This window comes from Stenotrophomonas sp. TWI819, from assembly GCF_039673075.1.
Lineage (GTDB): Bacteria > Pseudomonadota > Gammaproteobacteria > Xanthomonadales > Xanthomonadaceae > Stenotrophomonas > Stenotrophomonas rhizophila_B.
This window is the reverse complement of record NZ_JBDJKY010000006.1, coordinates 1-56667: the sequence shown is the minus strand read 5'-3', so window position 1 is coordinate 56667 and position 56667 is coordinate 1. Positions and strand designations below refer to the sequence as shown.

At 67.0% G+C, this 56667-nt stretch carries 48 protein-coding genes (1 of these 48 only partly in view); 29 read left to right on the top strand and 19 right to left on the bottom strand.

The features are described from left to right. Together ABE463_RS09950 and ABE463_RS09945 are read right to left on the bottom strand one after the other, a co-directional pair. Positions 1 to 258: the start of an Ax21 family protein gene (locus tag ABE463_RS09950; RefSeq protein ID WP_123731060.1), read on the bottom strand. 315 nt of this gene lie to the left of the window's left edge; 258 of the gene's 573 nt are visible here — the first part of the coding sequence; it begins with the start codon at positions 256 to 258; its stop codon lies beyond the left edge, outside the window. 276 nt (positions 259 to 534) lie between these two features. Further along, complete coding sequence (locus ABE463_RS09945) at positions 535 to 1173, bottom strand: response regulator transcription factor (RefSeq protein WP_346468047.1); 639 nt, start codon at positions 1171 to 1173, stop codon at positions 535 to 537. 75 nt (positions 1174 to 1248) lie between these two features. Here ABE463_RS09945 and ABE463_RS09940 point away from each other — a divergent pair, with 75 nt between their 5' ends. Continuing rightward, positions 1249 to 4821 carry a transporter substrate-binding domain-containing protein gene (locus ABE463_RS09940; protein ID WP_346468046.1) on the top strand — a complete coding sequence of 1191 codons (3573 nt, stop codon included), beginning with the start codon at positions 1249 to 1251 and terminating at the stop codon, positions 4819 to 4821. Positions 4822 to 4842: 21 nt separating this feature from the next. Here the strand turns inward: ABE463_RS09940 and ABE463_RS09935 are convergent, their stop codons facing one another. Together ABE463_RS09935 and ABE463_RS09930 are read right to left on the bottom strand one after the other, a co-directional pair. Then, the gene (locus ABE463_RS09935) at positions 4843 to 5202 is read right to left on the bottom strand and encodes a c-type cytochrome (protein ID WP_346468187.1); all 360 of its coding nucleotides are present in this window, start codon (positions 5200 to 5202) and stop codon (positions 4843 to 4845) included. Positions 5203 to 5330: 128 nt separating this feature from the next. Further along, entirely contained in the window at positions 5331 to 7007 is a 1677-nt protein-coding gene (locus ABE463_RS09930) for an electron transfer flavoprotein-ubiquinone oxidoreductase (protein ID WP_346468045.1), read from the bottom strand. Between the two features lie 274 nt (positions 7008 to 7281). Between ABE463_RS09930 and ABE463_RS09925 the strand changes: the two genes are divergently transcribed. Continuing rightward, positions 7282 to 8445, top strand: coding sequence for an acyl-CoA dehydrogenase family protein (locus tag ABE463_RS09925; protein ID WP_346468044.1), 1164 nt, complete (start codon positions 7282 to 7284; stop codon positions 8443 to 8445). 1 nt (position 8446) lies between these two features. Here ABE463_RS09925 and trmL read toward each other — a convergent pair whose 3' ends face one another. Together trmL and ABE463_RS09915 are read right to left on the bottom strand one after the other, a co-directional pair. Continuing rightward, complete coding sequence (gene trmL / locus ABE463_RS09920; RefSeq protein WP_123731066.1) at positions 8447 to 8926, bottom strand: tRNA (uridine(34)/cytosine(34)/5-carboxymethylaminomethyluridine(34)-2'-O)-methyltransferase TrmL; 480 nt, start codon at positions 8924 to 8926, stop codon at positions 8447 to 8449. A 43-nt stretch (positions 8927 to 8969) separates the two neighbouring features. Continuing rightward, on the bottom strand, positions 8970 to 9473 hold the full coding sequence (locus tag ABE463_RS09915) for a hypothetical protein (RefSeq protein ID WP_346468043.1): 504 nt from the start codon (positions 9471 to 9473) through the stop codon (positions 8970 to 8972). Positions 9474 to 9815: 342 nt separating this feature from the next. Between ABE463_RS09915 and ABE463_RS09910 the strand changes: the two genes are divergently transcribed. From ABE463_RS09910 to ABE463_RS09895, 4 genes are all read left to right on the top strand, one after another. Then, entirely contained in the window at positions 9816 to 12692 is a 2877-nt protein-coding gene (locus ABE463_RS09910; protein WP_346468042.1) for a pitrilysin family protein, read from the top strand. 126 nt (positions 12693 to 12818) lie between these two features. Further along, positions 12819 to 13136 carry a DUF4156 domain-containing protein gene (locus ABE463_RS09905; protein WP_088434811.1) on the top strand — a complete coding sequence of 106 codons (318 nt, stop codon included), beginning with the start codon at positions 12819 to 12821 and terminating at the stop codon, positions 13134 to 13136. Between the two features lie 112 nt (positions 13137 to 13248). Continuing rightward, positions 13249 to 14265 carry a 3-oxoacyl-ACP synthase III gene (locus ABE463_RS09900; protein ID WP_019184878.1) on the top strand — a complete coding sequence of 339 codons (1017 nt, stop codon included), beginning with the start codon at positions 13249 to 13251 and terminating at the stop codon, positions 14263 to 14265. Between the two features lie 81 nt (positions 14266 to 14346). Then, the gene (locus tag ABE463_RS09895) at positions 14347 to 15237 is read left to right on the top strand and encodes an alpha/beta fold hydrolase (RefSeq protein ID WP_346468041.1); all 891 of its coding nucleotides are present in this window, start codon (positions 14347 to 14349) and stop codon (positions 15235 to 15237) included. 42 nt (positions 15238 to 15279) lie between these two features. Here ABE463_RS09895 and ABE463_RS09890 read toward each other — a convergent pair whose 3' ends face one another. Then, the gene (locus ABE463_RS09890) at positions 15280 to 15708 is read right to left on the bottom strand and encodes a YkgJ family cysteine cluster protein (protein WP_346468040.1); all 429 of its coding nucleotides are present in this window, start codon (positions 15706 to 15708) and stop codon (positions 15280 to 15282) included. Positions 15709 to 15811: 103 nt separating this feature from the next. Here ABE463_RS09890 and oleC point away from each other — a divergent pair, with 103 nt between their 5' ends. From oleC to ABE463_RS09875, 3 genes are all read left to right on the top strand, one after another. Continuing rightward, on the top strand, positions 15812 to 17467 hold the full coding sequence (oleC, locus tag ABE463_RS09885) for an olefin beta-lactone synthetase (protein ID WP_346468039.1): 1656 nt from the start codon (positions 15812 to 15814) through the stop codon (positions 17465 to 17467). Continuing rightward, positions 17464 to 18474 (top strand): 2-alkyl-3-oxoalkanoate reductase, encoded by a 1011-nt coding sequence (oleD, locus tag ABE463_RS09880; RefSeq protein WP_346468038.1) that lies wholly within the window; start codon positions 17464 to 17466, stop codon positions 18472 to 18474. The genes oleC and oleD overlap by 4 nt, the downstream gene beginning before the upstream one ends. Positions 18475 to 18537: 63 nt before the next feature. Next, positions 18538 to 18693 (top strand): DUF1328 domain-containing protein, encoded by a 156-nt coding sequence (locus tag ABE463_RS09875; RefSeq protein ID WP_019184873.1) that lies wholly within the window; start codon positions 18538 to 18540, stop codon positions 18691 to 18693. Between the two features lie 81 nt (positions 18694 to 18774). On the opposite strand, the gene ddlA is transcribed toward ABE463_RS09875, so the two are convergent. Further along, a complete protein-coding gene (gene ddlA, locus ABE463_RS09870) occupies positions 18775 to 19881 on the bottom strand; it encodes a D-alanine--D-alanine ligase (protein WP_346468037.1) in 1107 nt (368 codons plus the stop codon). 162 nt (positions 19882 to 20043) lie between these two features. Between ddlA and ABE463_RS09865 the strand changes: the two genes are divergently transcribed. Genes ABE463_RS09865 through ABE463_RS09855 form a run of 3 tightly spaced genes read left to right on the top strand, consistent with a single transcriptional unit; the run spans position 20044 to position 23083 of the window. After that, the gene (locus ABE463_RS09865) at positions 20044 to 20685 is read left to right on the top strand and encodes an SCP2 sterol-binding domain-containing protein (protein WP_259260578.1); all 642 of its coding nucleotides are present in this window, start codon (positions 20044 to 20046) and stop codon (positions 20683 to 20685) included. Further along, complete coding sequence (gene ubiB, locus ABE463_RS09860) at positions 20682 to 22340, top strand: ubiquinone biosynthesis regulatory protein kinase UbiB (protein ID WP_019184870.1); 1659 nt, start codon at positions 20682 to 20684, stop codon at positions 22338 to 22340. The genes ABE463_RS09865 and ubiB overlap by 4 nt, the downstream gene beginning before the upstream one ends. Beyond that, on the top strand, positions 22337 to 23083 hold the full coding sequence (locus tag ABE463_RS09855) for a pseudouridine synthase (RefSeq protein WP_123731207.1): 747 nt from the start codon (positions 22337 to 22339) through the stop codon (positions 23081 to 23083). The genes ubiB and ABE463_RS09855 overlap by 4 nt, the downstream gene beginning before the upstream one ends. Positions 23084 to 23305: 222 nt before the next feature. Here the strand turns inward: ABE463_RS09855 and ABE463_RS09850 are convergent, their stop codons facing one another. Further along, positions 23306 to 23812 (bottom strand): DUF2059 domain-containing protein, encoded by a 507-nt coding sequence (locus ABE463_RS09850; protein ID WP_259260784.1) that lies wholly within the window; start codon positions 23810 to 23812, stop codon positions 23306 to 23308. Between the two features lie 178 nt (positions 23813 to 23990). Here ABE463_RS09850 and arfB point away from each other — a divergent pair, with 178 nt between their 5' ends. From arfB to dcp, 3 genes are all read left to right on the top strand, one after another. Continuing rightward, complete coding sequence (gene arfB, locus ABE463_RS09845; protein WP_121044396.1) at positions 23991 to 24422, top strand: alternative ribosome rescue aminoacyl-tRNA hydrolase ArfB; 432 nt, start codon at positions 23991 to 23993, stop codon at positions 24420 to 24422. A gap of 46 nt (positions 24423 to 24468) precedes the next feature. Continuing rightward, positions 24469 to 25029, top strand: a complete 561-nt coding sequence (locus ABE463_RS09840; RefSeq protein WP_346468186.1) for a lysophospholipid acyltransferase family protein — start codon at positions 24469 to 24471, stop codon at positions 25027 to 25029. Between the two features lie 145 nt (positions 25030 to 25174). Continuing rightward, positions 25175 to 27331 (top strand): peptidyl-dipeptidase Dcp, encoded by a 2157-nt coding sequence (gene dcp, locus ABE463_RS09835; protein ID WP_046272277.1) that lies wholly within the window; start codon positions 25175 to 25177, stop codon positions 27329 to 27331. 241 nt (positions 27332 to 27572) lie between these two features. On the opposite strand, the gene ABE463_RS09830 is transcribed toward dcp, so the two are convergent. Both ABE463_RS09830 and ABE463_RS09825 read right to left on the bottom strand, forming a co-directional pair. Further along, entirely contained in the window at positions 27573 to 28022 is a 450-nt protein-coding gene (locus tag ABE463_RS09830) for a 3-dehydroquinate dehydratase (protein WP_346468036.1), read from the bottom strand. Positions 28023 to 28025: 3 nt separating this feature from the next. Next, positions 28026 to 28436 carry a hypothetical protein gene (locus ABE463_RS09825; RefSeq protein WP_259260570.1) on the bottom strand — a complete coding sequence of 137 codons (411 nt, stop codon included), beginning with the start codon at positions 28434 to 28436 and terminating at the stop codon, positions 28026 to 28028. A gap of 178 nt (positions 28437 to 28614) precedes the next feature. Here ABE463_RS09825 and lepB point away from each other — a divergent pair, with 178 nt between their 5' ends. Then, entirely contained in the window at positions 28615 to 29247 is a 633-nt protein-coding gene (gene lepB, locus ABE463_RS09820; RefSeq protein WP_346468035.1) for a signal peptidase I, read from the top strand. Between the two features lie 132 nt (positions 29248 to 29379). Then, positions 29380 to 30657: an MFS transporter gene (locus ABE463_RS09815; RefSeq protein WP_346468034.1), complete on the top strand. Its 1278-nt coding sequence runs from the start codon at positions 29380 to 29382 to the stop codon at positions 30655 to 30657. On the opposite strand, the gene ABE463_RS09810 is transcribed toward ABE463_RS09815, so the two are convergent. Together ABE463_RS09810 and ABE463_RS09805 are read right to left on the bottom strand one after the other, a co-directional pair. Then, positions 30647 to 31549 (bottom strand): LysR substrate-binding domain-containing protein, encoded by a 903-nt coding sequence (locus ABE463_RS09810; RefSeq protein WP_346468033.1) that lies wholly within the window; start codon positions 31547 to 31549, stop codon positions 30647 to 30649. The genes ABE463_RS09815 and ABE463_RS09810 overlap by 11 nt on opposite strands. A 10-nt stretch (positions 31550 to 31559) precedes the next feature. After that, a complete protein-coding gene (locus ABE463_RS09805; RefSeq protein WP_265309945.1) occupies positions 31560 to 32525 on the bottom strand; it encodes a LysR substrate-binding domain-containing protein in 966 nt (321 codons plus the stop codon). A gap of 108 nt (positions 32526 to 32633) precedes the next feature. Here ABE463_RS09805 and aceB point away from each other — a divergent pair, with 108 nt between their 5' ends. From aceB to ABE463_RS09785, 4 genes are all read left to right on the top strand, one after another. Next, positions 32634 to 34280, top strand: a complete 1647-nt coding sequence (aceB, locus tag ABE463_RS09800) for a malate synthase A (protein WP_346468031.1) — start codon at positions 32634 to 32636, stop codon at positions 34278 to 34280. A 52-nt stretch (positions 34281 to 34332) separates the two neighbouring features. Continuing rightward, a complete protein-coding gene (gene aceA / locus ABE463_RS09795) occupies positions 34333 to 35625 on the top strand; it encodes an isocitrate lyase (RefSeq protein ID WP_159498903.1) in 1293 nt (430 codons plus the stop codon). A gap of 226 nt (positions 35626 to 35851) precedes the next feature. Beyond that, on the top strand, positions 35852 to 36898 hold the full coding sequence (locus ABE463_RS09790) for a GGDEF domain-containing protein (protein WP_346468030.1): 1047 nt from the start codon (positions 35852 to 35854) through the stop codon (positions 36896 to 36898). Positions 36899 to 36911: 13 nt separating this feature from the next. Next, entirely contained in the window at positions 36912 to 39404 is a 2493-nt protein-coding gene (locus tag ABE463_RS09785; protein ID WP_346468029.1) for a putative peptide modification system cyclase, read from the top strand. 8 nt (positions 39405 to 39412) lie between these two features. Here the strand turns inward: ABE463_RS09785 and ABE463_RS09780 are convergent, their stop codons facing one another. Next, complete coding sequence (locus ABE463_RS09780; protein WP_259260552.1) at positions 39413 to 39706, bottom strand: NHLP-related RiPP peptide; 294 nt, start codon at positions 39704 to 39706, stop codon at positions 39413 to 39415. A gap of 136 nt (positions 39707 to 39842) precedes the next feature. On the opposite strand from ABE463_RS09780, the gene ABE463_RS09775 reads away from it, so the two are divergent. Then, positions 39843 to 41000 carry a putative peptide maturation dehydrogenase gene (locus tag ABE463_RS09775; protein ID WP_259260550.1) on the top strand — a complete coding sequence of 386 codons (1158 nt, stop codon included), beginning with the start codon at positions 39843 to 39845 and terminating at the stop codon, positions 40998 to 41000. On the opposite strand, the gene ABE463_RS09770 is transcribed toward ABE463_RS09775, so the two are convergent. From ABE463_RS09770 to ABE463_RS09760, 3 genes are read right to left on the bottom strand one after another with little or no spacing between them, the layout of a single operon-like run. Beyond that, on the bottom strand, positions 41001 to 42983 hold the full coding sequence (locus tag ABE463_RS09770; RefSeq protein ID WP_346468028.1) for an acetyl/propionyl/methylcrotonyl-CoA carboxylase subunit alpha: 1983 nt from the start codon (positions 42981 to 42983) through the stop codon (positions 41001 to 41003). 55 nt (positions 42984 to 43038) lie between these two features. After that, the gene (locus tag ABE463_RS09765; protein WP_346468027.1) at positions 43039 to 44649 is read right to left on the bottom strand and encodes a carboxyl transferase domain-containing protein; all 1611 of its coding nucleotides are present in this window, start codon (positions 44647 to 44649) and stop codon (positions 43039 to 43041) included. Between the two features lie 10 nt (positions 44650 to 44659). Continuing rightward, a complete protein-coding gene (locus ABE463_RS09760) occupies positions 44660 to 45823 on the bottom strand; it encodes an isovaleryl-CoA dehydrogenase (RefSeq protein WP_121044350.1) in 1164 nt (387 codons plus the stop codon). A gap of 146 nt (positions 45824 to 45969) precedes the next feature. Here ABE463_RS09760 and ABE463_RS09755 point away from each other — a divergent pair, with 146 nt between their 5' ends. From ABE463_RS09755 to ABE463_RS09745, 3 genes are all read left to right on the top strand, one after another. Continuing rightward, the gene (locus ABE463_RS09755) at positions 45970 to 46575 is read left to right on the top strand and encodes a TetR/AcrR family transcriptional regulator (protein ID WP_265309953.1); all 606 of its coding nucleotides are present in this window, start codon (positions 45970 to 45972) and stop codon (positions 46573 to 46575) included. Positions 46576 to 46689: 114 nt separating this feature from the next. Then, positions 46690 to 47208, top strand: coding sequence for a c-type cytochrome (locus ABE463_RS09750; protein WP_346468026.1), 519 nt, complete (start codon positions 46690 to 46692; stop codon positions 47206 to 47208). A gap of 94 nt (positions 47209 to 47302) precedes the next feature. Continuing rightward, entirely contained in the window at positions 47303 to 48748 is a 1446-nt protein-coding gene (locus tag ABE463_RS09745; RefSeq protein ID WP_346468024.1) for an ExeM/NucH family extracellular endonuclease, read from the top strand. Between the two features lie 91 nt (positions 48749 to 48839). Here the strand turns inward: ABE463_RS09745 and ABE463_RS09740 are convergent, their stop codons facing one another. After that, positions 48840 to 49706 (bottom strand): EamA family transporter, encoded by an 867-nt coding sequence (locus ABE463_RS09740; protein ID WP_346468023.1) that lies wholly within the window; start codon positions 49704 to 49706, stop codon positions 48840 to 48842. A 56-nt stretch (positions 49707 to 49762) separates the two neighbouring features. Between ABE463_RS09740 and ABE463_RS09735 the strand changes: the two genes are divergently transcribed. After that, positions 49763 to 50437 (top strand): CocE/NonD family hydrolase, encoded by a 675-nt coding sequence (locus tag ABE463_RS09735; RefSeq protein WP_346468022.1) that lies wholly within the window; start codon positions 49763 to 49765, stop codon positions 50435 to 50437. After that, the gene (zapE, locus tag ABE463_RS09730) at positions 50434 to 51534 is read left to right on the top strand and encodes a cell division protein ZapE (protein WP_346468021.1); all 1101 of its coding nucleotides are present in this window, start codon (positions 50434 to 50436) and stop codon (positions 51532 to 51534) included. Before ABE463_RS09735 ends, zapE begins: the two co-directional genes overlap by 4 nt. A gap of 57 nt (positions 51535 to 51591) precedes the next feature. On the opposite strand, the gene ABE463_RS09725 is transcribed toward zapE, so the two are convergent. Then, entirely contained in the window at positions 51592 to 52413 is an 822-nt protein-coding gene (locus ABE463_RS09725; protein WP_346468020.1) for a DUF2884 family protein, read from the bottom strand. A 565-nt stretch (positions 52414 to 52978) separates the two neighbouring features. Between ABE463_RS09725 and ABE463_RS09720 the strand changes: the two genes are divergently transcribed. Both ABE463_RS09720 and ABE463_RS09715 read left to right on the top strand, forming a co-directional pair. After that, on the top strand, positions 52979 to 55363 hold the full coding sequence (locus tag ABE463_RS09720) for a ribonucleoside-diphosphate reductase subunit alpha (protein ID WP_259260539.1): 2385 nt from the start codon (positions 52979 to 52981) through the stop codon (positions 55361 to 55363). A 110-nt stretch (positions 55364 to 55473) separates the two neighbouring features. Beyond that, a complete protein-coding gene (locus tag ABE463_RS09715; RefSeq protein WP_121044332.1) occupies positions 55474 to 56493 on the top strand; it encodes a ribonucleotide-diphosphate reductase subunit beta in 1020 nt (339 codons plus the stop codon). Positions 56494 to 56667 lie beyond the last annotated feature (174 nt).

Here is a 56667-nt window from a genome sequence, read left to right as displayed (position 1 = left end):
GTTGTAGCCGACACCGACCTTCCACTGGTCCACATCGTTGCTGCCGCGCTTGGTTTCCTGCGCGTTGTAGTCACCGAAGATGTGGAAGTTCGGCGCCACGGCGACCGAGCCCTTCACCGCCCAACCATCAGCGTCGCCGCCCTTGGCATCGGTGTTCACGTAGCCGCCTTCAACATAGTTGTACGACAGACCGTCGGTTGCCGACGCAGCGAACGGCAGTGCAGCGAGCAGACCCAGAGCAAGCAGGGAAGTCTTCATATTCGGGAACACCTTTTTATTTTTTGGTTTTGTCCGCCAGCAGAGGGAGGGGGAAATCGCTGCTGGCGACAGGTGTGAATTATCCGTTAGTCACCCGAATTAGCCCTGAATATCAAACTGAGCAGTACATAAATGCAGCGGCATTCCAGGGAACTCTTTGTGTGCGATCTGTTAGGCACGCGCGCAACACATCACGCACGACGGATCGCCATCGCGATGCGGTACATCGCGCGTGCATCGAAGCAGGCGGAGGTGCCGTCCGCAGGACGGCGGCAATCAGCGTTCGCCGTCGCGCAGGTAATCGAACAGCTCGGCGTCACCCTTCAGGCCGAGCTTCAACATCGCATCGCCTTTCTGGCGGCTGATGGTGCTCACGCTCTTGTGCAGATGGATGGCGATCTCCTTGACCGTCATGCCACTGCCCAGCAGACGCAGCACTTCCAGCTCGCGCGGCGAGAGCGGCTTGGCTTCCCCTTCTTCCACGCTGTTGGTGCCGATCGCGTCAATGCGCTCTTTCAGCGTGAGGCTGATGTAGGGCATGCCGCGCTGCACGGTCTGGATCGCCTGCGGCAGTTCGTCCATCGACGAGGTCTTGTCGACCAGGCCGAGTACGCCGGTGGCCACCACCATGCGCAGGATCGCCAGGTTGTTGGAGACGCTGAGCATCAGCACCGGCAACGCGGGAAAACGCCGGCGGATCATGGCGATCATCGCAAAGCCATCGGCCTGCTGGCCGCCGGGCATGGAGTAATCGGTGACCAGGACATCGCAGGGGTGCTCGGATAGCGCGGCCATCAATTCGGCGACGGTACTGGCCTCGGCCACCACCTGGCCAATGCCGCTGGATTCGATCACGGCCTTCGTGCCGATCCGTACGACCGGATGGTCGTCGGCAATGATAATGCGCAGGGTCATGGACTAGTATTGCCTGTCAGGCAGCCGTCGGGCCGTGCCGGGATGGGGGATGTCATTCTACGGAGATCAGGCAGCATGCGTATCCACGTGGTTCGCTGGCTGGTGCTGTTCGCGCTGGCAACGGCATGGAGCATCTCGGTATCCGCCGCTGTGGGGCCCACATTGTCGCCCCGGCAGAGTGAGTGGCTTGGACGGCACCCTACCATCATCCTGGGCATGTACGACAGCGGCTGGCCGCCGTTCGAGTCCCTGCGCGATGGAAAGCCGGTTGGCCTGGGGTATGACTACCTGAGCCTGCTCACGCAGCAGCTGGGCGTGCAGGTGAAGGTGCGGATGTACCGCGATTGGACCGAGGTGCTGGACGCCGCGTGCCGGGGCGACGTCGATGTGGTGATGAACATCACCCTCACGGCCGACCGCACGCGCTGCATGGTCTACACGCGCCCGTATGCCATCGGTCCCCTGGCATTGGTGGGTCGCCCCGGCGATACACGCGCGTCGGCCGATCCCGATCTGCGCGGATTGCGTGTGGTCACCGAGCGCGAGTTCGTCACCAGCGACGAAGTGCGTGCCCGCTTTCCAGCGGCCCATCGGGTCATTGCACACACGACGTCTGCAGCGCTGGACATGGTCCGCAACGGGGACGCCGACGTGTATATCGGCAACGCTTACGTGGCCGCCAGCTTGATCGCCGAGCGGGGCTTGACCGATGTCACTCTGCTGCGTCCCAGCGACATGCCACCGGAGCGTCTGCATTTCGGTGTACCCAATGCCAAGCAACCCTTGGCCGAAGCCCTGGACATGGGGTTGGCGGCGTTGGCCGACAGCGACCACGACCGGTTGCAGCAGCGCTGGCTGCAGACGCCGGAATGGTCGGTGCAATCGCAGATGATTCTGGGCAACGCCGAGAAGCGTGTGCTCGCGATGCCGCTGCGGCTCGCCTTCGCGCCGAACGCGGCACCGTTGGCCTTTCTGGACAGTGCCAGCCGGCCCAGCGGTGTGTCGGCGGAATACCTGAGGTTGCTCCGGACCGTCGGCGCCCAGCTCACCCACGTGCCCGCGCATGACTGGTTCGACGTGCGCGAACAGCTGCGCCGTGGCGAGGTCGACGCGATCATGGGCATTCCCAACGATTCAAGCTACCTGGGTGACGCCTGGGTATTCAGCCAGCCCTTCATCACTGTGCCGAACGTGATCGTCACCGCCGCCGGCAGCCCGTCGGTGCTGGGCGTGCGCGATCTGGACGGGCGCAGCATCCTGCTGAGCGACCCGGAGCGGTTGCGAGGTTACATCCTGCAGCAGGCGCCCAACGCGCGCATTGTGCCTGCGCGAAGCGGCGAGCTGGCTTTGGCGCGGCTGGCCAACGGCGACGCTGATGCGTACATCGGCAACCTGGCGATCGTCGACCGGATCGTGCGCGACCGCTATCCGGCCCAGCTGCACGTGGCCGCACCCGCAGGCTTCAGCGATCGGTTGTCGTTTGCGGTCAAGCGCCAGTACGCGCCATTGGCCACCACCTTCGACCGCATGCTGGTCACCATGAGCGCGCGTGAGCACGAGGCGATCCGCAGTGACTGGCTCTCGGCCGAATACCGCAGCGACCTGGACTGGCGGAGCATCGCGCGCTGGGCGGTGCCGCTTGCGCTGGTGCTGTTGACGGCACTGCTGGTGCACGGCTGGGGACACTGGCGGCTGCGCAATGAAGTGGCGATGCGCAGGCGCGCCGAGCAGCGTCTGGCCAAGGTCACCGACAACCTGCCGGCCATCGTCTACCAAGGGCGGCGCGAACGCGATGGGCGGCTGTCGATACCCTACATCGCTGGCGACACGGAAGCGCTGTTCGGGGTGAGTGCTGCCGAAGCGATGGCGGATGAAAGCGCACTGATGAGCCGCATCGACGAGCGTGACCGTGCCGGCGTGCTGCAGGCCATGGAGCGCGCCGCGCGTGACTTCACCCCGCTGGACGTGGAGTTCCGGACCTGCCCGCGTGGCACGCTGCGCTGGGTGCGTTCGCGCGCGCTGCCCTACGACGCTGAGGACGGTGCGCTGCTGTGGAGCGGTTACTGGGTCGATGTCACCGATGCACGTGCGCAGGCCGATGCGCTGACGTTGGCCAAGGCGGCGGCTGAACGTGCGACTGCGGCGAAGTCCGAGTTCCTGGCCACGATGAGCCACGAGATCCGCACCCCGATGTCCGGCGTGCTGGGCATGGTCGAGGTGCTCTCGCACACCACGCTGGACGGCGAGCAGCGTCGCATCATCAGCGTGATCGAAGATTCGGCGCAGATGCTGCGGCAGATCCTTGATGACCTGCTGGACTACTCCAAGATCGAGGCCGGTGCGTTGTCGCTGCAGCCACATCCGGTCGCGCTGCGCGCGTTGCTGGGCAATGTGCAGCAGCTGCTTGCGCCGCAGGCCGTGGCCAAGGGACTGGATCTGCAGATCCAGATCGACGACGAGGTCGCGGCCCTGCATCTGGCCGACGGCATGCGCCTGCGCCAGATCGCGTTCAACCTGCTCAGCAATGCGATCAAGTTCACCCACGCGGGCGAGGTCGGCATCGCGCTGGCGCTGCTCGACACCGACGCGGATGGTGCGCAGCAGCTGCGCCTGACCGTGCGAGACACCGGCATCGGCATCTCGGCCGAACAGCGCGAACGTTTGTTCGCCCCGTTCGCGCAGGCCGATGCGGCCACGAGCCGGCAGTACGGCGGCACCGGGCTGGGCCTGAGCATCTGCCAGCGCCTGGTGGCGATGATGCACGGCACGCTGACGCTGCACAGCGTGCCCGGTGAGGGCACCCGCGTGGAGGTGCTGCTGACGGTGCCCACGGTGCCGTTCGAGGAACAGCCCGGCGCCGCCGAAGAACAGGCGCAGGCCCTGCCCTTGCCGGCCGCGCTGCTGCAGCGGCGGGTGTTGATCGTCGAGGACCATCCCACCAACCAGGCGCTGATGGGCTGGCGCATGCAGCAGCTGGGGCTGCCCCACGTGCTGGCCGAGAACGGCGAGCAGGCGCTGGCGCTGCTGGCGCGTACCCGTTTCGATCTCGTGCTCACCGATTGCCGGATGCCGGTCATGGACGGCTATGCCATGACGCGCCGCATCCGTGAACAGGAGCGCGACCGCGGCAGCGCGCGGCTGCCGGTGATCGCCCTGACCGCCAGTGCCATGGAGGACGATCTGCAGCGCTGCCGCGAGGCCGGCATGGATGATCTGCTGGCCAAGCCGGTGGCCTTGGCCGCCTTGCGCCATGCACTGCTGCAGTGGCTGCCGGATGGAGATCCGCTTGCCTCTGCCGCCGCGCAGGCCCCGGGCGCAAGCGACGCACCGCCGGATCGGGCGGCACTCGTGCGCCGCTTCGGCTCTGCGCATGTTGCCGGGGTGTTGATCGAGAGCCTTTGCACCGCGTCCGCCGACGATCTGGTGCAGCTGCAGGCGGCCTTGGAGGCGCAGGCGGGGCCCGCGCTCGTGGACGTGCTGCACCGGCTGGTGGGCGGGCTGGCGACACTCGGTGCGGACGCGCTGGCGGCCCGCGCGCGCGGCCTGATGGACAGCATCGACGAAGACGGGGTAGCAGCGCACGCCGGCGCGATCAGCGCGTTCGATGCGGCGCTGCGTGCCTACCTGGTGCAGCTGCAGGCGTCCTGAGGCGCTCTACCGGCGACGAGGTCAGCGCTGCTGCTGCAGGTACTCGATCACCTGACGGCGGCGCTCCGGATCGGCCGTGGCGTTGACCATGCGGGTGCCCGGCACCACGTGCGTCGGCGAGCGCAGGAACGCATCCAGGGTCTGCTCGTTCCAGGTCAGCCCGGCATCGCGCATGGCGTTGGAGTAGGGGAAGCCGTCGACGCTCCCGGCGCGACGCCCGATCACCCCATGCAGGTTCGGGCCGAAGCGGTGCACGCCCCCGGGGCTGACCGTGTGGCAGCCGGCGCAGATCGCAAATGCCCGCTGCAGATCCTGCTGATGGGTCTGCTCCGGCGTTTGCGGTGCGCGCGAACACGCCGCCAGTATCAGCGCAGCAAGCATCGGCAACGTCGAGCGGATGGCAGGAAGCATGGCGCAGACAGGCCCCGGGACAGGACGCTCAGGATAGCGGGCGCGGCGGTACCTGCCGCGCCCGTTGACCTGCGACCGGTGGTCGCAGGCCGTGCCGATCACATGCCCGAGTAGTTCGGGCCGCCGCCGCCCTGCGGGGTCACCCAGACGATGTTCTGGGTCGGGTCCTTGATGTCGCAGGTCTTGCAGTGCACGCAGTTCTGCGCGTTGATCTGCAACTGTTCGTGCCCATCGCTGCCGACGAACTCGTACACGCCCGCCGGGCAGTAACGCGCTTCCGGCCCGGCGTATTCGCTCAGGTTGATCCGCACCGGCACGCTGGCGTCCTTGAGCGTCAGGTGGCTGGGCTGGTCTTCGGCGTGGTTGGTGCTGCTCAGGAACACCGAGCTGAGGCGGTCGAAGGTGAGCACGCCATCGGGCTTGGGATAAGTGATCTTCGCGTGCTTCGACGCCGGCTCCAGGCAGGCGTGGTCCGGGGTGCTGTGGCGCAGCGTCCACGGCGGATTGCGGATGCCGAGCTTGGGCAGCAGCCACTGCTCGATGCCGGTCATCAACGTGGCCACGGTCTGGCCCTTCTTGAACCACTGCTTGAAATTCTTGGCCTGCTGCAGCTCGGCATGCAGCCAGCTGCTCTCGAACGCCTGCGGATAGGCGCTCAACTCATCGTGCTGGCGATCGGCGGCGAGCGCATCGAAGGCGGCATCGGCGGCGAGCATGCCGGTCTTGATCGCGGCGTGGCTGCCCTTGATCCGGCTGACGTTGAGGTAGCCGGCCTCGCAGCCGACCAGCGCGCCACCCGGGAACACCGTCTTGGGCAGCGACATCAAACCACCGGCGGTGATCGCGCGCGCGCCGTAGCCGATGCGCTTGCCACCTTCCAGATGCTTGCGGATGTCCGGGTGCGTCTTGAAGCGCTGGAACTCTTCGAACGGGCTCAGCCACGGATTTTTGTAGTCCAGGCCGACCACATAGCCGATCGACACCTTGCCACCCTCGGCGTGGTACAGGAACGCGCCACCGTAGGTGTCGTTGTCCAGCGGCCAACCGGCGGCGTGCACCACCAGGCCCGGTTCGTGCTTGGCCGGATCGATCTGCCACAGTTCCTTGATGCCGATGCCGTAGGCCTGCGGATCCTTGCCGGCATCCAACTGGAAGCGGGCGATCAGCTGGCGGCCGAGATGCCCGCGCGAGCCTTCGGCGAAGATCGTGTACTTGGCGTGCAGCGCCATGCCGCGCTCGAACGCCGGGCCGGGCTGACCGTTCTTCTCGATGCCCATGTCGCCGGTGGCCACGCCGATCACCGCGCCATCGTCGCTGTACAGCACTTCCGCCGCCGGGAAGCCGGGGAAGATCGCCACCTCCAGCGCTTCGGCCTGCTGCGCCAGCCAGCGGGTGACCTCGCCGAGGCTGACGATGTAGTTGCCTTCGTTGTGGAAGCATTCCGGCAGCAGTGCGTTGGGCGTGCTGCGCGACCCCATCTCGTTGAGGAACAGGAACTCGTCGCGTGTGACCTTCTGCTTCAGCGGTGCGCCGCGCTCGGCCCAGTCCGGGAACAGTTCGGTCAACGCGCGTGGGTCCATCACCGCGCCGGACAGGATGTGCGCGCCGGGTTCGGAGCCCTTCTCCAGGATGCACACCGACAGCTCGCGGCCGGCCTCGATGGCGCGCTGGCGCAGCCGGATCGCCGTGGCCAGGCCAGCGGGGCCGCCACCGACGATCACCACATCGAATTCCATCACTTCACGCGGGGGCAGGACGTTGATTGCTTCGCTCATGGGGCTGCGTAACTCTTGGGTAGTGCCGCGGGGTGAACGGCGGCGGTTGCCTGGGAATCGCGCGTGTCACACCACGGCGAAACGGTGGATCAGTGCGCCAGAGTACCGGCACGACGCATTTAAGCCTAGATCGCCGACGATGACAGCGGTGTCGGCGCGCGTTCGGTGCCGATATGGTGCGACGCAGCAATGGGGCGCGGCATCCCGTCTCTTGGCCCCTTCCCGCGCAGCGACCACAATGGGGCCCTGTTCCACCGCCACCTGCCGGGATGCCATGTCACTCAATCCGTTCGATCTGTTCGATATCCGTTCCCTGCTGAGCGAGGAGGAGCGCGCGGTGCAGGCGACGGTGGCGCGCTTCACCGATACCCGGGTGCTGCCGATCATCGGTGATGCCTTTGATGAAGGCCGCTTTCCCGATGAACTGATCCCCGAGATCGCTGCACTGGGTCTGCTCGGCTCGAGCCTGCCCGAGCAGTACGGCGGCGGTGGACTGAATGCGGTGAGCTACGGCTTGATCTGCCAGGAACTGGAGCGCGGCGATTCGGGCCTGCGCAGTTTTGTCTCGGTGCAGAGCTCGCTGTGCATGTACCCGATCTACGCCTACGGCAGCGAAGAACAGCGCCTGCGCTGGTTGCCGGACATGGCCACCGGCAAGGTGATCGGCTGCTTCGGCCTGACCGAGGCGCACGGCGGCTCCGATCCGGCGGCGATGAAGACCCGCGCGGTGCGTGATGGTGGTGACTGGCTGATCAACGGCAGCAAGATGTGGATCACCAGTGGGCCGGTGGCGGACATTGCGATCATCTGGGCGCACACCGAAGACGGCATCCAGGGCTTCGTGCTCGAGAAGGGCATGGCCGGGTTCACCACGCAGGAGATCAAGCACAAGATGAGCCTGCGCGCCTCACTGACCGGCGCACTGTTCTTCGACAATGTGCGCGTGCCCGACCGTAACCGCCTGCCCAATGTGCAGGGCCTCAAAGGGCCGCTGGGCTGCTTGAACCAGGCGCGCTACGGCATCAGCTGGGGCCCGATCGGTGCCGCGGTGGCCTGCCTGGACGAAGCGCTGGCTTACACCAAGCAGCGCGTGCTGTTCGGCCGGCCGGTGGCGGCCACCCAGAGTGCGCAGATCAAGCTGGCCGACATGGCGCGGCGGATCACCACGGCCCAATTGCTGGCCTTGCAGCTGGGCCGGCTGAAGGATGCGGGGCAGCTGCAGCCGCAGCAGGTGAGCCTGGCCAAGTGGAACAATTGCCGCATGGCGATCGACATCGCGCGCGAGTGCCGCGATCTGCTCGGCGGCGCGGGCATCACCACCGAGCACGTGGCGATCCGGCATGCGCTCAATCTGGAATCGGTGATCACCTACGAAGGTACCGAGACCGTGCACCAGCTGGTGATCGGGCGCGAGCTCACGGGCATCAACGCTTTCTGAGTCATTCCCCGCCGGCAAACCCGTTCTGGCGCCACGCCTCGTACATCACCACCGCAACGGTGTTGGACAGGTTGAGGCTGCGGTTGTCCGGTCGCATCGGCAGGCGCAGACGGCGGCCGTGGGGCAGGCTGTCGAGCAGGTCCTGGGGCAGGCCACGGGTTTCCGGGCCAAACAGGAAGGCATCGCCATCTTCAAAGTGCTGGGTGTCGTAACGCACGCTGCCGCGGGTACTCAGCGCGAACAGGCGCTTGGGCGCAATCACCTGCAGGGCGGTCTCGAGATCTGGATGGACCTGCAGTCGGGCGTATTCGTGATAGTCCAGGCCGGCGCGCTTGAGCTGCTTGTCGCTCAGGTCGAAACCGAGCGGCTCGATCAGGTGCAGCCGCGCGCCGGTGTTGGCGCAGAGGCGGATCACATTGCCGGTGTTCGGCGGGATTTCGGGTTGGAACAGGACGACATGGAACGTGGGCGTGGCAGTCATCGGCGAAGTGTACGCCGTGGCTGCAGGAGGCTGCAGCGACGGCTTACTGGCGGATCAGGGTCGAGGCAGCGGTCGAGGCAGCGGTCGAGGCGGCGGCGGCAGCGGTTTCCAGGGCCAGCGCCTGCAGATCGGCCGGCGACGGACGCACCTGCAGGGTCGGCAGGTTGATGATCACTTCGTTGGCCACCGCGGTGGCGGCAGCGGTGAAGGTGGCGACGTAGCTGCGGGCGGTGGTCTGTTCGGCAGCCAGGGCCTGGCGCTGTTCGGCGGTCGGGCGCACTTCGATGGCGGCCAGGGTGGTGACGCGGCGGTTGGCGGTCAGTTCGGCGCGGTAATCGGCGATCAGGCCAGCGGTCGGGCGGACTTCCACGACGGCCAGGGTCGGGATGCTGCTGGTGCGCTCAACCTCGGCCTGGGCGATCTGGTCGGCGGACGGGCGGACCTGCACGGTGTCCAGGGTGACGATGGCGGGGGCGGCCTGCACCGACGAAGCAAACGCGGAACCGGCGGCAAAGGCGATGGCGATGGCGAGAGTCTTGGTGTTCATGGCGAGGTCCTGTTTAGTGTTGGTGAGAAGTGGTGTGGTAGTAAGGTAGTACACCGATTCGGGGCGCGCAAGAACAATTTGAACTTTCTTATTTTTGTTCAGCTTCCAGTCAGTTTCGGTTTGATCCTTGCTTCCCTTGCCCAGTACCACGCAGGACGCGTGCCAAGTTTTATCCGTTGATTCCAAAGGGTTTTTGTTGATCCGCGAGTGTCCGCTGTCCGGACAGATGTCCGCGGGATCGCGTCGCGACTGTCCGTCAGGGCCCCAATGACTGTTGGCCGATGCCTTTTGCCCGGGCGGCGCGCTAGCATCCGGCTTCACTTTCATGACCAAGGAACCGGAATGACCGTCCAACTTCGACCGCGTGCTGCGCTGCTGGCTGTCGCGCTCTCCGCCGCACTGGGTTCACTGGCGCCCGCACCGGTCCTGGCCAAGCCGGCCACGGTGGCCAAGGTCGACATTCCGTTCGAGCAGTTCACCCTGCCCAACGGCCTGCGCGTGGTGGTGCACACCGACCGCAAGGCGCCGATCGTGGCCGTCAACATCTGGTACCACGTGGGCAGCAAGGACGAACCCGCCGGCCGCACCGGCTTTGCGCACCTGTTCGAACATCTGATGTTCCAGGGCAGCGAGAACCACGACGGCGAGTATTTCGAGCCCTTCAAGCAGGTCGGCGTGACCGGCCAGAACGGCACCACCAATACCGACCGCACCAACTATTTCGAGAACGTGCCCACCACGGCGCTGGACATGGCGCTGTGGATGGAGTCCGACCGCATGGGCCATCTGCTCGGTGCGATCGACCAGGCCGCCCTGGACGAACAGCGCGGCGTGGTCCAGAACGAAAAGCGCCAGGGCGAGAACCAGCCCTATGGCCAGGTCTGGGAAAAGCTGACCCGCGCGATGTACCCGGCAGGGCACCCGTATCACCACAGCGTGATCGGCTCGATGAACGATCTCAACGCCGCCTCGCTGGACGACGTGAAGACCTGGTTCCGCACCTGGTACGGCCCGAACAATGCGGTGCTGGTACTGGCCGGTGACATCGACCTGGCCACGGCGAAGGAAAAGGTCGCCAAGTATTTCGGCGACATCCCGGCCGGCCCGAGCATGGCCCAGCCGAAGGTGGACGTGGCCAAGCGCGAGAAGAGCACGCGTGAGGTGATGACCGACAAGGTGCCGCAGGCGCGCATCTACCGCGCGTGGAACGTCGCCCAGGTCGGCACCACCGACATCGACCAGCTGCAGTTGTTCGCGCAGGTTCTCGGCGGTGCGAAGTCCTCGCGTCTGGATCAGCGCCTGCTGCACCAGGACAAGCTGGTGGACAACATCAGCGCCGGCGCCTACAGCTCGCAGCTGGGCTCGAACTTCGTGATCATGGCCAGCGTCAAGCAGGGCGTGGACCCGGCCAAGGTCGAGGCGATCATCGATGAAGAGGTCAAGCGCCTGGCCAAGGACGGTCCGACCGCCGATGAGCTGAGCCGCGGCAAGACCGCCTTCCGTGCCGGTTTCATCCGCGGCATCGAGCGGATCGGTGGCTTCGGCGGCAAGGCCGACGCGCTGGCCGAGTGCACGGTGTACGAAGGTGACCCGGGCTGCTTCCGCAAGTCGCTGGCCACCATCGATGCGGCCACCGCTGCGCAGGTGCGTGATGTCGGCGCCAAGTGGCTGGGCGCTGGCGACCACACCATCGTGGTCGAACCGGGCGCGCGCGTTGCCTTGGCCGAACTGCCGTCGGAAACGCCCAAGCCGTTCACCGTGCCCGCGGTAGATCCCAGCTTCACGACCCTGGCCAAGCAGGTCGACCGCAGCACCGGCGTGCCGCAGACCAAGACCTTCCCGGACCTGAAATTCCCGGAGCTGCACCGCGCCACGCTGAAGAACGGCACCCAGGTGATCCTGGCCGAGCGTCACGACATCCCGGTCGTGCAGTTCAGCTATGAGTTCCCGGGTGGTTTCACCGCCGACCAGGGCCGCAAGTCCGGCACCGCCAACTTCACCATGGGGCTGCTCACCGAGGGCGCCGGCAAGCTCGGCGCGCTGCCGTTCGCCGATGCCGCCGATGCACTGGGCGCCAATCTCGATGCCTCCGCCTCGCTGGACAGCACCAGCGTGTACCTGTCCGCGCTGAAGGAAAACCTGGCCCCGTCGCTGGCCCTGTATGCGGACATGCTGCGCCAGCCGCGCTTCGACCAGGCCGAGATCGACCGCGTCAAGGCGACCTGGATCGCCGGCATCCAGCAGGAAAAGGTCAACCCGAGCGCCGTGGCCATGCGCGTGATGCCGACGCTGCTGTACGGCGCCGGCCATCCGTATGCCATCCCGTTCACCGGCAGCGGCAATGAAGTGGACATCCAGTCCATGACCCGCGAAGACCTGGTCGATTTCCACCGTGATTGGCTGCGCCCGGAGCAGGGCACCCTGATCGTGGTCGGCGATACCACGCTGAAGGAAATCGTGCCCTTGCTGGAGCGCCAGCTCGGCAACTGGAAGGCCGAGGGCGCTGCGCCGCAGGTCAAGGCCCCGGTGGACGTGGCACGGCCGACCCAGGCCCGTGTGTACCTGATCGACCAGCCGGGTGCGGTGCAGGCCAACCTGTTCGCCAGCCAGGTGGTGCCTTCCTCCAAGGACCCGGGTTCGACCCGCTTGGACATCGCCAACGGCGTGCTCGGCGGCGACTTCACCTCGCGCCTGAACATGAACCTGCGTGAGCAGAAGCACTGGTCCTACGGTGCCGGCAGCAGCGCCAGCAACACCTTGGGCCAGCGTCCGTGGGGCGCCCGCGCACCGGTGCAGATCGACAAGACCGCCGAGTCGATGCAGGAGATGCGCAAGGAGATCGCCGAGTTCGCCAGCGGTGCCAAGCCGGCCACCCCGGCCGAAGTGGCGCGCATCCGCAACATCCAGAACCTGAGCCTGCCCGGTGCCTACGAGACCGCCAGCGCGGTGATGGGCACCATCAGCGGGATCGTGCGGTACCAGCGCCCGGACGATTATGTGGTCCAGCGCAAGGCCGAGATCGAGGCGATGACCCCGGCCCAGGTGCAGCAGGCCGCGGCCACGCTGGACCCGAACGCGCTGACCTGGGTGGTGGTCGGTGACCTCAAGCAGACCGAGGCGCCGGTGCGTGCGCTCAACTTCGGTCAGGTGCAGGTGATCGATGCTGAAGGCAAGGTGGTGGCTCCGGCTGCTCCGGCGGCGGCACCCAAGGCCCGGTGATGCCGACAGCGGGTCAGCCATCGCGCTGACCCGCCCTCAGGCGCCGGGAACCATCCCGGCCCCTGATCACCCCCGATTCAGTTGTTTCCCGCACACTCCCTTACGTATTCCAGCCAGGCCTTGTCCATGCGCATTCTGCTTCTGTCCGCCCTGATCCTCAGCGTTTCCGCCTGCACCTGGGTGCCGATCGAGTCCTCCGGCAAGACGGTCCGCGTGCTGCCGGCCGGCCCCGCGCCGAGCGGCTGCCAGAGCAAGGGCGAGGTGGTGGTCACCGTGAAGAGCAAGGTGGGCTTCTACAACCGCAACCCGCTGCGCGTGCAGGAAGAGCTGGAAACCCTGGCCCGCAACGAGGCGCCCAGTGCCGGTGCCAATGCCGTGCAGGCCTCGGGCCTGCCCGCCGATGGCAGCCAGCGTTTCCTGGCCTTCCAGTGCCCGCCACGCTGAACCCTTCACCCCGCGCCCGGACCATACGCCCGGGCGTGAATTCGTAAAGGTGCGGTGAAAGCCGTGCCGGCTTACAATAACGCCCCCTTTGCCTGAGCCTTGGCGCTAACTGATGCTCTTCAAGAATGTCTCGATCGCCGGCTTGGCGCACATCGACGCGCCGCACACGCTGACGTCCAAGGAAATCAACGAACGGCTGAAGCCGACGCTGGATCGCCTTGGCATCCGTACCGATGTGCTCGGCGATATCGCGGGTATCCACGCCCGTCGCCTGTGGGATGCCGACATGCTGGCCTCCGACGCCGCCACGCTGGCCGCCCGCAAAGCACTGGAAGACGCCGGGATCGGCGCCGACAAGATCGGTCTGCTGGTCAACACCTCGGTCAGCCGCGACTACCTGGAGCCGTCCACGGCCAGCATCGTCTCGGGCAACCTGGGGGTCGGCGACGAATGCATGACCTTCGACGTCGCCAATGCCTGCCTGGCCTTCATCAACGGCATGGACATCGCCGCCCGCATGCTCGAACGCGGCGAGATCGACTACGCGCTGATCGTCGACGGTGAAACCGCCAACCTGGTGTACGAGAAGACCCTCGAGCGCATGGCCCTGCCGGGCGTGACCGCCGATGACTTCCGCAACGAGATGGCCGCCCTGACCCTGGGCTGCGGTGCCGCGGCGATGGTCATGGCGCGCACCGAGCTGGTGCCCGATGCCCCGCGTTACCGTGGTGGCGTGACCCGCTCGGCCACCGAGTGGAACCAGCTGTGCCGCGGCAACCTGGACCGCATGGTCACCGACACCCGCATGCTGCTGATCGAAGGCATCAAGCTGGCACAGAAGACCTTCGTCGCCGCCCGTGAAGCACTGGGCTGGGCCGTGGAGGAACTGGACCAGTTCGTGATCCACCAGGTCAGCCAGCCGCACACCGCCGCCTTCATCAAGAACTTCGGCATCGACCCGAAGAAGGTGATGACGATCTTCGGCGAGCACGGCAACATCGGCCCGGCCTCGGTGCCGATCGTGCTGAGCAAGCTCAAGCAGCTGGGCAAGCTGAAGAAGGGCGATCGCATCGCGCTGCTCGGCATCGGCTCGGGCCTGAACTGCTCGATGGCCGAAGTGGTCTGGTAAACCAGTCGCCGCAGGCTGCTGCGGCGTTGGAATTGAACATCAAGGGCCGGTTCTGCCGGCCCTTTTCACAGGTGCGTTTGCATGCCACAGCTGCCCGGTTACCCCGCCCATCCGCACCGCTTCGAGGTGCGCCCCGGCCTGTCGATGAACTATCTCGACGAAGGCCCGCGCGATGGCGAGGTGGTGGTGATGGTCCACGGCAATCCGTCGTGGAGCTATTACTGGCGCACCCTGGTGGCCGGCTTGTCGGACAGATACCGCTGCATCGTGCCGGATCATATCGGCATGGGCCTGTCGGACAAGCCCGATGACGCGCACTACGACTACACCCTGCAGTCGCGCGTGGATGACCTCGACGCGCTGCTCGCGCACCTGGGCATCACCGGCCCGGTGACCCTGGCCGTGCACGACTGGGGCGGCATGATCGGCTTCGGCTGGGCGTTGTCGCACCACGCGCAGGTCAAGCGGCTGGTGGTGCTCAACACCGCCGCCTTCCCGATGCCGGCCGCGAAGAAAATGCCGTGGCAGATCGCGCTGGGCCGCCACTGGACGGTGGGTGAGTGGATCATCCGCACCTTCAACGCCTTCTCGTCCGGTGCCTCGTGGCTGGGCGTGGAGCGGAAGATGCCGGCCGAGGTGCGCCGCGCCTATGTGTCGCCGTACAACAGCTACGCCAACCGCATCAGCACCATCCGCTTCATGCAGGATATCCCGCTGTCGCCGGCCGACAAAGCCTGGTCGCTGCTGGAGCGTGCCGGCCAGACCCTGCCCAGCTACGCCGACCGTCCCGCCTTCATCGGCTGGGGCCTGCGTGATTTCGTGTTCGACCACCACTTCCTGAAGGGCTTCCAGGCCGCACTGCCGCAGGCGCAGGTGCATGCCTTCGAGGATGCCGGGCATTACGTGCTGGAAGACAAGCACGAGGTGCTGGTGCCGAAGATCCGCGCATTTCTGGACGCGAACCCGATCTGATCGGCGTGACGACCAACGGTCGTCACCTGCCCATGCCGATCTTTACGCCGCGATCGGTGCCTGCGGCGGCGCCGGCGAATTGCCGTTGTCATCGGGATGATCATCGTCATTGCCCGCCTCGTCCCGCCAGCGCCAGTCGGCCAGGGTCAGCGCGGGCATGCCGTGCGCCACGCGCGCTTTGTCGCACTGGGGGCTGGCCTTGCCGTACTCCCACGAGGCATCCACCTCACGGCACACGCTGGGGCGGTTGGGGTGGATGCTGCAGCGCGAATACACGCCGATCTCCGCATCCAGCGCCACGCAGTACACCGGCTTGGACAGGGTGCCGCGCATGCACAGCCGGTGCGGGTCCAGCACCTGGGTGAGCTGGTGCGGGACGCCACCGGGGGTGACCTCGTCCGATTCCATCCAATGGAAGGCCACACGGTATTGGGTGCAGCAGGCGCCGCAGGTGAGGCAGGGATGGGGCATGGGGCACCGGCCTTGGGCGGCAGCGAAGCAGGAGGGAAGGGCGCGAATTTTCCACGCCACCGGCCGGCGCGCAAGATTTTTCTGCAGCGGCGACAATGAACGGATGAACAGCGCCATCAATATCGCCGCGCGCCTGCCCGAGCTGGCCCGTGAACGCCCCGACCAGATCGCCATCCGCTGCCCCGGCAAGCCCGGGTCCGGCGGCATGGCGCGTTATGACGTCACCCTGGATTACCGCACCCTCAACACCCGCAGCGACGCGATGGCGGCCGGCCTGGCCGCGCATGGCATCGGCCGCGGCGTGCGCGCGGTGGTGATGGTGCGGCCCTCGCCGGAGTTCTTCCTGCTGATGTTCGCGCTGTTCAAGAACGGCGCGGTTCCGGTGCTGGTCGACCCGGGCATCGACAAGCGCGCGCTGAAGCAATGCCTGGACGAGGCCCAGCCGCAGGCCTTCATCGGCATCGGCCTGGCCCACGTGGCGCGCCTGGTGCTGCGCTGGTGCCGCTCTGCGCACCTGCTGGTGACCGTCGGCCGCCGCTGGGGCTGGGGTGGCACCACCCTGGCCCGGCTGGAAGCCCAGGGCGCCACGGCGGCGCCTGCGCTGGCCCAGACCGATGGCGAGGATGTCGCGGCGATCCTGTTCACCAGCGGCTCCACCGGCGTGCCCAAGGGCGTGGTCTACCGCCACCGTCATTTCGTCGGCCAGGTCGAGCTGCTGCGCGCCGCCTTCGGGATGGAGCCGGGTGGGGTGGATCTGCCGACCTTCCCGCCGTTCGCGCTGTTCGATCCGGCACTGGGGCTGACCTCGGTGATCCCGGACATGGACCCGACCCGCCCGGCCCAGGCCGATCCGCGCAAGCTGCATGACGCCATCAACCGCTTCGGTGTCACCCAGCTGTTCGGTTCGCCCGCGCTGATGCGGGTCCTGGCGGATCACGGCCAGCCGCTGCCGAGCGTGCGCCGGGTGACCTCGGCAGGGGCACCGGTGCCGCCGGACGTGGTCGCGCGGATCCGCCGCCTGCTGCCCGACGACGCCCAGTTCTGGACCCCCTACGGCGCCACCGAGTGCCTGCCGGTGGCGGTGATCGAAGGCCGCGAGCTGGAGAACACCCGCCAGGCCACCGAGGCCGGCGCCGGTACCTGTGTCGGCCGCGTGGTCGCGCCGAACGAGGTGCGCATCATCGCCATCGACGACGCACCGCTGCCGGCATGGTCGCAGGCCCGTGTGCTGGCCACTGGCGAGGTCGGCGAGATCACCGTGGCCGGCCCGACCGCCACCGACAGCTACTTCAACCGCCCGCAGGCCACCGCCGCGGCGAAGATCACCGAAACCCTGGCCGATGGCAGCACGCGGGTCGTGCACCGGATGGGCGATGTCGGCTACTTCGATGCGCAGGGCCGGCTGTGGTTCTGTGGGCGCAAGACCCAGCGTGTGGAAACCGCGCAGGGGCCGCTGTACACCGAGCAGGTGGAGCCGGTGTTCAATGCGCTGGAGGGCATCGCCCGCACCGCGCTGGTCGGCGTGGGTGCACCGGGTCGGCAGCGGCCGGTGCTGTGCTACGAACTGCAGCCCGGCACCATCGATTCGCCCGCCCTGGTCGAGCGCTTGCGCCGTGAAGCGGCCGCACATGCGCACACCGCGCGCATCGAGCAGTTCCTGCCGCACCCGGGCTTCCCGGTCGACATCCGCCACAACGCCAAGATCGGCCGCGAGAAGCTCACGGTCTGGGCCACCGCGCAACTGGAGCAGCACGCATGAAGATCCTCGTTACCGGCGGCGGCGGGTTCCTCGGCCAGGCCCTGTGCAAGGGATTGATCGCGCGCGGTCATCAGGTGCTGGCGTTCAACCGCGGCCATTACCCCGCGCTGCAGGCGATGGGCGTGGGCCAGATCCGCGGCGACCTGGCCGATGCGCAGGCGGTGCTGCACGCGGTGGCCGGGGTCGATGCGGTCTTCCACAATGGGGCCAAGGCCGGCGCCTGGGGCAGCTATGACAGCTATCACCAGGCCAACGTGGTCGGCACCGACAATGTCATCGCGGCCTGCCGCGCGCACGGCGTGGGCAAGCTGGTCTACACCTCCACGCCCAGCGTGACCCATCGCGCCACGCATCCGGTCGAGGGCCTGGGCGCGGACGAGGTGCCGTATGGCGAGAACTTCCAGGCGCCGTACGCGGCCACCAAGGCCATCGCCGAGCAGCGCGTGCTGGCGGCCAACGATGCGCGGCTGGCCACGGTGGCGCTGCGGCCCCGCTTGATCTGGGGCCCGGGCGACCAGCAGCTGGTGCCGCGCCTGGCCGAGCGCGCCCGCGCCGGCCGCCTGCGCTTCGTCGGCGATGGGCAGAACAAGGTCGATACCACCTACATCGACAACGCCGCGCTGGCCCACTTCCTGGCCCTGGAACACCTGGCCCCGGGCGCGGCCTGCGCCGGCAAGGCGTACTTCATTTCCAACGGCGAGCCGCTGCCGATGCGCGAGCTGCTCAACAAGCTGCTGGCCGCGGTGGATGCCCCGCCGGTGACGAAGTCGATCAGCTTCAAGGCGGCCTACCGGATCGGCGCGGTCTGCGAGCGGCTGTGGCCGCTGCTGCGCCTGCGCGGCGAACCGCCGATGACCCGCTTTCTGGCCGAGCAGCTGTGCACCCCGCACTGGTACAGCATGGAACCGGCGCGTCGCGATTTCGGCTATGTGCCCTTGGTCAGCATCGAAGAAGGGCTGGCCCGGCTGGCATCTTCATCGAACGCACAGGATTCCATCACTCCCTGAACACCGCAGGTTGGTGAACATGGCCCCACGCCAACTCCGGCACGCATCAACGCGAGGGTCGACATGCTGCATTACGCCGTCATCTTTTTTGTCATCGCCATCATCGCGGCGGTGCTTGGTTTCTCGGGCATTGCCGGCGCCGCCAGCAACGTCGCCTGGATCCTGTTCGTCGTTTTCCTGATCCTGGCTGTGGTTTCGATGTTCCGCAAGCGGACCTAGTGTCCGGCGCGTCCTGCGCCACCTCTCTCCGGCGTGGGACGCGCTGCGGAAAAAACGACGGCCTGACATCGGCAACGGTGTTCAGGCCGTCGTTGCGATGGAACTGCGCAGATCGCGCTCACGCGCATGCCGGTCCATCGCCAGTTCCAGCAGCCGCGTGATCAGCGTGGTGTAATCCAGCCCACTGGCCGCCCACAGCTTCGGGTACATGCTGATGCGGGTGAAGCCGGGCAACGTGTTGATCTCGTTGATCACCACCTCGCCAGCCGAGGTCAGGAACACGTCCACGCGTGCCAGGCCGGCACACTCCAGTGCCTGGTAGGCCTGCACGGCGATCTCGCGGATACGGGACTGCTCCGCATCGGTGATGGCCGCCGGCACCACGATGTCGGCACCGGTCTCGCTGATGTATTTGGTGTCGTACGAATAGAAATCATCGTGCACGACCACCTCGCCACAGACGCTGGCTTCGGGGTGTTCATTGCCGAGCACAGCGCACTCGATCTCGCGGCCGTCGATCGCCGCTTCCACCAGCGCTTTGTGATCGAACGACAGCGCCAGCGCGAGGGCGGTATGGAAGTCCGCCTCGTTGCGCACCTTGCTCACACCCACCGAGGAGCCCTGGTTGGCCGGCTTCACGAACAGCGGCGTGCCCAGCGCGGCGACCAGCGCGGTGTAATCGGCCTGGGCCGCAGTGACCCGGTTGAAGCAGGCGAACGGCGCCACCGCCAGCCCGGCATCGCGCAGCAGGCGCTTGGCCATGTCCTTGTCCATCGCCACTGCCGAGCCCAGCACGCCCGAGGCCACGAAGGGCAGGTTGGCCATGCGCAGCAGCCCCTGCAGCGAACCGTCCTCGCCCAGCGTGCCGTGCACGATCGGGAACACCACGTCGATCTGCTCCAGCGCGGTGGCCGGATCGGTCGGAACCAGCTGCTGGCGCTCCAGGCCCGGCCGCACCGCCACCGCATTGCCCGAGCGGTGCAGTGCGATCCGTGCCGGGTCGCCGGCATTGAGCAGGAAGTCGCGCGGGTCGCTCACGTGCCACTGGCCCTGCTTGTCGATGCCGATCAGGCTGACCTCGAAGCGGTCCTTGTCCAGCGCATCGAGAATGTTCTTCGCCGATTGCAGCGAGACCTCGTGCTCGGCCGAACGGCCACCGAAGATGATGCCTACCCGGGTCTTGCCCATGCCTGTTGCCGCTCCTGTCGCTGTGTTGGGGAGCCATAGCATGAACCGAGTCGGCGCCCGGGAAAATGCGGGTGCGGTGTCGACGCGGCGGGCACCGCCCGCGTGGCGGTGCGTGATGCCTGCGCACGCCCGCCGTTCAAGGGCACACGGTAGAATGCGGTGATGGCCCGTTCCCTGCTCTCTTCCCTCAAGCCGCTGGCTGGCAATGCGCTGCAGCTCACGCTCAACCGCGCGCTGGCGCTGGACCCGGACACCCGCAGCGCGCTGGCCGCGCTGGATGGCCGCCACATCGCCCTGACCCTGGAATCGCCTGCGTTGGCGATGCGGATCGGGGTGGACGGGGAGCGCCTCACGGTCGGCCCGGTCGATCCGCAGCAGGAGCCGGACCTGGCCGTGCGCAGCACGCTGGGCGGGGTGCTGGCCCAGCTGCCCTTCCTGGCCAATGCACGCCGTGGCGGTGATGCGCCGGCCGGGCGGGTCAAGGTCTCCGGCGATGCCGAGCTGGCCCGCCGCCTGCAGCAGCTGGCGACCCGTTTCGATCCGGACTGGCAGCAGCCGTTCGTGCGCGTGTTCGGCGAGGTGATGGGCGTGCAGATCGCCAACACCCTGCGCTCGGCACTGCAGCATGCGCGCCGCGGCGCGTCCGACCTGGCGCACAGCGCCGCTGAATTTGTCACCGAGGAGTCGCGCGACGTGGTACCCCGAGCAGAACTGGATGCCTTCCACGACGATGTGGACGTGATGCGCGACGACGTTGAACGCATGGCCGTGCGCGTCCAGCGCCTGCGGCAGGTGGGCCCATGAAGGCGATCTTCCGGGCCAGCCGCATCGGCCGCATCATCCTGCGTTACCGCCTCGACGATCTGCTCCAGGGTACCCCGGCCGAACGCTGGCTGCGCCTGGCCAAACCATTCGTGCCACGCGCCTCGGCCGACATCGCCGCACAGTCGCGCGGTGCGCGCCTGCGCCTGGCGCTGCAGGACCTGGGCCCGATCTTCGTCAAGTTCGGCCAGATCCTCTCCACCCGCCGTGACCTGATCCCGGCCGACGTCGCCAACGAACTCACCCTGCTGCAGGACCGGGTCAAGCCGTTCGACGGCGCCACCGCGCAGGCCATCGTCGAGCGTGCGCTCGGCCGCCCGGTCAGCGAAGCCTTCGCCAGCTTCGATCTGCAGCCGCTGGCCTCGGCCTCGATCGCGCAGGTGCACGCGGCCACGCTCGCCGATGGCCGCCAGGTGGTGGTCAAGGTGCTGCGCCCGGACATCGAAAAGCAGATCGACGCCGACATCGCGCTGCTCAAATCGGCCGCCGCGCTGATCGAGCGCGCGCACCCGCGTGCCGACAAGATCCGCCCGCGCGAAGTGGTCGCCGAAGTCGAAAACACCCTGGCCGCCGAACTGGATCTGCAGCGCGAAGGCGCCAATGCCAGCGTGCTGCGTCGCAACTGGATCGACTCGGACGATCTGTACGTACCGGAAGTGATCTGGAGCCATACCGCCGAGCGCGCGCTGACCCTGGAGCGCGTGTGGGGCATTCCGTCGGATGACATCGTCGCGCTGGACAAGGCCGGCATCGACCGCAAGGCGCTGGCCGCCAAGGGCGTGCGGGTGTTCTACACCCAGGTGTTCCGCGACAACTTCTTCCACGCCGATGCGCACGCCGGCAACATCTGGGTCGACACCGATCCGGCGCGCCGCGACAACCCGCGCTTCATCGCGCTGGATTTCGGCATCATGGGCCAGCTGTCCGAAGAAGATCAGTACTACCTGGCCGAGAACTTCATGGCCATCTTCAACAAGGACTACCGGCGCATGGCTGCGCTGCATGTCGAGGCCGGCTGGATGCCCAACAACGTGCGCATCGATGAACTCGAAGCGGCCGCGCGTTCGGTGTGCGAGCCCTATTTCACCCGCCCCCTGTCGCAGATCTCGCTGGCCGAGGTGCTGATCAAGCTGTTCCGCGTGGCCCAGCGCTACGAGCTCACCCTGCAGCCGCAGCTGATCCTGCTGCAGAAGACCCTGCTCAACATCGAAGGGGTCGGCCGTCAGCTCGATCCGGAACTGGATATCTGGGCGGTCGCGCGACCGGTGCTGGAACGCATCCTGCGCGAGCGTTACAGCCCACGCCGCGTACTCAAGGAAGTGCGCAAGCGCCTGCCTGAAATCATGACGCATACGCCGGACATGCCGCGCCTGGTCCACGCCTGGCTGCGCCAGCAGGTGGAAGGCGACCACGAACTGTCGATGCGCTCGCGCGATCTGGCCGCGCTGAATGTCAGCGTGCAGAAACTGCAGAAGCGCGCGGTGGCTGCGATCGCCGGCGTCGGCCTGATGATCGTCGCTGCGGTGCTGTATGGCCTGCAGCCCGGTGGCTGGTACTTCGGCGATGCCCCGGTGTGGAGCTGGGTGACCGGCGCGGCGGGCGTGTTCTCGCTGGCCAGTGCCTGGTGGCGCCGATGAGCGCGATCGAGCTGCAGGCAGAGGCCATCGCCGAGACGCCTGCGGCGCTTCCGCCCCTGCAGCTGCTGCACCTGGACGACCAGCTCGCCGTGGTCAACAAGCCCGCCGGGCTGATGGTCCACGACAGCAAGCTTGCCCGGGGCGAAGACGACTTCCTCGCCGACCGCCTGCGCGAACAGCTCGGCAAGCCGATCTTCCTCGTCCATCGCCTGGACCGCGCCACCAGCGGCTGCCTGCTGCTCGCCTTTGATCGCGAAAGTGCCAGCGTGCTCGGCAAATCGCTGATGGGCGGCGACGTCACCAAGGATTACCTCGCGATCTGCCGCGGCTGGCCGGCCGACGAGGCCTTCACCGTCGACCACGACCTCGATGGCGGCCCCGGCAAGCCGGTCAAGAAGCAGGCGATCACCCACTTCCAGCGTGTCGCCGTGGGCGAGATCGCGATCCCGATGGGCGAGTTCGACACCTCACGCTACGCCCTGCTGCGCTGTCAGCCGCAGACCGGCCGATTCCGCCAGATCCGCCGCCACCTCAAGCACCTCTCGCATCACCTGATCGGCGACACCAGCCACGGCGACGGCCGCCACAACCGCAGCTTCCGCATGCAGGGCATCCACCGCATGCTCCTGCACGCCGAGCGCCTGCGCTTCCCGCATCCGGATGGCACGCCGATGGACATCAGCGCGCCGGTGGATGGCGAATTCCGCAAGGCGATGGATCTGTTCGACTGGGAAGTGCGCTGACCTGGACGGCTGTCGGGGTGTTCCCACCGACCGCGACCCACTGTCGAGAGGAAGCCGGGTAGCCCAAGCCGGGACCGTTGGGTGGCATGGATGCCACCCACGAGGCTCCATGGAGGGATTCACGCCGCGTCCCGGCTTGGGCTGCCCGGCTTCCTCATCCATGGGATACGAACAGCTGCGGTACGCGGACTTACACGTACCCCTCTGTAATTCTGAGCTCGATTACTTCTTCGCCGGCGCGGCCGCCGGCGTCGGCTCATTCACGATCGCCTCCAGGTCCTTCTGCAGATCCACGAACAGCGGCTGCATCTTGGCCTGGATCGCCACCATCACGTTCTGCATCAGCGCCGGCGTCTTGTCCAACAGGCTCTGCCCCGCCGAGCTTTCATAGAACTCCGCCATCGCCAGCACGTCTTCCTTGCTGAAGGTCTGCTTGTACAGATCCACGTACATCGGCCGCAGCTCCTTCCAGGACAGCGCCTGACGCACGGTCTGGTTGGTCCGCTGCTCGATCCGCTGCAACTGCGCCTGCTGCGTCGCATCCAGCTGGCGCTGCTGCGCCACCTGCTGGAACTGCTGGCGCTGCATCGCCTCGATCTGCGGCAGCATCGTGTCCAGCATGGTCTGCGCGCGCGAGGCGGCCAGCAGGCGGTTGATGTCGGCATCCGACGGCGGCGCGGCGATGGCCGGCGCGATCGCGCCCAGGCCCAGCGCCAGGGCGAATGTCATGCGGATCAGGCCACGGCGGGCCATCGGGCGGATCGGGAACATTGCGGAGCATCCTGCGTTGCGGGAAACCGGAGAATACCTGCGATGGCGTCATCAGACCGTAATTGAGGACGTTATCGGCGACATCCACGCACGTTGCAGTCACCCAGCCGGCGGTCCTCCCCTTACAATGCGGCCCATGGGCAACGGGCCAGTCACCATCAGCGCGCACCTGACGATTCCGGATACGGAACTCGTCGAGCGGTTCGTGCGCGCCAGCGGCGCCGGTGGCCAGAACGTCAACAAGGTCTCCACCGCCGTCGAACTGCGCTTCGACGTGGCCGGCTCGCCTTCGTTGCCCGAGCCGTTGCGCGCGCGCCTGCTGGCCCGCCGCGACCGGCGCATGACCGGCGAAGGCGTGCTGGTCATCGATGCACAGCGTTTCCGTACCCAGGACCGTAACCGCGAGGACGCGCGCGATCGACTGGCCGCCTTCATCCAGGCGGGGCTGAGCGTGCCCAAGGCACGCGTGGCCACCAAGCCGACCTACGGGTCGAAACTGCGTCGTCTGGACGCCAAAAAGGGGCGCGCGCAGATCAAGCGCGGGCGCACCACACGCAATTGGGAGTGATTGCTTGAACAACCGAAGTCCGTTGTTGCCGGTGGTTCCGCCGAACATGCCGCAGGTCAAACCGAACCGCTTCCTCCGCTGGCTGGCCCGCTGCACGCTGCGCCTGGGCGGTTGGAAAGTGACCGGCACCCTGCCCGATGTGCCCAAAGTGGTGTTCATCATCGCCCCGCATTCGTCCAACTGGGATGGCTTCTGGGGCATGGCGGCGAAGATCGCGCTGGGCATGCAGGTCAAGGTGCTGGGCAAGGCCTCGCTGTTCTGGTGGCCGCTGGGGCCGCTGCTGCGCAAGCTCGGCGTCATCCCGCTGGACCGCAGCTCGCCGCAGGGCACCGTGGAGCAGGCGGTCAGCCTGATCCGTGGCTCGGACCGCCTGTGGTACGCGATCACCCCGGAAGGCACGCGCAAGGCGGTGCAGCACTGGAAGGCCGGCTTCCTCAAAATCGCACGCATGGCCGATGTGCCGGTGCTGGCCGCGTACTTCCACTACCCGGAAAAGACCATCGGCATCGGCCCGTTGTTCCATCCCACCGGCAACGACGCGGCCGACATGGCCGCGATCCGCGAGTACTACCGCCCCTGGCAGGGCAAGACCCGCGGCACCGTCTGAGCGCCGCTGGCGGGTCGGGCGGGGTAGCCCCCACGGCCCGCACAGCCACGCGCCACGACCGGCACATGCCGCCTGCGGGCTTTGGGAGTAGGGTGATCGGCTGCGGGATTTTCCGTCCCGCGCCCTCATCCAAGGAGCCCGTTTCATGTCGCGTACCGTAGTTTTGGCCGCTGCCATCAGCCTGGCGCTGGCGGCCTGTTCCGGCAAGGAGTCCACCCCCGTGACCGATACCCAGCCCGCCCCGACCCAGCAGCCGGCCGATGCGTCCGCCAACCCGCTGTTGAGCGCCAGCACGCTGCCGTTCCAGGCGCCGCCGTTCGACAAGATCAAGGACAGTGACTACCTGCCGGCCTTCAACGAAGGCATGAAGCAGCACTTGGCCGAAGTCCGCAAGATCGCCGACAACCCCGAGCCCGCCACCTTCGACAACACCATCGAAGCGCTGGAGCGCAGCGGCGAGACCCTGACCCGCGTGTCGCGCATCTTCTTCGGCCTGGTCCAGGCCGACACCAACGATGCACGCCAGAAGGTGCAGGAAGAAGTCGCCCCGAAGCTGGCCGAGCACCAGGACGAGATCAACCTCGACCCGAAGCTGTTCGCCCGCATCAAGACCATCTACGACCAGCGCGATGCGCTGGGTCTGGACCCGGTGCAGAAGCGCCTGGTCGAGCGTGACTACCAGGAGTTCGTGCGCGCCGGCGCGCAGTTGAACGATGCCGACAAGGCCTCGCTGCGCAAGCTCAACGTGGAAGAAACCACGCTGGCCACGCAGTTCCACACCCGTCTGGTGGCTGCGACCGCCGCCGGTGCCGTGGTCGTCGATGACAAGGCCAAGCTGGCCGGCCTGGATGAGGATGCGATCAACACCGCCGCCGCCGATGCCAAGGCCCGCAACCTCGATGGCAAGTACCTGCTGCCGCTGCAGAACACCACCCAGCAGCCGGTGCTCGGCTCGCTGAGCGACCGCGAGCAGCGCGCCGCCGTGCTCAAGGCGTCGGAAACCCGTGCCGAAAAGGGCGACGCCAACGACACCCGCGAGACCATCCAGCGCCTGGCCCAGCTGCGCGCGCAGAAGGCCAAGCTGCTCGGCTTCGAGAACTACGCCGCCTACAGCCTGGCCGATCAGATGGCCAAGACCCCGGCCGCCGCGCTCAAGCTGCTGACCGACACCGTGCCGGCCGCCACCGCCAAGGCGCGTGGTGAGATCAGCGAAATGCAGAAGGTGATCGATGCGCAGAAGGGCGGCTTCAAGCTCGCTGCCTCCGATTGGGACTTCTACGCCGAGCAGGTGCGCAAGGCGCAGTACGACCTGGACGAATCGCAGATCAAGCCGTACTTCGAGATGGACAACGTGCTGCAGAACGGCGTCTTCTACGCCGCCACGCAGCTGTACGGCATCACCTTCAAGCCGCGTACCGACATCCCCACCTACCACCCGGACATGAAGGTCTACGAAGTGTTCGACAAGGACGGCACCTCGCTGGCCCTGTTCTACACCGACTACTTCAAGCGTGACAGCAAGTCCGGCGGCGCCTGGATGGACGTGTTCGTCGAACAGGACGGCCTGACCGGTGCCAAGCCGGTGGTCTACAACGTGTGCAACTTCACCAAGCCCGCCGCCGGCCAGCCCGCGCTGCTGAGCTTCGATGACGTGACCACGATGTTCCATGAGTTCGGCCACGCGCTGCACGGCATGTTCTCGAAGGTGAAGTACCCGTCCATCGCCGGTACCAGCACCTCGCGCGATTTCGTCGAGTTCCCCTCGCAGTTCAACGAGCATTGGGCGCTGGACCCGAAGGTCTTCGCCAACTACGCCAAGAACTACAAGACCGGCGAGCCGATGCCGCAGGCGCTGGTCGACAAGATCCTCAAGGCCCGCACCTTCAACCAGGGCTATGCGACCACGGAGTACCTCTCGGCCGCTCTGCTCGACCTGGCTTGGCACACCCAGCCGGCCGACGCCAAGCTGCAGGACGTCGCGCCGTTTGAAGCGGCCGCGCTGAAGAAGTTCAAGGTCGACCTGCCGCAGGTGCCGCCGCGCTACCGCACCAGCTACTTCGATCACATCTGGGGTGGCGGGTATTCGTCCGGTTACTACGCCTACTTCTGGGCCGAAGTGCTGGACCATGACGCCTTCGAGTGGTTCAAGGAGAACGGTGGCCTGACCCCGGAGAACGGCCAGGTGTTCCGCGACAAGATCCTCTCGCGCGGCAACAGCGTGGAGCTGGCCGATCTGTACCGCGAGTTCCGCGGCAAGGATCCGTCGGTGGAACCGCTGCTGGTCAATCGTGGCCTGAAATAATCGCGGCATCCCGGTAGGTACCGGCCGTTGGTCGGTACGCCTGCCACCGGCACACGCTGAAACGAAAACGGCAGGGGAAACCCTGCCGTTTTTTTGGGTTGCTGCTCCGCTGGGCCGGGCGCTGGGCCCCTATGCCCTTTCCGGCGAATGTCCTCCGGCGTCGGCCTGCGGCCGCCCCCTCCCCCTTTATTTCGCCTCCAAGGGCATAGGCGCCCAGCGCCCGCCCCACCGACCCCGCGCATCACGTCCCCACGTGCACGCCCTCGGCAATCTCACTGCACCCCAGGTGATCCAGCGCGATCTCCAGCGCGTGCATGTAACTCTGCGCGCAGTACCCGCGCGCCACGCCGATGCGCTGGCCCGCATCCGCCGGCAGGCATGCCTCCGGGGCGCGCGCATCATCGTCGTGCACTTCCACGTAGGCGTTATGCAGATGCGGCAGCAGGCGCTGCAGGCGCGCGCTGTCCACGCACGCCCCCGGATCGAGCAGGGTGACTTCGCCGCGGCTGTGATCGGCCACGCGCAGGGCATCCAGCAGTTCCTGCTCCGAGCCACACGCGCGGATCGCCACCGTGGTGCCCGCATCGATCGCGCGATGCACCAGGGATTTGAGGACGAGCGGCGGCAACGGCTGCGCGGTACGGATCAGCTGCCCGGCCGCTTCCGGCCCACGGATGATGAAGATCGACATGGCTCAGCCCTCCACGGCCTGCAGGCGATGGGCGGCGATCGCCAACGACAGGCGACACGCATCCTGGCGACCGCTGCTGCAGACGACCCGCGCGGCCGGGGCATGCTGCGGATGCAGGTGCTCGTCCAGCGCGTCATCGTCGTTGCTGGCCATCTCGATGTACGGCACCGGCAGGTCCTCCAGCGCGGTGCGCAGCGCCTGGCCATAACGGGCCCACTGCGGTGCATCGACCGCCGCGGTGGCGATCAGGACCAGCGCCGGGCGGCTGCGCTGGGCACGCTGCAGGCAGCGCACCAGGGCCGGCAGGGAGTCGCAGTCGCGGCAGGCCAGGCGGTGCCCGGCGACCCGTGCAGGCAGCGGCGACGCGTCCGGCACGGCGTTCGACGGTGTATGCCGGATCAGCAGGATGGTCATGGAACGTCTCTTCGAAGCACCCTTCGGCGCGGTGTCGCCACGATGCGGCCGCGCGCCGTAAAACCGCGATGCCGACCGGGCGGCCCCTGCGTAAACAGTGCGTAGCTTTTTCAGCGGGGGGCAGGGAACTTGCCCGCCGTCCGTCCGGTCACAGCCACACACTTCCTGGAGCGCCCGTATGGACACCCCCGCCGCCGCCTCTGCCCCCACCGACCATCGCCTGCTGCGCTGGCTGAAGAAGGAAGCCCTGCCGCTGCTGGTGATGCTCGGCCTGCTCGCTGCGGCGCGCGACACCTTGGCCAATCACTACCAGGTGCCCAGCGGCTCGATGCAGCACACGCTGATGCCGGGCGATAGGGTGGTGGTGGACATGCGTGCCTACGGCGTGCGCCTGCCGTTCACCGCGATGGAGTTGCTGCACACCGGCCAGCCGCAGCGCGGTGACGTGGCGGTGTTCGATTCACCGCAGGACGGCACCCGGCTGATCAAGCGCATCGCGGCGGTTGGCGGGGATCGGGTCGAGCTGCACGACGGTCACCTGAGCATCAACGGCCATCCGCTGGCTCAGGCCGGGGTGGGTGAGATCGAAGACTTCGGTCAGCATCTGGCGCAGCTGGATCTGGGCCAGGGCGGTGGTCCGGACATCACCGGCTTGACCGTACCCGCCGGGCAGGTGCTGATGCTCGGCGACCACCGCGGCAACAGTGCTGACGGACGTTTCTTCGGCCTGGTCCAGGCCAGCGCGCTGTACGGCAAGGCCTCGCATGTGTACTACCGGCGCGGCGAAGGCCTGACCTGGCAGGCGCTGTAACAGCGCCCGCGATCTTAATCGATATCTGCAACATCTCGATTCAGACCTATCAGGTTATGGATCGACCTACCGACGCTGCCTATCCTGAGCGCTGACTCCTCTCTCCGGCCCGTCTACGCGGGCCTTACCGGCATGAATGGCGACACCGCAGCGGTCCCCGACCGCAGCCCCCCGACCACCACCGCAGCAGCGGCGCCCGGCGACCAGATCCAGCAGGGCACCCCGGCCTTCCGGCGTACGGCGGCCGCGCTGTTCCTGGCCGGCTTCTCCACCTTCGGGCTGCTCTACACGGTGCAGCCGCTGCTGCCGGAATTCAGTCGCCACTTCGGCGTCTCCGCGGCCAACAGTGCGTTGACCCTGTCGCTGAGCACCGGTCTGCTGGCGGTCTCGATGCTGATCGCGGGATTGATCTCCGACCGCATCGGGCGTCGCAGCGTGATGGTCGCGGCGTTGCTGGCGTCCAGCGTCTTGTCTGTCACCACCGCGATGGTGGATGACTGGACCACGCTGCTGGTGTTGCGCACGCTGCTCGGCATCGCGCTCAGTGGCGTCCCGGCAGTGGGCATGACCTACCTCGCCGAGGAAATGGACAGCCGCGCGCTGGGCCTGGCGATGGGCCTGTACATCGGCGGCAATGCGATCGGTGGCATGAGCGGTCGTCTCATCGCGGGCATCGTCGCCGACCATTGGGGCTGGCGCTGGGGTATCGGCGTGGTCTCGCTGATCGCACTGCTCAGTACCGTGCTGCTGTGGATCCAGCTGCCGCCGTCACGCCACTTCCAGAGCCGCCGTGGCGGCCTGCGCGAACTGCCTTCGCGCTGGCGCAACCTGTTTGGCGATCCCGGGTTGCCGTGGTTGTTCGCCACCGCGTTCGTGCTGATGGGCGTGTTCGTCACCCTCTACAACTATCTCGGCTTCCACCTGCTGGCGCCGCCGTATGGCCTCAGCCAGACCGTGGTCGGCCTGATCTTCAGCGTGTACCTGGTCGGCACCTTCAGCTCGGCGTGGATGGGGCAGCAGGCCAATCGCCATGGCCGCAGCCGCGTGCTGGCGATCTGCTACGGACTGATCGCGCTGGGCATCGTGCTGCTCGCGATGCCGTGGCTGGGCTGCATGGCGGCCGGTATCACGCTGGTGACGTTCGGTTTCTTCGGTGGCCACTCGGTGGCCAGCAGCTGGGTCGGCAGCCGCGCCGGTGCGATGCGCGCCGAAGCGTCCGCGCTGTACCTGTTCGCCTACTACCTGGGCTCCAGCGTGGCCGGCGTGCTTGGCGGCGTGTTCTACACGCAGTGGGACTGGCTGGGCGTGTGCGGTTTCGTTGGGGTACTGACCGTGGCCGGTGGCGTGATCGCGTGGCGTCTCGGCCAGCGCGTGCAGCCGGCCGCCGCCGCGCTTGCGCTCAGCCGCTGACGCCCTGCAGCAGCCGGGTGAAGTGACCGATCAGTGGCGACGCCGGGCCGCGGCGGCAGGCCACGTGCACTTCCGAACTGGCCGCACGATCACTGAGTGCGACGAAGCGCGCACCGTCCACCTGGATATGGCAGCACGAGGCGGGCAGCACCGTTACCCCCAACCCCGAGGCCGCCAGGCTGATCAGCGTCGAGGCTTCACCTGCCTCCTGCACGATGCGTGGGGTGAAGCCTGCGCTGCGGCATAGCGCGATCACATGATCGTGGATGCCCGCACCCACCTCGCGCAGGAACCCGACGAACGGCTCATGCGCGAACAGCCGCAGCGCCACCGCCGCATCGGCGGGCAGATCACGCACCAGCGGATGCTGGTCGTGCACCACCAGCGCGAGTGGATCACTGAACAGTTTGCGTGACATCAGCGGGGCGGGCAGGGCACGTTTGCGGATCAACCCGACATCCAGTTCGCCGGCCATCAGCGCATCGATCTGCTGCAGTGTGTTCATCTCGCGCAGCTTCAACTGCACCTGCGGAAACTGCTGGCGGTAGGCGAAGATCGCGCGCGGGATCTGCGTGGACAGCGGCGTGGCCCGGGTCAGCCCGATGCGCAGCTCACCGGTTTCCCCGCGCTGCGCGCGCTGGGTCAGATCGATCGCGGTCTCCACCCGCGCCAGCACCTCACGCGCCTGTTCCTGCAGCACGCGCCCGGCATCGGTGAGTTCCACGCGGCGGTTCGCGCGCAGGAACAATCGCGCGCCGAGCAGTGTTTCCAGCTGACGGATCTGCTGGCTGAGCGGCGGCTGCGACATCCCCAGCCGCTCGGCCGCCCGGCCGAAGTGCAGCGTCTCGGCGACGGCCAGGAAGTAGCGCAGGTGGCGGAGTTCGATGGACATGGGGCGTGCGTCAGCGCTCGGAATGACCACTTTCATCATAGCTGCGCGGACTGAACAGGTCCGGCTGGATCAGCTCGATGAACGCCCGCGCCTGCGGTGACAGAAAACGTCCGCGCCGCACGATCACGCCATAACTGCGCTCCGGGAACCACGCACCCATCGAGCGCGTCACCAGCTTCTCGCGGTCGGCATCGTGCAGGCAGAGCGCCGGCACGATCGAGATGCCCATGCCCATCGCCACGTACTGCTTGATCACTTCCCAGCCGCCCACCTCCAGCGCCACGGTGTAGGGCAACCGATGCCGCTGGAACACCTGGTCCACCAGCCGGTAGGTGATCTGGCGTTTGGGCGGCAGCACCAGCGGGTACTGCGAGATCGCCTCCAGGCTCAGTTCGCCGTGCGCCAGCGGGTGCTCGGGCGGGGCGATCAGCACCTGCTCGAAGCGGTAGGCCGGGGCGTAGCTGAGGTCGGCCGGCACGTCGGTCATCGAGCCCACCGCCAGGTCCGCCGCATCGCTGCGCAGCAGGTCGGTGCCGTCGGCGCTGATCGCGTTGTGCAGGGTCAGGCGGACATCGGGATGGCGCTGGCGGAAGCGCTCCACGATGCGCGGCAGCAGGTACAGGATGGTCGAGCTGTTGGCCGCGATGTTGAGCTCGCCCGCGTCCAGCCCCTTCACCTTGTCGCGGAAGCTGGCCTCCAACCCGTCCAGGTTCTCCACCAGCGGCAGCGCCATCTCATACAGCAGCTGGCCTTCACGGCTGGGCACCAGGCGTCGCCCGCTGCGCTCGAACAGATTGACCCCGAGTTCGCGCTCCAGGGCCTGCAACTGCTGGCTGATGGCCGGCTGGCTGACGAACAAAGCCTCAGCTGCCCGTGAGACTGAGCCCAGGCGGACCGTCTGGCAGAACGCCCGCAGCGGCTTGAGCCGATCGGATTTGTAGGAAAACCGGGGGCTTGGCGTGCGCGGCGTGGTCATGGCGTCATGAGTATAAGCACACCTTATGTAAGCCATTGCAATAACTGCTTTGTCAAATATCGGCGCGGCGGCGCACGGTGGAGCTCAACCGCACCGCAGGAGCCCGCCATGTCCGCCGTCGCTTACGCCACCGCCCAGCCCACCCCCGCCGATGCACCGGCCACCCCCGGCATTGCCCTCACCACCCAGCTGGCCGGCCAGTCCGCGCTGCTGCCGGCGGGGGTACTGGCGCTGCTGGTGTCGCTGCACCGGGCGGTGGAGCCGGAGCGTCAGCGCCGGCTGCAGGCACGGGTGGCCCGCCAGGCCTTCTTCGATGGCGGCGGCCTGCCGGACTTCCGAGCCGATACCGCCGAGATCCGCGCCAGCGACTGGCACGTCGCCCCGCTACCGGAGGCACTGCAGGACCGCCGGGTGGAGATCACCGGCCCGACCGACCCGAAGATGGTCATCAACGCGCTGAACTCCGGCGCCAAGGTGTTCATGGCCGACTTCGAGGATTCCACCGCCCCGGCCTGGCGCAACCTGCTGGCCGGCCAGCAGGCGCTGATCGGCGCGGTGCGCGGCGATCTGACCTACACCGGCCCGTCCGTGGATGGGAAGCCGGGCAAGCAGTACACGCTGCGTCCGTTCAACGAGCAGGCCGTGCTGATCGTCCGCCCGCGGGGCTGGCACCTGGATGAGAAGCACGTGCGCATCGACGGCCAGCCGATCGCCGGTGGCCTGTTCGATGCGGCGGTGTTCGCCTTCCACAACGCCCGCACGTTGATGTGCAGGCAGCGTGGCCCGTACTTCTACCTGCCCAAGCTGCAGAGCATGGAAGAGGCGGCGCTGTGGGAGACCGCGCTGTCGCACATCGAGGGCATGCTCGGCCTGCCGCATGGGCAGATCAAGGTCACCGTGCTGATCGAAACGCTGCCGGCAGTGTTCGAGATGGACGAGATCCTGCATGCGCTGCGCGACCGCATCGTCGGCCTGAACTGTGGCCGCTGGGACTACATTTTTTCCTACATCAAGACCTTCCGCCGGCACGCCGACAAGGTGCTGCCCGAGCGCGGCCAGGTGACGATGACCCAGCCGTTCCTGAAGGCCTATTCGGAGCTGCTGATCCGTACCTGCCACCGCCGCGGCGCGCATGCGATGGGCGGCATGGCCGCGCAGATTCCGATCAACCACGACGCGGCCGCCAACGAGCAGGCGATGGCGCGGGTGCGGGCGGACAAGCTGCGCGAAGTCAGTGCCGGCCATGACGGGACCTGGGTCGCCCACCCCGCGCTGATCCCGGTCGCGCAGGCGATCTTCGACGAACACATGCCCGGACCGAACCAGCACCGTGTGCTGCGCAACGACGTGCAGGTGGGCCGCGATGATCTGATCGTCGCGCCCACCGGCACCATCACCCGCGCCGGTTTCGAGGGCAACGTCGAGGTCTGCGTGCGCTACCTGGCCGCCTGGCTGGACGGCAACGGCTGCGTGCCGATTCACCACCTGATGGAAGACGCGGCCACCGCCGAGATCAGCCGCAGCCAGCTGTGGCAGTGGCTGCATACCCCCGGCCAGCACCTGGACGACGGCACCGCCATCGACCTGGCCCTGCTCGACGCCACCCTGGCCCAGCTGCCGGCGCGGCTGGGCGATACCGCCGCGCTGCCGGGCAGCGCCCGCATCCCCGAGTCCATCGCGCTGCTGGCCGCGCTCAGCCGCCGCGAGGAGCTCACCGACTTCCTGACCCTGCCCGCCTACGACCGTCTCGACTGACCGTCATCCATCCACCTGCTGTTACCGCATCCGTTCCCTTTGGAGATTCGACATGAGCACCCTGCAGACCGCCGAACAGATCCAGCACGCTTGGAACACCGACCCGCGCTGGGCCGGGATCACCCGCAACTACACCGCCGCCGACGTGGTGCGCCTGCGTGGCACCGTGCACGTGGAGCACTCGCTGGCGCGGCTGGGCGCGGAGAAGCTGTGGACGTACCTGCAGGAGAAGGACTTCGTCAACGCGCTGGGCGCGCTGACCGGCAACCAGGCCATGCAGCAGGTCAAGGCCGGCCTGAATGCGATCTACCTGTCCGGCTGGCAGGTCGCCGCCGATGCCAACCTGGCCGGCCAGATGTACCCGGACCAGTCGCTCTACCCGGCCGATTCGGTGCCGGCGGTGGTCAAGCGCATCAACAACACCCTGCTGCGCGCCGACCAGCTGCACCATGCCGAGGGCAAGGATGACATCGACTTCCTGCAGCCGATCGTGGCCGATGCCGAAGCCGGTTTCGGCGGCGTGCTCAATGCCTTTGAGCTGATGAAGGCGATGATCGAGGCCGGCGCGGCCGGCGTGCACTTCGAGGACCAGCTGGCCTCGGTGAAGAAGTGCGGGCACATGGGCGGCAAGGTGCTGGTGCCGACCCGCGAGGCCATCGAAAAGCTCAACGCCGCGCGCCTGGCCGCCGACGTGATGGGCGTGCCGACCCTGCTGGTGGCGCGTACCGACGCCGAGGCCGCCGACCTGCTGACCAGCGATGTGGATGGCAACGACCAGCCGTTCACCACCGGCGAGCGGACCGTGGAAGGCTTTTACAAGACCCGCAACGGCCTGGACCAGGCGATCAGCCGCGGCCTGGCGTATGCGCCCTACGCCGACCTGATCTGGTGCGAGACCGGCAAGCCGGACCTGGAGTTCGCGCGCAAGTTCGCCGAGGCGATCCATGCGAAGTTCCCCGGCAAGCTGCTGGCCTACAACTGCTCGCCCAGCTTCAACTGGAAGAAGAACCTGGACGACGCCACCATCGCGACGTTCCAGAAGGAGATCGCCACCTACGGCTACAAGTTCCAGTTCATCACCCTTGCCGGCTTCCACGCCCTGAACTACTCGATGTTCAACCTGGCCCACGGCTATGCCCGTCGCCAGATGAGCGCCTTCGTGGAGCTGCAGGAGGCAGAGTTCGCCGCCGCCGACCGGGGCTTCACCGCGGTCAAGCACCAGCGCGAAGTCGGCACGGGGTACTTCGACGCGGTGACCCAGGCGATCCAGCAGGGCCAGTCCTCGACCACCGCCCTGAGCGGGTCCACCGAGGAAGAGCAGTTCAACGCCGAACGGGCGGCCTGACCCCGTCCGGGCAGGGGGGCCAGGGAGGGCCAGCAGGCGGCCAGTCGGGGGACTGGCCGCCCTTTCCGGGTGCCGCAGCCCGGTCTTCACGGGGTCGAAGGCGGCAGAACGTGCACCGTTTCACGATTTTGGGGCGTAATAGTCGGAAATGGGATAGGGCGCACAGTTTTGAGGAGTGCTATCCTCCATCGCTCACCAGGGGGCGCTGGAAAGCGGGTGTTCGGAAATGACCGGCAAGGGTGCGGCGGCGATCATGTGCGAACGAGAAACAGACATCGACCGAAAGGCGATGGCTGAGATCGTGCACGCCATCCTGAGCAGCGGCGAGTCCGCATTGTTCTCCGAGTTCGGCCGCCAGCGCAAGCTGGACGAAGGCACGCACCTGTTCCACCGCGGCCATGCCGGCAGCACGATGTACGTCATCGTCAGCGGCTGCATCGAACTGGATTTCGGCGAAGACCTGGTGGTCAAGTCGCTGGGCCCCAATGAGTTCTTCGGCGAGCTGGGCCTGCTGATCGGCGACCACCAGCGCAGTGCCGGTGCACGTGCCGTCGAAGACAGCGTCGTGCTGGAACTGGACCACGATGATTTCCAGCGCCTGGTCGACCGCGATCCCAGCCTGCTCGCCTATTTCCTGCGCCGCACGATCATGCGCGTGGTGGGCAACGAACAGGTGCTGATCCGCCAGCTGCGCCGCCGCAACCACGATCTCGAAACCGCGCTGGACAATCTCTACGTCACCACCCACCAGCTCACCCACACCCGTGAGCTGGTGCGCACCGACGAGCTGACCGGCCTGCACAACCGGCGTGGCTTGGCCCTGTACCTGCAGGAATGCCGCGCGCAGGAAGACAGCGCGCCGCAGGGCCTGCTGCTGATCGACTGCGACCACTTCAAGCAGGTCAATGACGTGCACGGCCATCAGGCCGGCGACCGCGTGCTGCAGAGCGTGGCCAACATCCTGCGCTCGGTCACCACCGAGCTGGACATTGCCTGCCGACTCGGGGGTGACGAGTTCTGCCTGCTGCTGCGCCACGTCAACCCGGACAGCCTCCAGCACGCGGCCGAGTTCATCCTCAGCGCCGTGCACGGCCTGATGGGTCGCGCGCAGGGCGTGCCGCACCTCTGCCCGGTCAGCATCGGCGTATGCCTGATCGACCCCCGTACCGACTGGAGCGAGTGGTACGCTCGCGCCGACAACGCGCTGTACCAGGCCAAGCGGCTGGGCGGCAACCGATTGCACTGGTCGCGATCAGCGACCGCCACACCCTGATCGGGAGATCGGCATGAACGGCGACAACGGAACGTCGACCCAGGCCCCGCAGATGCGGGCGCTGTTGTTCACTGATCTGTGTGACTCGTTGATCCTGGTGGAGCGGATTGGCGATGCGGCCGCGGCGGAGTTGTTCCAGGAGCATGACCGGCTGGTGCTGGCGTTGCAGCAGCAGTGGAACGGGCACCAGATCGATCGCTCCGATGGGTTGTTTGTGTTGTTCGAGCGGCCCGTCGATGCGCTCGGATTCGCCCTGGATTACCACGCTGGCCTGCGTGCATTGGGTCGATCGCTGGAGCACCCCATCCGCGCACGCGCGGGCCTGCACGTCGGTGAGGTCATCCTGTGGGACAACAGCGCCGAAGCCATCGCGCTGGGCTCCAAGCCGGTGGAAGTGGAAGGGCTGGCAAAGCCGATGGCGGCGCGGCTCATGCAGCTGGCACGGCCGGGGCAGATTCTCGTGTCGGCGACGGCTGAGTCGATGGTCCGGCGTGCTGGCGTTGCGTTGCGCGATAAAAACAACGCACTGAAATGGACCTCGTTCGGACGCTGGCGATTCAAGGGCGTGGCGCAGCCGATGGACGTGTTCGGGGTGATGTCATCGGACATGCCGTCCAGCGGTCGCCCCCGGGCTACGTCGAAGGCCGTGCGCGACCTGCCTTTCTGGCGCCAGCCAACGGCCATGGTGGCGGAAGCCACGTTGGCCATCGCGCTTCTGGTGGGAGCCTGGATGATGACGCGATCGCAGCCGGCGATCGCCTTCGCTGAGCGTGACTGGGTGGTGCTGTCGGATGTCACCAACCAGACCGGCGAGCCCATTTTCGATGACTCGCTGCGTCAGGCCATGCTGCTGGGCCTGGAACAGTCGAAGTACGTCAACGTACTGTCCGACGGCAAGGTCCGCGAAAGCCTGGAACTGGCACGCGATCCCGTTGACGCCGTGCTGGATCGATCGCGTGCAGTGGACGTGGCGGTACGCGAAGGTGCCCGCGCGGTCCTGGTACCGAAGGTCATCCCGCGGCGTGGGGGATACGAGGTGCAGATCTCGCTGATCGACCCTGGCAAGGACGTGGTGATCCAGACGTACACGGCCACGGCGTCCGGGACCGGCAATGCGGTGGAGGCGGTCGACAAGGTGATCGGCGAACTGAGGGCCGGACTGGGCGAATCCGTCGCAGGTCTGCAGCGGTCCATGCCCCTGCCCAGTGCATCCACTGCCAGTCTGCGCGCCCTGCGCTCGTATGCGCTGGCGGAGACGGCACTTGGCGAGCGTCGTTTCAATGACGCGCGCAATCTGTATCAGACCGCGTTGGAGATCGATCCGGCGTTCGCGCTGGCCTATATCGGCCTGGCCAAATCCTTCGCGCGTACCGCCGATCGCAGCAGTGCGCGCGAGCAGCTGGAAAAAGCGCTGGCGTTGAAGGGGCGACTGCCGCACCGCGAGCAGCTGTACCTCAAGGGCTGGCAGGCGGAGCTGGAGCCGGGCGGGTGGCCGGTCGAGCAGTGGCGGGTACTCGCCGGGGTGTACCCGGATTTCTATGCCGGCCCTTCCAACACGTCCTGGTATCTGATCCAGGACAACCGTTTCCAGGAGGCAGAGCCCTTCGCCCGTGCGGCGTCCGTTCCCCAGGACTACCTGCGCATCTACCCCATGGTGCACCTTGCCCGCATCCAGCTGGCCCGCAATCAGTTCCATGAGGCTCAGAGCACCCTGCAGCAGGCACGCACGCTCCGCCGGGACGGTATCGATGACACCCAGGTGGATGTTCTGGTCGGCCTGCGCCGGTATGCAGAGGCCCGGCGCATGGTGGAGCGCATGGGCAACGGCGCGGACGCGCTGCAGGACCTGATGCATCTTCGAGCAAAGGTGCTGCTCGCCGCCGACCAGGGAGACTGCGACGCCATGCGATCAGCGGTGCGCGAGGATGCCGCGAAACCAGGCCTGGTGGACTACCAGGTCCATCAGAAGCTGGTGCATGCCACCGTCGAGACGCTGTGCGGGGGGGCTAACAAAGGCACCTTGTCGGCGATCGCAACGCAGCTGATTCCCTTGTTGAAAGAGCGCGATCATCCCAACATCGCCGACCGCAGCCTGCAGTTGCTTGCGCTGGTGTACCTTGCGCAACGCCAAGGCCAACATCCGCTGGCCGACACACTGCTGCGCGACAACGCAGCGCTGCTGGAACGCCAGCGCAGCCCGGTGGTCGCCAAGTGGCAGCGCATCGTGACATCCAATGCACTATTGATCGACGGCAAGGCCGATGCGGCAGTCGAAATGCTGCAGCCGCTGCTGGACGGGGCCGAGCCGGTGCAGGCGCATGTCGTGCTGCTGCAGGCCAGGAGAGCCCAGCAGGATGGGGCGGGTGTCCTGCAGGAGCAGCAATGGCTGGCCACGCATCGTGGGCAAGCCATTGCCGAGGTGGCGGCGATCCAGGTGTGGCAGCCGTTGAATGCGCATGACGTGGCCACCTGGTCCGTGCCGGTCAAGGCGACCGGCATGCAGTGACCCGATCGTCAGCTGATGGTGTCGCCAACCTTGCCAGCTTCGAAACAGAACACCACCGTCATCGACGCAGTATGCGTGCTCAGATAGGTCTCCAGTTCGCTGCGCAGGGCGAGCAGTTCCGAGGGGGTGGCCAGGTCCACGACGGCCAGGCAGTCGGTACAGCCGTCGGGATCGATGCCAATCGAGGCAAGTGCTGCCACGCCATCGGCGGAAAACAGCGTGCGGAACGCCGTATCGCCAATCAGATGGTCGAGCAGCAGCATGGCTTGGGCAGGGGTGAGCTGGGTGGGAACAGGCGTCATGGTCGATTTCCAGGGCAAGAGAGTGTTCTATCGGCACAAGCGCTCCCCGGTTGAGCACGACACGCCGGCGGAGGTCTCTGTGTGCGGTCGCTGCACATCGGGATAAGCTTACCTCTGCACTGGGACAGGAATATCGATGCGCGTTCGCCGCTGTACACACCTGCTGCTGGAGCCGCGCGAAACCGTCTCGTTCGGCCTGCAGGCGCTTCTGCGTGGCAGCACCGAGGCCAACAGCACCCATGCCTGGCTGGCGCTTGCGGGGCACTTGGATGGGCCGGTGGAGATCGACGCCGGGCAAAGCGAACTGCTCGGCCGCACCAGCGCATCGCAGTGGCGGACGTTGTCGGCGCAGGACATGGCCGACCCCCGCTGGGGCCAATTGTTGAGCAGCGGCCTGCTGGTGGGCGATCAACCGGAGCACGCGGACCATCTGGCGCGCGACCAGCGGATCAAGGACGCACATTGGTGGCCGCTGTCCGCCGTGGCGCACCGGCACTCGCGCTGGCAGGGCGTGGACAGCGTTTCGGATATGCGCGGGCAGGGCCTGGATACCGCAGTCGGGCTGCGCAGGAGGTTGGGTGCCCCGCCGCCTGCCGTGCATCCTGTGGAAGGTCATTACCAGCCGCTGCCGAACGTGCAGGAATCTCCGTTCGATGCCCTGCTGGCGGCCAGAACCACCTGTCGCAACTTCGATCCCGAGCGTGCGCTGCCGCTGCCGATGCTGGCCCAGCTTCTCCAGCGCAGCGTCATGGCCCACGCCGCGCTGCAGGTCGAGCAGGACATGCTCATCCTGAAGAAAAACGTCCCTTCGGGCGGGGGTCTGCACCCGACCGAGGTGTGGCTGCTGGTGCAACGCGTCGAGGGGCTCACGCCCGGCCTCTACCACTATCACGCGCTGGACCACGCGCTTCTGGCGTTGCCATCGCCGCCCGTTCCCACGCTGCCATCGCTGGCCCGCGCCATGGTATCGGGGCAGGAATGGTTCGCCGATGCGCCGGTCCTGATCGTGCTGGCCCCTCGTTTTGGACGCAGCTTCTGGAAGTATCGCAACCACGCCAAGGCGTATCGTGCGCTCACGCTGGACGCAGGACACATCTCGCAGATGGTGTACCTGGCGGCCACGGAAGCAGGCCTGGGTGCTTTCGTGACCGCGGCCATCAACGAAGGTGACGTGGACCAGGCCTTTGGCCTGGATGGTGTGGAACAGGGCGCGCTGGCGATCTGCGGTGTGGGCTACCGTGCGCTGGAGCGCAGCACGGCCGAATTTGATCCGGCCGGCCGCAGTTCGAGGTAGCTACGCCGCCTCGAAATCCACCAGCACCGCGCCATCACCCACTTGATCACCGGCTTTGACCCGGTAACCCTGCACGGTGCCATCGGCCGGCGCCTGCAGCGTGTGCTCCATCTTCATCGCCTCCAGCACCAGCAGCGGCGCGCCGCGTTTGACCGCCGTGCCCGGTGCCACCAGTGTGGCCACGATACGGCCCGGCATCGGCGCGACCAGGCTGCCGGCATCGGCAACGGACTGGTCCGCTTCGCTGACCGGATCATGCAGGGTGAAGCGCTGCACGCCCTCGCTGCCGAAAAGGTACAGCTCATTGCCGTCGCGGATGACGGTGGCACGGTGCAGCTGCTCGCCGATCTGCACGCGCAATGCATCACCGGCCAGGCGGCCGCTGCCCTGCAGCGCATTGCCCTCCATGTGCACGGTCCACTGCGCGCCCGCGCCCTGCACGGCCACGCTGCGCTGTGCACCCCGGTGCTCCAGCGTCAGCGCGCGTGCGGCCGCCGCGCCGAGGCGCCAGCCATCCTGGGCCTGCCACGGCGAGTGCGGGTCGCGCGCATCACGGCTGGCGGCTTCGCTGGTGGCCACGCCGGCAATCGCGGCCAGCGCCCAGAGTGCCGGATCGCTGTCGCCGTCGTTGGGGGCCAGCGCGGCCTGCTCGCGCTCGATCAGCGCGGTATCCAGCTTGGCCTGGGTAAACGAATCGGTCATCACCAAGCGGCGCAGGAAGGCGGCATTGGTGGTCACGCCAACCACTTCGCATTCGGCCAGCGCCTGCTGCATGCGGCGCAGTGCGGCGTCGCGGTCGACGTCCCAGACGATCAGTTTGGCGATCATCGGGTCGTAGAACGGGGTGATCGCATCGCCCTGTTCGACACCGGCATCCACGCGCACGTGCGCGGTGTTGGCCGGCAGGCGCAGGTGGCGCAGGGTGCCGGTGGACGGCAGGAAACCGCGGTCGGCGTCTTCGGCGTACAGGCGGGCTTCCAGTGCATGGCCGCGGATCTGCAGCTGATCCTGCTGCAGCGGCAGCGGCTCACCGCTGGCCACGCGCAGCTGCCACTCGACCAGGTCGGTGCCGGTGATGCACTCGGTGACCGGGTGCTCCACCTGCAGGCGGGTGTTCATTTCCATGAAGTAGAAATCGCCATCCGGGCCGGCGATGAACTCCACCGTGCCCGCGCCGACGTAGTTGACCGCGCGCGCGGCATCGACGGCGGCCTTGCCCATCGCGGCGCGGCGCTCGGGCGTCATGCCGGGCGCGGGCGCTTCTTCCAGCACCTTCTGGTGGCGGCGCTGCACCGAGCAGTCGCGCTCGAACAGGTACACCACGTTGCCGTGGCTGTCGCCGAACACCTGGATCTCGATGTGGCGCGGGCGCTCCACATACTTCTCCACCAGCACGTGTGCGTTGCCGAACGCGGACTGCGCTTCACGCTGGCAGCTGGCCAGCGCCTCGGTGAAGGTCGCGCTGTCATCCACGCGGCGCATGCCCTTGCCACCGCCGCCTGCGCTGGCCTTGATCAGCACCGGGTAGCCGATGCTGTCGGCCTGCTTGCGCAGGAACTCGGGGATCTGCTCGTCGCCGTGGTAGCCCGGGGTGAGCGGCACGCCGGCCTGCTGCATCAGCGCCTTGGCCGCGCTCTTGTCACCCATCGCGCGGATCGCCGCAGCGGAGGGGCCGATGAACACGATGCCCGCCTCGGCGCAGGCCTGCGCGAAGCCGGCGTTCTCCGAGAGAAAGCCGTAGCCGGGATGGATCGCCTGCGCGCCGGTGCGGCGGGCGGCCTCCAGGATGGCGTCGCCGCGCAGGTAGCTCTCACGCGCCGGCGCCGGGCCGATCGCGATGGCCTCGTCGGCCAGGCGCACGTGGCGCGCGTTGCGGTCGGCGTCGGAGTACACCGCCACGGTGGCGATGCCCAGGCGCTGGCAGGTAGCGATGACGCGGCAGGCGATTTCGCCACGGTTGGCGATCAGGATCTTGGTGAACATGGTGGTCTCGTTGCGCGGGCCAGGGGCGGCGGTGCCAGGCGGCACCGCCCGTGCATTACATGCGGAACACGCCGAAGTCGGTCTTCTTCGCCGGGGCGTTGAGGCTGGCCGACAGCGCCAGGCCCAGCACACGACGGGTGTCGGCCGGATCGATCACGCCGTCATCCCAGAGGCGGGCGCTGGCGTAGTACGGGTGGCCCTGCGATTCGAACTGCTCGCGGATCGGCGACTTGAAGCCGTCCTCTTCCTCGGCCGACCACTGCCCGCCCTTGGCTTCGATGCCGTCGCGCTTGACCGTGGCCAGCACGCTGGCGGCCTGCTCGCCGCCCATCACGCCGATGCGCGCGTTCGGCCACATCCACAGGAAGTTGGGCGAGTAGGCGCGGCCGCACATGCCGTAGTTGCCGGCACCGAACGAGCCGCCGATCACCACGGTGAACTTGGGCACCTTGGCGCAGGCCACGGCCATGACCAGCTTGGCCCCGTCCTTGGCGATGCCGCCGTGCTCGTACTTGCGGCCGACCATGAAGCCGGTGATGTTCTGCAGGAACACCAGCGGGATGCCGCGCTGCGTGCACAGTTCGATGAAGTGCGCGCCCTTCAGCGCGGACTCGGAGAACAGGATGCCGTTGTTGGCGATGATGCCCACCGGGTAGCCGTGCAGGTGCGCGAAGCCGGTGACCAGCGTGTTGCCATAGCGCGGCTTGAACTCATCGAAGCGCGAATCGTCGACCAGGCGCAGGATCACTTCGCGCACGTCATAGGGCTTGCGCGTGTCAGCCGGGATCACGCCATACAGCTCGTGGGCCGGATGCCGCGGTTCCACCGGGGCCTGCACTGCCAGCACCGGCTCGGGCTTGCGCCAGTTGAGCTGGGCGATGATCGCGCGGACCCGGGCCAGCGCCTGCAGGTCGTTGTCGGCCATGTGGTCGGCAACGCCGGAGATGCGCGTGTGCACATCGGCACCGCCCAGTTCTTCGGCGGTGACCACTTCACCGGTGGCCGCTTTCACCAGCGGCGGGCCGCCGAGGAAGATGGTGCCCTGCTCGCGCACGATCACCGTTTCATCGCTCATCGCTGGCACGTAGGCGCCACCGGCGGTGCAGCTGCCCATCACGCAGGCGATCTGCGGGATGCCCTGCGCGGACAGGTTGGCCTGGTTGTAGAAGATACGACCGAAATGGTCGCGGTCCGGGAACACCTCGTCCTGCAGCGGCAGGAATGCACCGCCCGAATCCACCAGGTAGATGCAGGGGAGGCGGTTCTGCTCGGCCACTTCCTGCGCACGCAGGTGCTTCTTGACCGTCATCGGGTAGTAGGTGCCACCCTTGACCGTGGCATCGTTGGCCACGATCACGCACTCCACGCCCGAGACCCGGCCGATGCCGGCAACCACGCCGGCGCTGGGGATCGGGTCGCCATACATGCCATGCGCGGCCAGCGGGGCGATTTCCAGGAAGGCGCTGCCCGGGTCGAGCAGGGCATCGATGCGGTCGCGCACCAGCAGCTTGCCGCGTGCGGTGTGCTTGGCGCGTGCCGCTTCGCTGCCGCCCAGCGCGGTCTGCGCCAGGGTGGCGCGCAGGTCGTCGACCACCGCCTGCAGCGCGGCGCGGTTGGCCTCGAAGGTGTCGCTGCCCGGTTGCAGCTGGGTGCTCAATACGGTCATGGCAGGGCCCTTACTTGGTGCGCTGGAACAGTTCGCGGCCGATCAGCATGCGGCGGATCTCCGAGGTGCCGGCGCCGATTTCATACAGCTTGGCATCGCGCCACAACCGTCCGGTCGGGTACTCGTTGATGTAGCCATTGCCGCCCAGGATCTGGATCGCCTGGCCGGTCAGCCAGGTGGCCTTCTCGGCCGAATACAGGATCGCGCCGGCTGCGTCCTGACGCGTGGTGCGGCCCTGGTCGCAGGCGCGTGCCACCGCGTAGACATAGGCGCGGCAGGCGTTGAGGCCCACGTACATGTCGGCCAGCTTGGCCTGGATCAGCTGGAAGGTGCCGATCGCCTCGCCGAACTGCTTGCGCTCGTGCACGTACGGCATCACCACGTCCATGGCCGCAGCCATCAGGCCGAGCGGGCCACCGGACAGCACCACGCGCTCATAGTCCAGGCCGGACATCAGCACCTTGACGCCACCGCCGACCACACCAAGCACGTTGGCTTCGGGTACTTCGCAATCCTGGAAGACCAGCTCACAGGTGTTGGAGCCGCGCATGCCGAGCTTGTCCAGCTTCTGCGCCGTGGAAAAGCCCTTCATGCCCTTTTCGATCAGGAACGCGGTGATGCCCTTGGCGCCGCCATCCGGATCGGTCTTGGCATAGACCACCAGCACATCGGCATCCGGGCCGTTGGTGATCCACATCTTGTTGCCGTTAAGCACGTAGTGATCGCCGCGCTTGTCCGCGCGCAGCTTCATCGAGACCACGTCCGAGCCGGCGCCTGGTTCGCTCATCGCCAGCGCGCCGACCAGCTCGCCGCTGCACAGGCCGGGCAGGTAGCGCTTCTTCTGATCTTCGTTGCCGTTCTTGCGCAGCTGGTTCACGCACAGGTTCGAGTGCGCACCGTAGGACAGCGCGATGGCACCGGAGGCGCGTGAGATCTCTTCCATCGCCACCACATGCGCGAGGTAGCCCATGCCGCTGCCGCCGTATTCCTCTTCCACGGTCAGGCCGAGCAGACCCTGCTCGCCGAGCTTGCGCCACAGCGCATTGGGGAACAGATTCTCTTCGTCGGCCTGGGCCGCCAGCGGCGCGATTTCAGCGGAGGCAAAATGGGCCACGCTCTGGCGCAGCAGGTCGATCTCTTCGCCGAGATCGAAGTTCATGGTCGGGACGTGCATGGGCGACTCCGCAACAACAAGGGATGGGACGCGCCGGGAGGGATGGACGGGCTGACAGGGCCGTCCCGCGGGCGATGTGCCCCCAGCGTAGCCGGGTTCGACAAAGAAGTGAACACAAATTCAAAAATTGAACATAGAATCAACAAATGGCCTATAAACGCTCCGCCCTGATGGAAGAACGCCTTGCCGGCGCCCGTGAACGCATCCTGCTGGCGACCCGTGTGCTGGTGGCGGCCGGCGGCTACCGCAACGCCCCGGTGACGGCGGTGGCGGCCGAGGCCGGCGTGTCCACCGGCCTGATCTACCGGCACTTCCCCTCCAAGGCCGAACTGTTCGTGGAGGTGCTGACCGCCGCTGTCGAGCATGAGCTGCGCATCTTCGAGGCGATCGCGGCCGAGCCGCTGCCGGCGCCCGAGCGCCTGCGCCGGGCGATCACCGCCTTCGTGCGGCGCGCGCTGGCCGGGCCCGGGCTGGCCTATGCCTTCATCGCCGAGCCGGTCGATCCGGAAGTGGAAGCCGAGCGCATCCGCTGCCGCCGTCTGTTCGGCGATGTGTTCCGGCGCATCGTCGCCGATGGCGTCGAGGCAGGCACCTTCCCGCAGCAGGACACCCATGTCGCGGCGGCCTGCATCGTCGGCGCGTTCACCGAGGCGCTGGTCGGCCCGACCGCGCTCAGCCGCGACGCGCACGGCGATGAAGATGCGCTGGTCGAGTCGATCTGTGTTTTCTGCCTGCGGGCCGCGGGCGCCTGAGTCGCGCCGATGCTGCATTGCGACACCCGGCGGTCGCTTGCGCAGCGCCGCCGACGCTGGTCATACTCGGCCGACAAGCCGTGGTCCAACGACTACCAGCCAGGGGTATAGAGAGTGCGGAATTACGACCTCGAGTTCCTGAAACGCTTCTCCATGGTCATCGCGCTGCTGATGGCCATCACACTTGGCCTCATCATCTTCGCGGCCTACCTGCATACCAGCATTCCCCCTGAAGTCTCGCCGATGGCGGCCAAACGCACGGAACAGCGCATCACGCCGGCCGGTGCGGTGTACGCAGGCAGCACCGGTGCCGCCGCCCAGGCCGCGGCCCAGGCCGCCGCGCTGGTCAAAGCCGCCTCGCAGGTCGCCTACGGTGGCACCACTGACGGCAAGGTGATCTACGACAACCTCTGCACGGCCTGCCATACCAATGGCGTCGGCAAGGCGCCGACGCTGGATCACGGGCATTGGGATGCGCGCATCGCCCAGGGCAAGGACACGCTCTACAAGCATGCGGTGGAGGGCTATACCGGCCCGGACGGTGGCATCATGCCGCCCAAGGGCGGTAATCCGGCGCTGACCGAGGAGCAGATCCATGCCACGGTCGATTGGATGCTGGCCAACCTGAAATAACGGCTTTGCCGGATCAGGTCACCGACGCCGCCGAAGGGCGGCGTTTCACTTTATATGGTTAGCCTTGTCGCACTTCCCTGGAGTCCTGCTTCCGATGCGCCGTACCCCCCTCGTGTTCGCTCTCGCGCTGGCCCTGTCCGGCGCGGTCCATGCCGCCCAGCCGCAGCCCGCTGCCTCGCCGCAGGTGCGTCCGGCGCCGACCACGTCGGCCACGGTCAGCCTGACCGCGCCGCCCACCGACTGGCGCACGCTGGACGGTCAGCAGGTCCGCATCGCCGCGCCGCTGACCCTGGCCGGCACCGATGGCCTGTCGCGCTTCGGTGAGTTGACCGTGGCCTTCGGTGGTCGCCTGTGGCAGCCGAGCGAAGTGGCCGCACCCGGCACCCCGGAACACGCCCATGAGGTGGCCGACAACCTGCGTCGCCGGCTGGTGCTCGACGATGGCAGCGACGCCCGGGATCCCGGCCCGGTGGCCTACCTGCCGGCGGCCGCGAACCTGCGCACCGGCATGGTCCTGCGCAATATCGAAGGCATCGTCCGCGTCGATGCCAAGGGCAACACCCGCCTGCAGGTGACCCGTCCGCTGAACCTGCCGGCGCTGGAGCGCCCGGCCGTACCGACGGTGGCCGGTGCGCTGCATGTGGCCGCGTTCAACCTGGAGAACTTCTTCAATGGCGACGGCCAGGGCGGCGGTTACCCGACCCTGCGTGGCGCCCGGACCCTGGCCGAACACCAGGCGCAGAAAACCAAACTGGTCGCCACCATCAACGCGCTCGGCGCCGATGTCGCCGCGCTGATGGAACTGGAGAACGATGGTTACGGCCCGCAGTCGGCGATCGCCCAGCTGGTCGATGCGCTCAATGCGGATCGGGGCCAGGGTGCCGACTGGCGCTTCATCGACGCGAAGCAGGGCCCGGGTGACAACCCGATCCGGGTCGGCATCATCTATCGCGCGTCGCGCGTGACCCCGGTCGGCGCCCCCGCCGTGCTGGAGAAGGAGCCCTTCGGCGAGCGCAGCCGCGTGCCGCTGGCGCAGGCCTTCCGTGCGGGCAAGGGCGCGCCGTTCGTGGTCGTGGCCAATCACTTCAAATCCAAGGGCTGCTCCGAAGCGACCGGCGCCGATGCCGATCAGAAGGACGGCCAGGCCTGCTGGAATGCCACCCGGGTCGCCTCGGCCACGCTGCTGGACCAGTGGCTGGCGACCGACCCCACCGGTGCGGGCACCCGCGATGCGGTGCTGCTGGGCGACTTCAACGCCTACGCGATGGAAGACCCGATCCGCACCCTGCACGCCGCCGGCTGGCGGGATGCGTTCGCAGTGGCCAAGGTCGAACACCCTTACAGCTATGTCTACAACGGCATGACCGGCCGGTTGGACCATGCGCTGTTGAGCCCGGGCATGGCCAAGCGCCTGCGCGCGGCGGCAGAGTGGCACATCAATGCCGATGAAGCTGACGATGTGGGCTACCGCGACCGCAACGAAGCGGGCCCGTGGCGCAGCTCGGATCATGATCCGCTGCTGCTCGGGTTTGATCGCTGATCCCGCACGGGTGCGCCGGGACGCCGGTGTGCCCGGTCACCGGCGCGTTGCCCAGGTAGTGCCGGCCGCTGGCCGGCACCGCATCAATCGACTACCACGTGCCCCACGCGATCAACCCGATCGCCACCACGGCCAACCCCAGGCCCACCCGGTTCCACACACTGGTGCGCTCGCCGAAACCGACGATGCCCACCAGCGCGCCCAGCACCACCACGCCGATGTTCATGCCGGCGAACACCACCGCCGGGCTGTCCGGCAGATGCTGGTGGGCACGCACGTAGAACAGGATGTTGCCGAAGTTGAGCAGGCCCAGCAGGGCGCCGCCGGCCAGGTTGCGCCACTGCAGGCGGGCGATGCCGCGCAGGTGGCGCCATAGCTGCAGGATGAGCATCAGCACGAAGGCCAGGCTGAAACTGACCAGAAGTGCCGCCATCGAAGGCGTACCCGACAACGCCACCTTCTTGAGCAGGATGTCGACCAGGGCGTAGCCCACCCAGACGGACAGCAGCCATGGCCAGGCCCGTCCGCCGCTGGGCTCGGCCGCGCCGGCGCGCGGGCGTACGCTGATCCCGAGGATCGCCAGCAGGCCCAGCCCCAGGCCGGCCAGCTTCCAGCCGTTGCCGGTCTCGCCGAACACCAGGAACGCAGCCAGCAGCGAAAGCAGCAGCGACAACCGCTGGGCCACATCGCTGCGCACGATCCCGGCGCGGGTCACTGCGCGGGCCATCATCAGGAAGATCGCCGGCAACGCCACGGCCAGGCAGAGCAGGACGGCCCACGGCGCGTGCGGGGTCTGCAGCGAGGCCAGCGAGGGCTGCAGCAGCACCGCGCTGAGCACGCTGGCGACCAGATAATTCCAGGTCACCACCTGCGGCATGTCCAGCCGCTGGCCCGGCGCCAGCTTCAGCAGGACCGACACCAGCACGCTGCAGAGAACGCTGAAAACCAGAAAGTGCATGTACGGATCCGGCGGGGGCGGCGGTGAAGCACGCGGAGGGACGGTATTATGACGCCATGCACAATCCCCCATTTCCCCAAGAAAGCGGTGCGCTGACGCTGGACGGACCGGTCGGTCTGCTGGATGTCGTGGTTGATCTGCCCGAGGCCGATGTCGCTGTACAGCCGGTGGTGGCGATCGTCTGCCACCCCCTGTCCACCGAGGGCGGCAGCATGCACAACAAGGTGGTGACCATGGCCGCGCGCGCGCTGCGCGACCTGGGCATCGCCACCGTGCGCTTCAACTTCCGCAGCGTCGGCGACTCGGCCGGCACGTTCGACAACGGCGTGGGCGAGCAGGACGACCTCAAGGCCGTCGCCGCCTGGGTCCGTGCACAGCGGCCGGGCCAGGACCTGTGGCTGGCCGGTTTCAGCTTCGGTGCGTACGTCTCGCTGCGCGCGGCGGGCGACCTGCAGCCGACCACGCTGATCTCGATCGCGCCGCCCGCCGGGCGCTGGGACTTCGAGGGCATGCAGCCCCCGGCCCAGTGGCTGGTGATCCAGGGCGAGGAAGACGAGATCGTCGATCCGCAGGCGGTCTATGACTGGCTGGACGGCCTGGACGCACCGCACGAACTGGTGCGCATGCCCGATACCAGCCACTTCTTCCACCGCAAGATCGTCGACCTGCGCGGCGCGCTCATCCATGGCGTCAAGCAGTGGCTGCCCAACCCCGCCCCCGACGCGGCATGAGCGACACCGTGATGACCCCGTCGCAGCGCTACGCCGATGGCGTGGCCCGGGGCGAATGGCAGAACGACCCGGCCCAGCACGCCGCCCTGGCCGAGCTGGACCGCATCCATCTCGCGCTGGTCGACAGCGCCCAGGATGGCTGGCTGGATCGCCTCTCCGCGTTCTGGAAGAAGCCCGAGCCGGTCAAGGGCCTGTACTTCTGGGGCGGGGTGGGGCGCGGCAAGACCTTCCTGGTCGATCTGTTCTATGACGGCCTGCCGATCGAGCAGAAGTACCGCACCCATTTCCACCGCTTCATGCGCGGCATTCACGAGCGCCTGCGCGAGCACCAGGGGCAAAGCGATCCACTGGCGAAGATCGCCCAGGAGTGGCGCAGCAAGCTGCGCGTGCTGGTGCTGGACGAATTCTTCGTCACCGACATCGGCGATGCGATGCTGCTGGCGCGCCTGCTCGAGCGCATGTTCGCCGAGGGCGTGACCCTGGTGACCACCTCCAACACGGCGGTGGAAAACCTGTACCTCAACGGCCTGCAGCGCGACAGCTTCCTGCCCGCGATCGGGCTGCTGCAGACCTACTGCGTGGAGTTGTACGCCGAAGGCACCGAGGATTACCGCATGCGCGCGCTGACCCGCTCGCCGGTGTACCAGTCCCCCATCGATGCCGGCAGCGATGCCTGGCTGGCCGGCCGCTGGGCCGAGCTCAGCGGTGGGCAGCCGGCCAAGTCGGGCAACATCGAGATCGAAGCGCGCAAGATCCCGGTGCGTGGCCGCGGCAAGAGCATTGTCTGGTTCGATTTCAAGGCGCTGTGCGAAGGCCCGCGTGGCCCCTCGGATTACATCGAGATCGCGCACGAGTTCAACACCGTGCTGCTCGGCGACATCCCGCACTTCGACACACTCAACGAAGATGCCGCGCGCCGCTTCGTCAACCTGATCGACGAGCTGTACGACCGCCACGTCAACCTGGTCTGCACCGCGACCGATTCACCGGTCGGACTGTATTCGGGCATCCGCCTGCAGGGCGCGTTCGAACGTACCGCCTCGCGCCTGATCGAAATGCAGAGCGCCGAGTACCTGGGCACCCCGCACCGCGCGTAACTCCGCGCCGTGCGGGGATAGGCCGCAATGTAGATCCACGCCATGCGTGGATGCTCTCTACAACGGGGGCAGCACCAACGCCGCACCGCGCGGCTGTTCGCGCGTGATCGGCGCGGCCGCGTCCTCCTCGCGGTCCATCACCATCATCGCCAGCGGCTTGCCCTGGTAGCGCACCTCCAGCGACTGCTGGATCGCATCCAGCGCCAGCACCTGGCTGCACAGCGACTGTGCCTGTGCCTCCAGCGCCTGCCCGCGCGCCTCCATGCGGCGCTCCAGGTCGGCCTCCATCGTCTCGGCGCGGGCCTCGATCCGGCCCGAGCCGCCGGTCAGCATCGTCCACATCACGCCGCGGGCGAGCGAGGCCGACATCGACTCGGCGGCCTGCTCGATGCGCGCCTCGAACTGTTCCCCGAACAGATCCTGCTCCCAGATACCGCGGCCGAGGGTACGGCCGACGTACGCATGGGCATCCTTGCGCAGCCCGTCCACCTCGCGCGCCTTGCGGCGGCTGCCGGTCATGATCTCCACCGTGGCCCCCAGCGCGTCGAAGGCGATGTCCGTGGCCTCGCCGGCCACCCCCGCCACCGCAGGCACCAACTGGCGGGTCCCCCATTCCAGCTGGCGCAGGCGTTGGGCGTCGGCGTCGCTGACCGGGATCGGCTGGCGATCGATGTTCAGCTCGCCGTCGTGGAAGAAGATCTCCGCCGGCACCTGCTCGCGGTTGCGCAGCCAGATCCCGCCGCTGTCCACCAGTACGTTGTAAGGCGTGCTCACCCCGCACTGGCGCGAGGAAAGCTGCGGGCCTTTGCTCTCGCCCGCCGCGGCGGTACCGGCCACGGTCAGGCCCAACATCAGACAGCCGATCAGGGGCAGGCGCATGGTCGCGTTCATATAAAGGAGGCGTATCGGAGCGTGGCACCCCGGGGCCACCCCGGCGCGGGTCGGAAGTCACCCTGACCGGCGGCCATTCGTTAGGGCGGTGTGAGCGGCCGTTGTTCTGTTTTCGAGGAGGACAATCCGGCCATCCGCCCTTGACTGCGCACTCGCTTTCGACAGGTCCAGACCGTTCGTCGGACGCCTTTCCGGCACGGTCCTTGCGCCACAAGGGATTAGGGAAATTCACTACATTTGGCGTTGACGACACCTGGTACCCCCACTATCTTGTGGCCGTCGGTCCCGCCGACCACAAGTCGACGGGTGTATCGCCTTCACGCCGATGGCCTGAAGACCTACTGACAACCGCACGCACGTACAGCGTGTGGTGCCGGTCGCACGACTCTCCGGGGGGAGAGGACCGGTGACGCAGGGGAAACCGCCCGCAGGCCTGCCTGCGCTGTCGCGGCTCCTGCGACGCCGCAGGTCCACCCTGTAGATCCGTGCGCCGGTTCGGCCTGCAACGCAGGCGACGCTGTACTACTTCCAATCACGCCCAGAGGAAAACGCCGTGAGCATCGAAACCAGCACTGACATCGATAAGGAAAGCGAGTTCCTGCTGACCTCGCCGCCGACGGCGACCGCCATGAGCGTGACCAAGCGCAACGGCACGACCGAACTGGTGGACCTGAACAAGATCGTGCGCGCGGTACAGCGCTGCGCCGAGGGTCTGCATGCGGTCGATCCGATGCGTGTGGCGACCCGCACCATCTCCGGCCTGTACAACGGCGCGACCACCCAGGAGCTGGACGAACTGTCGATCCGCACCTCGGCGCTGCTGATCGGTGAGGAGCCGGAGTACGGTCGCCTGGCCGCGCGCCTGCTGGCCAACTTCATCGCCAAGGAAGTGTCCGGCCAGGAAATCCATGCGTTCTCGCAGTCGGTCGGCCGCGGCCACGAAGTGGGCCTGATCAACGCGCGCCTGCTCGATTTCGTGCAGGTCAACGCGCGCAAGCTCAACGACGCGATCGATCCGACCCTGGACCTGCATTTCGATTACTTCGGCCTGCGCACCCTGTACGACCGTTACCTGCTGCGTCATCCGCACACCCGCAAGGTGATCGAGACCCCGCAGCAGTTCTTCCTGCGCATCGCCAGCGCCTTGAGCGAAGACGTGCCCGAAGCCCTGGCGCTGTACAAGCGCATGGGCAACCTGGATTACCTGCCGTCCAGCCCGACCCTGTTCAACTCCGGCACCACGCATGAGCAGCTGTCCTCGTGCTTCCTGCTGGATTCGCCGCAGGATTCGCTGGAGTCGATCTACGCCAAGTACGGCGATATCGCCCAGCTCTCCAAGTTCAGCGGCGGCATCGGCGTCAGCTACAGCCGCGTGCGTTCGCGCGGTTCGCTGATCAAGTCCACCAACGGCCATTCCAACGGCATCGTGCCGTGGCTGAAGACCATGGATTCGTCCGTGGCGGCGGTCAACCAGGGCGGCAAGCGCAAGGGCGCGGCCTGTGTGTACCTGGAAACCTGGCACGCCGATATCGAGGATTTCCTCGAGCTGCGTGACAACACCGGTGACGAATCGCGTCGTGCGCACAACCTGAATCTGGCCAACTGGATCCCGGACCTGTTCATGCAGCGCGTCGAGGCCGACCAGGAGTGGTCGCTGTTCGATCCGAGCGTGGTGCCCGAGTTCACCGATCTGTTCGGTGAAGCCTTCGAGCAGGCTTACCTGCAGGCCGAAACCCAGGGCAAGGCCCAGCGCACGATCTCCGCACGCAAGCTGTACTCGCGGATGATGCGTACCCTGGCCGAGACCGGCAACGGCTGGATGACCTTCAAGGACAAGTGCAACCGCGCCAGCAACCAGACCCTGCGTCCGGGCAACGTGATCCACCTGTCCAACCTGTGCACCGAAATCCTGGAAATCACCTCGGCCGAAGAGACCGCAGTGTGCAACCTGGGCTCGATCAACCTGGGCAACCATTTCGATGCCCACGGTGAGTTCGATTTCGACAAGCTGGCCGACACCGTGCGCCTGGCCGTGCGTCAGCTCGACCGCGTGATCGACCTGAACTTCTACCCGATCGAAACCGCCCGCCGCGGCAACCTGCGCTGGCGTCCGGTCGGCCTGGGCTGCATGGGCCTGCAGGACGTGTTCTTCCGCAAGCGTCTGGCCTTTGACAGTGCCGAAGCCCGCGCGCTGTCGAAGAAGATCGCCGAAGCGATCTACTTCCACGCGCTGGAAACCTCGTGCGAGCTGGCCCAGGAACGCGGCAAGCATCCGTCCTTCGCCGACACCCGTGCCGCCAGCGGCGAGCTGCAGTTCGATGCCTGGAACGTGGTGCCCGAAGACACCGCGCGTTGGGATGCCCTGCGTGAGCGCATCAAGGAACACGGCCTGCGCAACTCGCTGCTGATCGCGATCGCCCCGACCGCCACCATCGCCTCGATCGCCGGTTGCTACGAGTGCGTCGAGCCGCAGGTGTCCAACCTGTTCAAGCGCGAAACGCTGTCCGGCGACTTCCTGCAGGTCAACCGTTACCTGGTGAACGAGCTGAAGAAGCTGGGCCACTGGACGCCGGAAATGCGCGACGCGATCAAGCTGGCCGAAGGCTCGATCCAGGGCATCACCCAGATCCCGGAAACGCTGCGCCACGTGTACCGCACCGCCTGGGAACTGCCGATGCGTTCGCTGATCGACATGGCCGCCGAGCGCGGTGCGTTCATCGACCAGTCCGCCTCGCTCAACCTGTTCATGGAAAGCCCGAACATCGGCGCGATGTCCTCCATGTACATGTACGCCTGGAAGCAGGGCATCAAGACCACGTACTACCTGCGTTCGCGCCCGGCGACCAAGATCGCCAAGACGACCGTCAGCAGCTATACCCCGGTCGAAGCCGTCGCCTGCTCGCTGGAAAACCCGGAAAGCTGCGAGGCGTGCCAGTAAACAAGGCGTGCCGGCCCATCGGGCCGGCACCGCCGGGTGCACGGACGGAACATCACACATTCGGTAGCTACCGACCCTTGGTCGGCAGTCGCCAAGAAGGACGAAACACCATGGCCGACAAGCCTGCTCAAATGCTGCTCGATCCAGGTTTTGAACTGACGTTGCGCCCGATGCGCTACCCGCAGTTCTATGACATGTATCGCAACGCGATCAAGAACACCTGGACGGTCGAGGAAATCAACTTCCAGATCGACATCAGCGACCTGCACGGCAAGATGTCGCCGGGCGAGCGCCACCTGATCCACCGCCTGGTCGCGTTCTTCGCCACCGGCGATTCGATCGTGTCCAACAATCTGGTGCTGAACCTGTATCAGCATCTGAACGCGCCGGAAGCGCGCATGTACCTGTCGCGCCAGCTGTACGAAGAAGCGCTGCACGTGCAGTTCTACCTGACCCTGCTCGACAACTACCTGCCGGATCCGGACGAGCGCGCCAAGGCGTTCGACGCGGTGGAGAACATCGATTCGATCAAGAAGAAGGCGGACTTCTGCTTCAAGTGGATCGATTCGATCCAGAACCTGAAGCGCATCGAGACCCGTGACGAGCGTCGCCAGTTCCTGCTCAACCAGATCTGCTTCGCGGCGTGCATCGAGGGCTTGTTCTTCTTCGCGGCCTTCGCCTACGTCTACTACTTCCGTTCGCGCGGTCTGCTCAACGGTCTGGCCTCGGGCACCAACTGGGTGTTCCGCGACGAGAGCGCGCACATGGAGTTCGCGTTCGAGTGCGTGGACGTGATCCGCGAGGAAGAGCCGGACCTGTTCGACGATGCGATGAAGCAGGAGGTCTACGACATGCTGGCCGATGCGATCGAGTGCGAAGTGCAGTTCGCCGAGGACGTGCTGTCGGGCGGTGTGGCGGGCATTTCGACGCGTGATATGCGCCAGTATCTGCAGCATTGCGCGGACAATCATTTCCATCGCCTGGGCATGGAGAAGAAGTACAACGTGCGCAATCCGCTGAGCTTCATGGAGCTGCAGGATGTGCAGGAGTTGACGAACTTCTTCGAGCGTCGTTCGTCGGCCTACCAGGTGGGCGTGAAGGGCGAAGTGTCGTTCGATATGTCGTTCTGATCTGACGCTTACGTCGTGATGTCGAAAAGCCCCGGCCTTGTTCCGGGGCTTTTTCGTTTCCCGTGACCCGTCCTGAATTGAGTTGACACCTTTTCCCACAGGAAGAGGAATGTTCAATGGATTCAACACCCAGGCGCAGCCAGCGGGATTACTCGCTGGCCTTCAAATTGTCGG

Excerpts from the sequence above, each read along its gene's own strand:
- ABE463_RS09925 (WP_346468044.1), top strand. The coding sequence starts at position 7,282 with ATGTCACTCAATCCGTTCGATCTGTTCGATATCCGTTCCCTGCTGAGC.
- ABE463_RS09855 (WP_123731207.1), top strand. The coding sequence starts at position 22,337 with ATGAGCGCGATCGAGCTGCAGGCAGAGGCCATCGCCGAGACGCCTGCG.
- arfB (WP_121044396.1), top strand. The coding sequence starts at position 23,991 with ATGGGCAACGGGCCAGTCACCATCAGCGCGCACCTGACGATTCCGGAT.
- ubiB (WP_019184870.1), top strand. The coding sequence starts at position 20,682 with ATGAAGGCGATCTTCCGGGCCAGCCGCATCGGCCGCATCATCCTGCGT.
- ABE463_RS09725 (WP_346468020.1), bottom strand. The coding sequence starts at position 52,413 with ATGCGCCTGCCCCTGATCGGCTGTCTGATGTTGGGCCTGACCGTGGCC.
- ABE463_RS09790 (WP_346468030.1), top strand. The coding sequence starts at position 35,852 with ATGACCGGCAAGGGTGCGGCGGCGATCATGTGCGAACGAGAAACAGAC.
- trmL (WP_123731066.1), bottom strand. The coding sequence starts at position 8,926 with ATGACTGCCACGCCCACGTTCCATGTCGTCCTGTTCCAACCCGAAATC.
- ABE463_RS09915 (WP_346468043.1), bottom strand. The coding sequence starts at position 9,473 with ATGAACACCAAGACTCTCGCCATCGCCATCGCCTTTGCCGCCGGTTCC.
- ABE463_RS09840 (WP_346468186.1), top strand. The coding sequence starts at position 24,469 with ATGCCGCAGGTCAAACCGAACCGCTTCCTCCGCTGGCTGGCCCGCTGC.
- ABE463_RS09755 (WP_265309953.1), top strand. The coding sequence starts at position 45,970 with ATGGCCTATAAACGCTCCGCCCTGATGGAAGAACGCCTTGCCGGCGCC.
- aceB (WP_346468031.1), top strand. The coding sequence starts at position 32,634 with ATGTCCGCCGTCGCTTACGCCACCGCCCAGCCCACCCCCGCCGATGCA.
- ABE463_RS09715 (WP_121044332.1), top strand. The coding sequence starts at position 55,474 with ATGGCCGACAAGCCTGCTCAAATGCTGCTCGATCCAGGTTTTGAACTG.
- dcp (WP_046272277.1), top strand. The coding sequence starts at position 25,175 with ATGTCGCGTACCGTAGTTTTGGCCGCTGCCATCAGCCTGGCGCTGGCG.
- ABE463_RS09815 (WP_346468034.1), top strand. The coding sequence starts at position 29,380 with ATGAATGGCGACACCGCAGCGGTCCCCGACCGCAGCCCCCCGACCACC.
- ABE463_RS09930 (WP_346468045.1), bottom strand. The coding sequence starts at position 7,007 with ATGAGCGAAGCAATCAACGTCCTGCCCCCGCGTGAAGTGATGGAATTC.
- ABE463_RS09900 (WP_019184878.1), top strand. The coding sequence starts at position 13,249 with ATGCTCTTCAAGAATGTCTCGATCGCCGGCTTGGCGCACATCGACGCG.
- ABE463_RS09765 (WP_346468027.1), bottom strand. The coding sequence starts at position 44,649 with ATGACCGTATTGAGCACCCAGCTGCAACCGGGCAGCGACACCTTCGAG.
- ABE463_RS09785 (WP_346468029.1), top strand. The coding sequence starts at position 36,912 with ATGAACGGCGACAACGGAACGTCGACCCAGGCCCCGCAGATGCGGGCG.
- ABE463_RS09740 (WP_346468023.1), bottom strand. The coding sequence starts at position 49,706 with ATGCACTTTCTGGTTTTCAGCGTTCTCTGCAGCGTGCTGGTGTCGGTC.
- ABE463_RS09775 (WP_259260550.1), top strand. The coding sequence starts at position 39,843 with ATGCGCGTTCGCCGCTGTACACACCTGCTGCTGGAGCCGCGCGAAACC.
- oleC (WP_346468039.1), top strand. The coding sequence starts at position 15,812 with ATGAACAGCGCCATCAATATCGCCGCGCGCCTGCCCGAGCTGGCCCGT.
- ABE463_RS09910 (WP_346468042.1), top strand. The coding sequence starts at position 9,816 with ATGACCGTCCAACTTCGACCGCGTGCTGCGCTGCTGGCTGTCGCGCTC.
- ABE463_RS09935 (WP_346468187.1), bottom strand. The coding sequence starts at position 5,202 with ATGCTTGCTGCGCTGATACTGGCGGCGTGTTCGCGCGCACCGCAAACG.
- ABE463_RS09770 (WP_346468028.1), bottom strand. The coding sequence starts at position 42,983 with ATGTTCACCAAGATCCTGATCGCCAACCGTGGCGAAATCGCCTGCCGC.
- oleD (WP_346468038.1), top strand. The coding sequence starts at position 17,464 with ATGAAGATCCTCGTTACCGGCGGCGGCGGGTTCCTCGGCCAGGCCCTG.
- ABE463_RS09735 (WP_346468022.1), top strand. The coding sequence starts at position 49,763 with ATGCACAATCCCCCATTTCCCCAAGAAAGCGGTGCGCTGACGCTGGAC.
- ABE463_RS09865 (WP_259260578.1), top strand. The coding sequence starts at position 20,044 with ATGGCCCGTTCCCTGCTCTCTTCCCTCAAGCCGCTGGCTGGCAATGCG.
- zapE (WP_346468021.1), top strand. The coding sequence starts at position 50,434 with ATGAGCGACACCGTGATGACCCCGTCGCAGCGCTACGCCGATGGCGTG.
- ABE463_RS09760 (WP_121044350.1), bottom strand. The coding sequence starts at position 45,823 with ATGCACGTCCCGACCATGAACTTCGATCTCGGCGAAGAGATCGACCTG.
- lepB (WP_346468035.1), top strand. The coding sequence starts at position 28,615 with ATGGACACCCCCGCCGCCGCCTCTGCCCCCACCGACCATCGCCTGCTG.
- ABE463_RS09940 (WP_346468046.1), top strand. The coding sequence starts at position 1,249 with ATGCGTATCCACGTGGTTCGCTGGCTGGTGCTGTTCGCGCTGGCAACG.
- ABE463_RS09850 (WP_259260784.1), bottom strand. The coding sequence starts at position 23,812 with ATGACATTCGCCCTGGCGCTGGGCCTGGGCGCGATCGCGCCGGCCATC.
- ABE463_RS09890 (WP_346468040.1), bottom strand. The coding sequence starts at position 15,708 with ATGCCCCATCCCTGCCTCACCTGCGGCGCCTGCTGCACCCAATACCGT.
- ABE463_RS09830 (WP_346468036.1), bottom strand. The coding sequence starts at position 28,022 with ATGTCGATCTTCATCATCCGTGGGCCGGAAGCGGCCGGGCAGCTGATC.
- ABE463_RS09810 (WP_346468033.1), bottom strand. The coding sequence starts at position 31,549 with ATGTCCATCGAACTCCGCCACCTGCGCTACTTCCTGGCCGTCGCCGAG.
- aceA (WP_159498903.1), top strand. The coding sequence starts at position 34,333 with ATGAGCACCCTGCAGACCGCCGAACAGATCCAGCACGCTTGGAACACC.
- ddlA (WP_346468037.1), bottom strand. The coding sequence starts at position 19,881 with ATGGGCAAGACCCGGGTAGGCATCATCTTCGGTGGCCGTTCGGCCGAG.
- ABE463_RS09825 (WP_259260570.1), bottom strand. The coding sequence starts at position 28,436 with ATGACCATCCTGCTGATCCGGCATACACCGTCGAACGCCGTGCCGGAC.
- ABE463_RS09780 (WP_259260552.1), bottom strand. The coding sequence starts at position 39,706 with ATGACGCCTGTTCCCACCCAGCTCACCCCTGCCCAAGCCATGCTGCTG.
- ABE463_RS09905 (WP_088434811.1), top strand. The coding sequence starts at position 12,819 with ATGCGCATTCTGCTTCTGTCCGCCCTGATCCTCAGCGTTTCCGCCTGC.
- ABE463_RS09745 (WP_346468024.1), top strand. The coding sequence starts at position 47,303 with ATGCGCCGTACCCCCCTCGTGTTCGCTCTCGCGCTGGCCCTGTCCGGC.
- ABE463_RS09875 (WP_019184873.1), top strand. The coding sequence starts at position 18,538 with ATGCTGCATTACGCCGTCATCTTTTTTGTCATCGCCATCATCGCGGCG.
- ABE463_RS09895 (WP_346468041.1), top strand. The coding sequence starts at position 14,347 with ATGCCACAGCTGCCCGGTTACCCCGCCCATCCGCACCGCTTCGAGGTG.
- ABE463_RS09805 (WP_265309945.1), bottom strand. The coding sequence starts at position 32,525 with ATGACCACGCCGCGCACGCCAAGCCCCCGGTTTTCCTACAAATCCGAT.
- ABE463_RS09945 (WP_346468047.1), bottom strand. The coding sequence starts at position 1,173 with ATGACCCTGCGCATTATCATTGCCGACGACCATCCGGTCGTACGGATC.